We start from the raw sequence: 55505 nt of genomic DNA, 5'->3' as shown, positions 1-55505 counted from the left end.
GCGACGCCGTCAACGCGATCCTCGTGGACCAGCTGTTCGCCACAGTCTCTCTCGTCGCACGCATCCTCACGAAGTCCCGCGATGTCGAGCGCGGCATCAAATCGGAGAACTCGCTCGCGCTGCTCGGCCCGCTGAACGACATCCGATCCCAACTGAACGGACTGCTGCATCCCGGGTTCATCTCGGCGACCGGCGCCGAGCGCCTCGCGCACCTTCCCCGGTACCTCGACGGCATGCTCGATCGGCTCAAGACGCTGTCGAACGAGCCGGGCAAGGATCGCGCCCGGATGACCGAGTTCGAGCGCGTGTCCAAGGCGTTCGAGGATGCCGGGGGCACCATCCCGCTCGCCGCAGACGCCGCTCCCGCACTGGTGGAGGCGCGCTGGCTGCTGGAGGAGTACCGGATCAGCGTGTTCGCACAGCGCCTCGGCACCGCGCAACCGGTCTCGCCGCAGCGCATCCAGAAGCTGCTGTCTGCCCGCTGACCGGGATGGCTGACCGCCTGAGTCATTGCGGGTAGCCTGGCGGCATGGCTCGCGCGATCGTTCACACCGAAATCGGCTCACCTGACGTCCTCCACCTCGTGGAGATCCCCGATCCTGTCGCCGGTCCCGGCGAGGTCGTGGTGCGGATCGAGGCAGCGGGTGTGAATCCGCTGGATGCGAAACGGCGCAGTGGGAAGCGCCCGATGCCGCCGATCACCGAACCGCGCCGCGTCGGTCTGGACGGTGCCGGTGTGATCGACTCCGTCGGCGAGGGAGTGACCGAGTTCGCGGTCGACGACAGGGTCGCGATCGGTGACACGGTCGGCACGTACGCGACCCATCTGGTCGTGCCGGTCGCCCATCTCTTCCGTCTTCCGGATGCCGTCACCGCCGCCGAGGGCGCGGCTCTCAGCATCCCGGTGGGAACGGCCTACCAGTGCCTGCGCTCGCTGGCCGTCGGCGACGGCGACACGCTGCTCATCCACGCCGGATCCGGCGCGGTCGGACAGGCCGCCATCCAGTTCGCCGTCGCATGGGGCGCCACCGTGATCGCCACCGGCAGCCCCGCACGTCACGACCAGCTGCGCGAGCTCGGTGCGATCCCCGTCGCATACGGCGACGGCCTGGCCGATCGAGTCCGCGCAGCCGCTCCCGCGGGCGTGACCGTCGCGCTGGACTGCATCGGCACCGACGAGGCGATCGAGGTGTCGAAGGAGTTGATCTCCGACCGCGATCGCATCGCGACGATCGTCCGCGGACCGGATGCCGAGAAGCTCGGCATCCGCGCCTTCAGCGGCGGCGCGCCCACCCCTCTGACCGAGCAGGAGCTCGCCTGGCGCCACGAAGGCGTCGACGTCGCGATCGCCCTGATCGCGGCGGGCGACTTCCAGGTCGAGCTCGGCGCCGAACTGCCCCTCTCGGAGGCGCCCCAGGCGCACGAGCTCGTCGAGGCGCACGCCGCCCGGGGCAAGATCACGCTGGTGCCGTAGGCGACGTGCTCCGACGACTCAGGCCGCCGCCCTCTGCTCGTCGCGAAGACGTGCCCCCTCGCGCAGCAGAGGGACAAGCTCCTTTCCCCAGTCGCGCACGTCACCGAGCGGATCGAAGCCGCGGATCAGGAATCGCGTGACGCCAAGGTCGTAGTACTTCAGCAGCGCCTCGGCGACCTGCTCCGGTGTGCCCACCGGCGCCGTCGAGTTGCCCGAGGGGCCGGTGAGCCGCGTGATCCCGGTCCACAGCCGCTCATCGTGCACGTCACCGCGCTTCGCGATCTGCTGCAGACGGTCGGCCGACACTGCGTTGCGCTCCGCACCGCGTGAGCGGGCGAACGACAGCGTGTTCCCGTCCTTCTGCGACGCGATCAGCTCCTCCGTCTCGGCGTAGATGCGGTCGGCCTTCGCCCATGCGTCGTCCTCGGTGTCGGCGACGATCGGGCGAGTGGAGAGGCTGAACTCGATCGTCCGGCCCTCCTTCGCCGCGGCTGCGCGGATCGTGCGGATGTGCTCCGCCACCTCGGCGAGCGGCTCGCCGAACAGCATGTAGACGTCCGCGTTCTTCGCCCCGACCTCGACCGCGCCGTCCGACAGCCCGCCGAAGAAGATCGGGATCCCGGCATCCGTCGCGGGTTTCGCAGCCGAGTACGCGCCCTCGACACGGTAGAATTCGCCGTCGTGGTCGAATGGCTCGTCCTCGGTCAGGGTCTTGCGGAGCACATCGATGAACTCGCCGGTGCGACGGTAGCGATCCTGCTTCTCGCTGTAGTCGCCGTCCCGACGCTGGTCGGCCTCGCTGCCGCCGGTGATGTGGTGGATCGCCACGCGACCACCGCCGGTGAGATGGTCGAGCGTGGCGAGCTTGCGAGCGACGATGGTCGGTGGCACGAAGCCGGGCCGGTGAGCGATCAGGACCTTCAGTCGCTCGGTGGAGTGCAGCGCCGCCGACGCCACGGCGAAGCCGTCTGGCGAACTCGCGCTGTAGCCGATGAGCACTCGGTCGAACCCGGCCTCCTCGTGCGCACGCGAGAACTCGCGCACGTAGGCGGGGTCGACGACGGGTCCTGCGATCGCCTTCGACTCCGACCCTGCGGTCGTGGCGATCATTCCGAGGATTTCGATGGGCATGTCTGCAGCTCCAGTGTTCAGGGGCGGTTGGCGGATGGCGTGTGGATGAGGGGGACGGAATCGATGAGACGTCTCGTGTACGGGTGCTCCGGACGCGCTACGACCTGCCGGGTCGGACCGTCCTCGACGATGCGGCCGCGGTTCAGCACCACCAGCCGGTCGCTCATGGCCGCCAGCGAACCGATGTCATGCGAGATCACGAGCATCGCCAGGTCGCTCCCCCGCTGATCGCGCAACGCGATGAGAGCCTGCACGACCCGGTCGCGGCTCGCCGCATCCAGGGCGCTGACCGGCTCGTCGAGCACGAGCAGCCGGGGCTCGACGACGAGCGCCCTGGCGATCGCTGCGCGCTGACGCTGCCCGCCGGAGAGTCCCGACGGCAGCCGGGATATGAGGTCCTCGTCGAGCCCGACGGCATCGAGAGCCGCGGCGCGGCGGCGCGCGGCATCCGCTGCGGGCACCCTGGCGATCCGCAGTCCCTCCACGATCGAGTCGGCGACAGCGACGGACGGGTCAAGCGAACGCAGCGGGTCCTGGAACACGTACTGCACGGCGCCGGAGCGGCGCCAGGCGCGCAGTGCCGCGCCGCGTACCCGGGTGACGTCGCGCCCTGCCACGCTCACGCGCCCCTCGGCCGGCGCGACGGCGCGCAGCACGGTGCGGGCGAGCGTCGTCTTGCCGGAACCCGACTCGCCGACCACGCCGACGACCTCGCCGGGTCTGATCGTCAGCGAGACGCCGTCGAGCACGCGCACCCGCCCGTAGTCGACCGAGACCTCGTCGAGCTCGAGCACCGATCCGTCTCCGCTCATGCGAGATACCTCTCCAGTCCGTAGGCGGCATGCGCGGACAGCAGCTCGCGCGTGTACGGGTGTCCCGGCGCACGCAGCACACGCGACGTGGCCCCTGCCTCCACGACCTTTCCGTCACGGAACACCTGCACCCGCTCGCAGATCTGCGAGACGACGGCGAGATCGTGCGAGACCAGGATGAGCGCGAGGTCGCGCTCGACCCGCAACCGCTTCAGCAGCTCGAGCAGTTCGGCCTGCACGGTGACATCCAGCGCGGTCGTCGCCTCATCGGCGATGAGCACGGCCGGATCCGCGGCGAGCGCCATCGCGATGAGTACGCGCTGCAGCATCCCCCCGCTGAGCTCGGCGACCCGCTGACGCAGCACGAGATCGACGCGGCGGATGCCGAGATCGTCGAGGAGTTCGCGCGCCCGCCCGCGCGTCTGGCGCCTCGGAATCCCTGCGGTGATGCGCACGGTCTCCTCGAGCTGCCGGCCGACCGGGATCGCGGGATGGAGGTAGGACGCCGGGTCCTGGAAGACGGCGGCCACGTGAGTGCCGCGCAGCCGCCGCCAGGTCTTCTCGGACGCACGGGTGAGATCCTGGTCGCCGATGCGCACAGCCCCGCCCGTGACCGACAGTCCTGCGGGAAGGATGCCGAGCAGCGCCCGGCAGGTGAGCGTCTTGCCACTGCCGGACTCGCCGACGATTCCCACCGCCTCCCCGGGGCGCACGGCGACCGAGACGCCGTGCACGAGTTCGGTGCCGTCGGACGCCGCGATCACCAGGTTCTCCGCCGATGCGACCGCCGGTCTGACCAGCGAGCTCTCGTCGAACGAGGGTGGGAGCGCTTCGTTGAGCACGGTCGACGACGCCGGCTGAGCGGTGCTGATGCGCACGTCAGACATGGGTGGCCTCCTTGCGTGCGGAGCGAGTGACCACGGCATCAGCCCCGAGTACGTCGCGGGATGCATCAGCGATCAGGTTCAGCGCACCGACCGTGATGATGATGGCGAGTGCAGGCGCCACCGGACCGAACGGCCGCTGGCCGAGGTAGCCGAGATCGCTCGACAGCATCCCGCCCCAGGTGGGCGCAGGAGGTTGCACGCCGATGCCGAGGAAGGTGAGCGAGGCGACGGCGAGCAGCGCGCCGCCCAGTGCCGACACCGATGCGACGACGAGGTTCGGAGCGACCTGACGCCATACGTGCCGGCGCAGCACCCACCACGCCGATCCGCCGAGGAACGCGGCGGCCTCGACGTACTGCGAATCGCGCACCCGCAGTGTCGCAGCGCGCGCGATGCGGAAGAAGCTCGGCGCGATCAGGATGCCGATCGCCAGTGTCGCCTGGATGAGACCGTTGCCGAGCAGGGCGGCGAACACGATCGCGAACAGGATGAACGGCAACGACAGCAGGGCATCGACGACGCGCAGCGAGAGCCATTCGCCGATCCTCGGTGCGAACGCGCTGAGCGCACCGGGCACGGCACCGATCAGGAGCCCGATGACCGCCGCCCCGAACGCGCTCAGCAGCGAGGCGGGTGCTCCGGCGAGAAGCCGCGAGAGCACATCGCGGCCGAGGTAGTCGGTGCCGAGCAGGTGAGCGGGCGACGGATCCTGCAACGCGCTCGCGGTGTCCTGTCCGAGTGGGTCGTATGGCGCGAGCACCGGGCCGGCGATGGCGATCACGAAGACGCCCACGATCACGAGGATCGCTATGCGCACTGTCCATCCGGCCGCCCACAGGCGGGCCAGGGCGTTCATGCGGCACTCCGATCCGTACCGCCGGTGCGGGCGATGACGAGGTTGATGATCACGCCGATGACGACGACCATGGCGATCGTGATGAGCAGCACGCCCTGGACGACGGGGATGTCGCCCTGCAGCGCCGCGCGGTTGGCGAGCTGACCGAGTCCCGGCATCCCGAAGATCACCTCGGTGATGACCGCTCCGCCGACGAGTCGGGGCGCATGCACACCGAGCACCGACAACGCGGGGGTCGACGCGATGGGCAGCGCGTGCCTGAGCACGATCCGGCCCGGGCTGAGACCGTGCACCCGTGCGCCGATGATGAAGTTCTCGTTGAGCGTGCCCACGAGCGATGTGCGCAGTTGCCTGGCGATGTCGGCCCCGGCGTCCAGGCTCAATGCGAGGGCCGGCAGCACGAGGCAGAGCAGCCAGCCGCCCAGATCCCTCTCCGGCGGCACGTAGCCCGCGACGGGGAAGATCGGAATGGCGTAGGCGAACAGCAGGATGAGCGCGATCGCCGCGACGAACGCCGGGACGGTCGCGGACACAGTGGTCAGCAGGGTCACGGCGCGATCGACCGGGCCGCCGCGGTTCACAGCGGCGAGCAGACCCCCTGCGAAACCGAACAGCAGCGCCAGCAGGATCGCCCCGACGGCGATCGACAGGCTCACCGGGAACGCCTGCGCGATGCTGTCCGCCACGGGTATGGTCGTGAACCAGCTCGCCCCGAGATCGCCGGTGACGGCGCCGGAGATCCAGTCGAAGTAGCGCACCAGGAACGGACGGTCGAGCCCGAAGACGTGGTTCAGGCGGTCGATGTCCTCCTGCGTGGCGACCTCGCCCAGAGCGACGGCCGCGGGGTTGGATCCGCTCGCCGCTCCCAGCGCGAAGGTCGCGAAGGTGGCGAGCACGAAGACCGTGGCCGCCGTGCCGAGGGTGGCGAGCACAGTGCGCAGCGCGGGCCACGCGCGACGCACACTCAGCACGTCCTCGATCTCGGGCGCTGGCGGCGCCTCGGCGGTCACGGTCGTCGTCACGTCTCAGCCCTCGACCTTCACGTCTTCCCAGCGCTGCACGTCGAGCCAGTGCTGGATGCCGGTGATGTCGTCGGGGTGGATGAGGATGCGCGGCCAGCTGAACAGGAAGGTGTTCGGCTGCAGCTTCACTCCCACCTCGACGGCGTCCTGGATGGTCTCCGCGTATGCGGGGTCATCCGTCGGCGTGGCGCGTGCCTTGTCGATCGCGGCCGTGAGTTCGGCCGGCGTCTGGCGACCGAGGTTCATCAGCCCCTCCGGGCCGTACAGCACCTCGAGCGCCTGCAGCGGTGACTGCCGCCCCGAGTAGCTGTCGAGCACGAACGGGAACGTGCGCTGCACGTAGTTCTGCGAGATCGCGGCCGCCGCCTGCACGTTCAGGGTGACGCGGATGCCCGCTTCGGCCCACTGCGCCTGCAGCAGCTCGGCGAGCGCCGTGTCATCCTCACCGAGGGTGAGCGTGATGTCGACGCCGTCCGGGTAGCCCGCCTCGGCGAGGAGCTCCTGCGCGGCGTCGACATCGTGCGGGTAGAGGTCGTCCAGCTCCTCGCTGTGCGCGACATAGCCGTCCGGGAAAGGCTGCCAGTTCGCGGTACCGTGCCCGAAGTATGTGGAATCGATCAGCGCCTGACGATCGGTGGCATGACTGATCGCCTGCAGTACCCTCTGGTCATCGAACGGCGCCACCGTGCCGTTCACATCCAGGGCCCTGACGGTGAGCGCCTTGATCTCCTCGACATCGAGACCGGCGGATTCCGCGGCCTCGGCCTGCGATGCGGGGATGATCGCGACATCCCACTGCCCGGTGTTCACACCGGCGACCGCCGTCGCGTCGTCTGCGACCGGGACGACGGACAGGTCGTCGATGAAGATGTGGTCGGCGTTCCAGTACTCGTCGTTCTTCTCGAGCGTCGCGTGCGCGTTGGGCACGTACTCGGTCAACGCGAACGGACCGGCGCCCTCCGGCTGGGTGGCGAGAGTGGTGACGTCGTCGAAGGCCGCCGGGTTCACGATGAATCCGGTCTTGCCAGCGAACAGGTACGGCACCTGATAGTCGGCCTGGTCGAGATGCACCGTCACGGTGCGCTCGTCGACGACGTCGATTCCCGTGACGATGCGCAGCTGTCCGGCCAGAGTGGAGTTCTCCTGGTCTCGCCCGCGCTCGAGGTTGCTCTTCACGGCCTCGGCCGTCACCGGTGTGCCGTCGCTGAAGGCGGCGTCTTCGCGCAGGTGGAAGGTGATCGCTGTGCCCTCCGCGTTGTACTCCCACGACTCGGCCAGTCCCGGTACGGGCTCGCCCTCGGTGTCGAGCTGCGTGAGCCCGTCGTACACGAGCGCCAGCGCATGCGTGTCCCAGCCGGCGGTCGATGTCACCGGGTCCCAGCTGGTGGGCAGGCGCCACCCCCAGGTGAGCGAGCTGGTACCGCTGCTGTCGTCGGCCGGCGCCTGAGACGCGGCGCATCCGGTGAACGCGAGGGCTGCGACGCTGAGAGCGGCAAGTGACGCGAAGGGGTGTCGTGAAGTCATGGATGTGAAAGTAGAAGGCCACGCAACCGCGAACCAGCAGCACCGATGCGGGACGACACAGACTGCAACAGTTCGACACATGCGTGTCGTGCGCACCTGATCAGCGCTCACTATGGACGCATGACCACGAGTTCCCCCGCAGCCATCTGGACGCCCCCTGCCCGCGTGCGCGGCGTCCTCGCCGTCGTCCCGGGCCGCGGCGAGCGCGCACCCGTGTACGAGCGTTTCGGGAGGCGCATCAGCGCCGACGGCTACACCGTGGCCGTGTTCGAAGCGGACGCTGACGCCGCAGCGGCCTGGCTCGCCGGCATCGACGACGTGCCGACGGTCCTGGTCGGCTCCGACACGGGCGCGGCGGCCGTCCTGCGGGTGCTCTCCCAGGGAGAGACGCCCGACGGTGCGATCATCGCCGGCACACCGGTCGAGGTCGACGGCACCGGTGAGCCGACCGACGAGCAGCGCACCGCGTGCCCCGTCCATCTCGGCGTGCTCGGCACGGCCGAATCGCGCACTGCCAGCGCGAGCGTCGAACGGACGCCGGCCGCACCCGACCTCGCGGCGATCGCCGTGCCCGTCCTCGCGTTCCACGGATCCGCAGACGCGGTCTCCCCCATCGCCGAGGCCGGCGCGCTGCTGAGCGCGGTGCCCGATCTCGAACTGATCGAGACCGTCGACGGCCTGCACGACGCGCTGAACGACCAGTCGCATCGCAGCGTCGCGGCATCCGTCGTGCTCTGGCTCGAGCGGCTGCGCAGCGGCGACGTGCACGCCCCTGTCGTGCGGCACACGGTGGGGGCAGCCGCCGCATGACCGCTTTCTCGACGCAGCAGGTGCAGGGCGGTTACACCGCCGGAGTCCCCCAGAACAGCGCGGTTCCGCCGATCTATCAGACCGCCGCCTACGAGTTCGCCTCGCTCGCCGACGCCGCCGACCTGTTCGCGCTGCGCCGGGCCGGGAACCTGTACAGCCGCAACGCCAGCCCCACCCAGCAGGTGCTCGAAGAGCGCGTCGCCGCACTGGAGGGCGGATCATCAGCCGTCGCCGTCGCCTCCGGCCAGGCGGCTGTCGCGGTCACGCTGATGGCACTCGCCGGCCGCGGCGGACACATCGTCTCGGCGAACCAGTTGTACGGCGGCACCGTCGACCTCTTCCAGGACACGTTCGACGACTTCGGCATCGCGGTGACGTTCGTCGACCAGGACGACGCGGAGGCGTGGCGGGCCGCGATCCGCCCGACCACCCGTGCACTTTTCGCGGAATCGGTCGCGAATCCGATCGCCCAGGTGCTCGACTTCCGCCTCGTCGCCGACATCGCCCACGCGGCGGGCGTACCGCTCGTGATCGACAACACGGTGGGGACGCCGTACCTGATCCGGCCCGGCGAGCACGGCGCCGACTTCGTCGTGCACTCCGCGACCAAGTTCCTCTCCGGCCACGGCACATCGCTCGGTGGTGTCGTCGTGGATCAGGGCTCGTTCGACTTCGGCGCGCAGCCCGAGCGATGGCCGCAGTTCACGGCTCCGTATCCGCGGTTCGGCGAGCTTGTGCTCTGGGAGCGCTTCGGGATCGGCCAGGCCTTCGCCGCGCTGGTGAAGTCCAAGTACGTGCACGATCTCGGGCCGTCCCTCTCACCGTTCAACGCGTGGCAGATCCTGCAGGGCATCGAGACGCTCGATCTGAGGGTGGCGCGTCAGAGCGCGACGGCGTTGACGATCGCCGAGCACCTGTCGCAGAATCCGAAGGTGGCCACCGTCCACCACCCCGGCCTCGCCGGCAACCGCTGGCACGCGCTCGCCGAACGCTACCTGCCGCGGGGCGTACCCTCCGTGCTCTCGTTCGATCTCGCGGGTGTCGAGGATTCCGGCGCCCAGACCCGCGTCGCGCAAGTGGTCGATTCCCTCGAGGTCTTCCGCCTGGTGGCGAACATCGGCGATGCGCGCAGCCTCGTCTCGCACCCGGCATCCATGACCCATTCCCACCTGAACGCGCACCAGCGCGCCGCGGCAGGCATCTCGCTGAACACGATCCGGCTGAGTGCCGGGCTGGAGGATCCCGGCGACCTCATCGCAGACCTCGACAGCGCGCTCGCGCGCATCTGAGCATCGCCCTCACCCGCAGCGCCACGCGGCGCACCCGACCAGGAGACATCATGAGCATCAATCTCGGATACTGGACACCCGTATACGGCGGATTCCTGCGCAACGTCACGGACGAGGGGCGGATGGCCGCGACGTGGGAGCACATCCGCGAGGTCTCGGTGAAGGCCGACCGGCTCGGCTTCCACACCACGCTCGTGCCGGAGTTGTACCTCAACGATCGCAAGGGCGTCGAGGCGCCGAGCCTCGAGGCGTGGTCGCTGTCGGCCGCGATCCTCGCGGTCACGGATCGCCTGCGGGTCATGACGGCCGTACGCCCCGGCTTCCACCTGCCAGCGGTGCTCGCGAAGACGGTCAGCACGCTCGACAGCATCGCGCCGGGGCGGGTGTCGTTGAACGTCGTGGCCGCGTGGTGGGCAGAGGAGGCCCGGCAGTTCGGCGGCAACTTCCCCGCGCACGACGAGCGGTACACGCAGGCGAAGGAGTTCGTCGAGGTTCTGAACGGGCTGTGGGAGCAGACGCCGTTCTCGTACGCGGGCGATCACTACGAGTTCGAGGGCACGATCGTCGAGCCGAAGCCGCAGGTGCACCCCGTGGTCTTCGCCGGCGGTGAGAGCGATTCCGGACGCGAAGCCATCGCCGACTTCGCCGACGCGTACGTCATGCACGGCGGAACGCTCGACGAGGTGCGCAGCAACGTCGCGGACATGAACGCCCGCTCGGAGCGGATCCATGGTCGTCCTATCGCCGAGTTCGGGATGCCGGCGTACGTCATCGTGCGCGACACCGAGGCGGAGGCGCAGCGCGAGCTCGACCGGATCACGACGGTGGATCCCGACTCGCCCGGCTACGCATCCTTCGAGGAGTTCACCCGTCATTCGAACCTGTCGCTCGAGCTCAGTCGCCGGGAGTACTCGGTCGGCACGCGCGGGCTGCGCCCGAACCTCGTCGGCACGGCCGAACAGGTCGCCGAACGCATCAACGACTACGCCGAGGCCGGCATCACGCTGCTGCTGATCCAGGCGTCGCCGCTGGATGAAGAACTCGACCGCATCGCCGAGCAGGTCTTCCCGCTCGTCCCGCAGGAGGCGCTCGCGACTGCTCTACGCTGAGAACATGACTGGTCTTCGCTGGGGAATCCTCGCAACCGGCGGCATCGCGTCCGCCTTCGCCTCCGATCTGCGCACCGCCGGGCGTGATCTCGTCGCCGTCGGCTCGCGTTCGCAGTCCTCCGCCGACGCTTTCGCCGCGAAATTCGACATCCCGCACGTGCACGCCACGTACGAGGATCTCGTCGCGGATCCCGACGTCGACATCATCTACGTCTCCACGCCGCATCCGATGCATCACGCAGGGGCGAAGCTCGCCCTCGAGAACGGCAAGCACGTGCTCGTGGAGAAGGCGTTCACCGTCAATCGCGCCGAGGCCGAGGATCTGCAGCGCATCGCGGCCGAACGCGGCCTGCTGGCGATGGAGGCGATGTGGACGCGCTACCTGCCGCACATGGTGCGCATCCGTGAGATCCTCGCGGAGGGCGCGCTGGGCGAGGTCCGCGCCGTCACCGCGGATCACACGCAGCTGATCAGCTCCGACCCCGCGCATCGCCTCAACGACCTGAAGCTCGGCGGCGGTGCCCTGCTCGATCTCGGCATCTACCCGATCTCGTTCATCTGGGACGTCCTCGGTGCACCGACGAGCATCCAGGCCACCGCACGGCTCGTCGAGACCGGCGCCGACTCCGAGGTCGCGACGATCATGACGCACGAGGGGGGCGCGGTCTCCACGAGCCTGTCGTCGTCCAGAGCGGCCGGCCCCAATGCCGCATCCATCATCGGCACCGAGGCGCGGATCGACATCGACCGGGTCTGGTACACGCCGACGACCTTCCGCGTGGTCGCACCGGACGGCACGGTGCGCGAGACCTACACCTCCGAGGTCGAGGGACGCGGCATGCAGTACCAGGCGTTCGCCGCCGAACGGCTCGTGAGCGAGGGCAACTTCGCCGGCGACGTTCTCCCCATCGCGGAGAGCGTGGCCATCATGGGCACGCTCGACGAGATCCGCTCCCAGATCGGCGTGAGCTACCCCGGTGAGGAGCGCGACCATGGCTGACACCCAGGATCCTCGCGTCGCCGTCTATCTCGACTTCGACAACATCGTCATCTCCTGGTACGACCGCGTCCACGGCCGCAACGCCTACGGCAAGGATCGTCAGCGCATCGCGGAGAATCCGCACGACCCAGAGGTCGTCGAACGGCTGAAGGCTGCGATGATCGAGGTCGGGGCGATCATCGACTACGCCGCGTCGTTCGGCACGCTGGTGCTCACCCGCGCCTACGCCGACTGGTCCTCCCCCGTCAACGCCGAGTACCGTTCGCAGCTCGTGGCGCGCGCGGTCGACCTCGTGCAGCTTTTCCCCGCCGCTGCGTACGCCAAGAACGGCGCCGACATCCGCCTCGCCGTGGATGCCGTGGAAGACATGTTCCGCCTCTCCGACCTGACCCACGTGGTGCTCGTCGCGGGTGACAGCGACTACGTGCCGCTCGCACAGCGCTGCAAGCGGCTGGGGCGCTACGTGATCGGCGTGGGCGTGGCCGGCTCGACCGCGAAGTCGCTGGCCGCCGCGTGCGATGAGTTCGAGTCGTACGATTCGCTGCCCGGCGTCGTGCGCCCCGCGGCCAAGAAGGTCGCGGCCAAGGCGGAACCGGTCGCCGTGACGCCGAAGGCGGACGTCGACGCGGATGCCGAGGCGGAGGCACCGGCGAAGGCCAAGGCCCCGCGGACGCGCGCCAAGAAGGCGGCCAAGCCATCCGAACCCGAAGTGATCGCCGAGCAGGAGCCCACGGCGCTCACCGAGCAGGACGAGGCGACGCTGCTGCTCGAGCGCGCCCTGCGCCTCGGCCATGACAAGGCGGACGCCGACGAGTGGCTGCACAGCTCTGCGGTGAAGACGCACATGCGACGCATGGATCCGTCGTTCAGCGAGAAGGCCCTCGGCTACCGCTCGTTCTCCGACTTCCTGAAATCCCGCGACGAGATCACGGAGCTCGAGGAGACCGGGCACGAACGGCTGGTGCGGCTGCGCGAGCCCTGAGCAGGACGAATCCGATGAACACCGGCAGAGTCGTGATCGGCGGATCGTCCGGCTTCATGGGACGCCATCTCGAATCCAGGTATCGCGCCGAGGGCCGAGAGGTCGTGACGATCTCCCGTTCCGGCGCTGACCTCGGTTGGGACGATCACGCCGGCATAGCTCGGGCGGTGGACGGCGCCGATCTCGTGATCGGGCTGGCGGGCAAGAGCGTGAACTGCCGCTACACGCCGGAGAACCGGGCCGAGATCTTCCGCTCCCGCCTGGCGACGACCGCGTCGCTCAGCGCGGCGATCGCGAAAGCGGCATCCCCGCCGCGACTCTGGGTGAACTCGTCGACCGCCACGATCTACCGTCACGCCGAAGATCGTCCTATGACGGAGTCGAGCGGAGAGATCGGAACCGGGTTCTCGGTCGAGGTCGCGAAGGCGTGGGAGAAGGCGCTGTTCGCCGATGTCCTGCCGCGGACGCGCCGCGTCGCGCTCCGAAGCACGATAGTGCTGGGCCATGGCGGGGTGCTCGGCCCGCTGAAGAGACTCGCCCGGATGGGGTTGGGCGGCGCGCAGCACGACGGCTGGTGGCCGGCGCCCAGAGGCCGCCGGGCTGCCGGGACGGCGCATCTGCCGGGTGCGCAGCGCGGGCGGCAGAAGTTCAGCTGGGTGCATCTGGACGACATCTCTCGGATCATCGACTTCGTCGAGGAACATCCCGAGTTGGAGGGTCCCATCAACGCGGCTTCGCCGCATCCCGTGGACAACGCCACGTTCATGGCGACCGTGCGAGACGTTCTCGGCGTGCGATTCGGTCCGCCGATGCCCAGATGGATGCTGGAACTCGGTGCCATCGGCATCCGTACCGAGACCGAGCTGATCCTCAAGAGCAGGTGGGTGCTGCCGGAGACGCTCTCGGCTGCCGGATTCGAGTTCGCCCACCCGACGCTCGAAGCAGCGGTCCACGACTCTCTCAGTTGACGCGCCGGGCGCGGATGTCGCGGAGGGCTTCGTCGAGTTCGGGATGCGCGAACTCGTAGCCGGCCTCAGTCAGCACACCCGGCGCGACCCAGCGGCTCTTGAGGATCAGCTCGGACTCGGTGCGCAGCACCCACATCGCCGGTTCGAGCATGAAGCGCCATGCCGGCAGCCCGAACGGCATGCCGACGGCGCGGCGCAGGGCGGCCATGAGCTCGCGGTTCTCCACCGCACCGGGCGCCGCCATGTTGACCGGCCCGTCGATCTCGGGGTGATCGAGGAGGAACCGGATCGCGCCGACGAAGTCGTCGACGTGGATCCAGCTGAAACGCTGCCGCCCGTGGGAGCGGACGCCCGACTGCCGAGGCTGCGTCGGATGCGGACCGATTCCGCGATAGCGACGGTGAGGGAACCACCATCCGTCGTGCTGCGGGCCGCCGATCCCGAACCGGGCGAGGCGGAAGAGCACGTCGCCGACCGGACCCTCACCGAGCACGATCGTGGTGCGCAGCGCGATGCGTCGTGTGTCTGGCAGGTCGCCGCGGAAGAGCTCGGCCTCCCAGTTGCGTCCGACATCGGGCGAGAATCCGGTGTCGAAGTCGGTGTCCTGCTCGGTCTGCGCGCGATCGAGGGCGTAGCGGTACAGTGTCGCCGTGCTCGCGTTCATCCACACGAGCGGCGGATGCTCGGCACGCGCGATCGCCTCGTTCAGAGCGCGGGTGGTGTCCACACGTGAGCGCAGGATCTCGTCCCGGTTGGCGTCGGTGTAGCGGGCGTTCACCGACTTTCCGGCGAGGCCGATCACGAGCTCCGCGCCGTCGACGAGACGCAGGATGCCGTCGGGGTCGTCCCACCGCGCGTCGGGGGCGGTCCGGCCGATCACCCGCACGTCGTATCCGTCGGCGGTGAGAGCGCGAGCGAGCGCACTGCCGAGCGCACCGCTTCCCCCGCCGAGGACGGCGCGCCGGACGCCGGTCACGCCGTGTCCGGTTCGCCGTGCTCGCGCTTACGCGCCTCGATCTGCTGGCGAAGTTCCCACTCCTGGATCTCCCGGTCGAGGTCGGCGATCTGCTGCTCGGTCGTGCGGGTCTCGGCAGGCGATGACCACGACGGGGCCGGAGGCGTCGCCTGACCGCTCTGACGCGAAGCACGCTGCGGCATGCGCGGCATCGATATGCCACCACCGGAATACTCGCGACCGAGAGCGAACCAGAGGGCGCTGCCGATGAGCGGCAGCAGGATGACGATGATGACCCAGACCATCTTCGGCAGATACTTCACCTGCGAGTCGTCGCGCGTGATCACGTCGATCAGAGCGCCGATCATCAGCGCGATGATGAGGATCGAGAGGAACGGCATGCTTTCACCCTAGCTGTCGCTCATAGACTGTCGCCATGGAGTTTCGCAACACGCCCGGCCCCGTGACCCTGACCGGACGACTGGTCGAACTGCAGCCATTGGATCGTTCGCACCACGACGCCCTCGTGGAGGCGGTGCAGGAGAAGGACCTCTGGCAGACCGCCTGGTACACCTCGGTGCCCGCCCCTGATGAAGTGGCCGCCGAGATCGACCGCCGGCTGGCACTGGCGGAGAACGGCGAGATGGTACCGTTCACCGCCGTCGACGCATCCGGCCGCGTGATCGGAATGACGACGTACTACGACCTGGTCGGCGAGGTGCCGCGACTGCACATCGGCTACACCTGGAATCGGCCGTCGGCCCACGGCACCGGCACCAACGCCGAATCGAAACTGCTGCTGCTCACCCATGCCTTCGAGACGCTGGGCGTGTTCCGCGTGGGACTGACGACGCAGTGGGTGAACTTCCAGTCCCGCGCGGCGATCGAACGCCTCGGCGCCAAGCAGGACGGCGTGATGCGCGCGATCTCGCGCTACCGCAACGGCGCGTTGCGCGACTCCGTGGAGTTCTCCATCATCGAACCGGAGTGGCCGGCCGTGAAGGCGAACCTCGAGGCACGGCTCGCGAAGAGGGCCTGAGCCCGCTCAGGAGGCCGAGGGGCCGCCATCCCAGTTGTTCGAGCGGCGGGTGGCGCCGCTGCGTCCTGCGCGCATGATCCATGCCATGGAGAGGCAGAACGCGGCGAGCCCGGCGCAGAAGACGAGCGCCTGGAAGTCAGGAAGGCCGTGCGAGAGGCCCATCAGCACGATGCCGCCCACGAAGAGCACCAAGTAGACGATGAAGCTGATGATCACGGCTGCCTCCTGTTGTGATTGCCGTACCCAGCCTACCGCGCCGCGGCGGTGGCGCTTGATGCGGCCGGGATGAGTCTCACGGGACGATGTGCCCGGCGGCGCGGAACAGCTCGTACCACTCGGGGCGCGTGAGCACGACATCGGAGCCTGCCGCTGCCGCCACGAGGCGCTCCGGCGTGGTGGTGCCCATCACGACCTGCATGTTCGCGGGATGTCGTGTGATCCAGGCGACCGCGATGCCTGTGGGTGTGACACCGTGAAGATCGGCGAGCCGATCGAGGACATCGTTCAGCTCGGCGTAGTCCGGGTTCCCGACGAACGTGCCCGCTCCGGCCGCCGCCTGCATCGGTGACCACGCCTGGACGGTGATGCCGTTGATGCGGCAGTACTCCAGGACGCCTCCCCCGTCCCGAGTGACGGCCTGATCCGTGCCGCCCATGTTCGCGGCGATGCCCTGTGCGATGATCGGCGCCTGGGTGAGCGAAAGCTGAAGCTGGTTCGCCACCAGCGGCTGTTTCACCGCTGTGCGCAGCAGGTCGATCTGGCGAGGGGTGTGATTGGAGACGCCGAACGCGCGTACCTTTCCGGACGCCTCGAGTTCGTCGAACGCACGAGCCACTTCCTGCGGCTCGACGAGGGCGTCGGGGCGGTGCAGCAGGAGTACGTCGATCCGGTCGGTGTTCAGCGCCCGGAGCGATCCGTCGACCTGGCGCAGGATGCGCTCGTAGGAGAAGTCGAACGTGCCGTCCTGCGGGACGATCCCGCACTTCGTCTGGATGGTGATCTCATCGCGTTCTGCCGGCGACAGGGCGAGAGCCTCAGCGAAGCGCTCCTCGCAGGCGTGCATCCGTCCGCCGTAGATGTCGGCGTGGTCGAAGAAGTCGATGCCTGCGTCGCGGGCGGATCCGTAGAGCTCACGGATCTGGGCGTCTTCCTTGTCCTTGATGCGCATCATCCCTGCGATGACGGCAGGAGCGGTGGCGGTGGCGAACGGCACGGTCTTCATGACCACACCGTATCGCGCGGGTGGTTCCGATGTCAGCGGCGTCCGGACGGCGCGCTGGTGCTCCACAGCGCCCAGAGGACGAGAAGTGGCTGGAGGAACAGCCGGAAGAGCCGCCGGCCATCGGTGTCGAGCAGCGGCGCCGAGCGTCCGGTGCGCCACTGGTGCACGTTGCCGGGGAAGACGGCGACGAAGAACGCCGCGACCGCCCAGCCGACGCGCGTACGCTCCTTCGGAAGCGCCACCAGCGCTCCCGCGAGCGCGAGCTCCACGACCCCTGACGCGACGACGATCGCGTCCTTGTCGAGGCGCAGGACTCGGGTCGCCCAATCGGGGACAGTGATGCGGAACCCGCGTCTGCCCCAGGTGAGGTGCCCGACGCCTGTCATCGAGAGTGCGGCGGCGAGGGTCCAACGTGCGACGCTGCGCACGTTGATCAGCCGATCGCCACTCAAGCGATGTCCTCGTCTCCCCATTTCAAGGAGCCTACGCGCTGCGCGCCCGTGCCAGCGCGATACGGTCGAGAGGTGCCTGAATTCCGCCGCGCCGCCGTGTCCGAGATCGATCCCCTCACCCTGTACCGAATCCTCTGGCTGCGCGTGAGCGTCTTCGTCGTCGAACAGAAAGCTGCCTACGCAGAAGTGGACGGGCGCGACATCGAACCCGGCGCTGAGCTCCTCTGGTGCGAGGAAGCCGGCGCAGTCGTGGCAACCCTCCGAATCCTCCGGGACGACGCCGCGATGCGGATCGGGCGAGTGGCCACCGCTGAGTCGGCCCGCGGACGCGGATACGCCGCCGAGCTCATGCGGGCTGCGATCGCGCGATGCCGGGAGCGATCGCCCGGTCTTCCCATCGCCCTCGACGCGCAGACACAACTCGAGCACTGGTACGGGCGGTTCGGATTCCTCCGCTCCGGCAGTCCGTATGAGGAAGACGGCATCCCGCACATCCCGATGACGCTCGCTCGCGCCAACCGTACGTCTTAGCGCGCTATCGTCGGCGGGCCGATGCGAATACGCACTTCATCCCCCGCCTCTGGGTGGTCGAGGTTCAACTTCAGCGATGGCACGAAGCATCGCCGCTCCTCCAGTCTTACGAGCCCATCCCGAGGTGCGCGCCGCCAGCGACGTCAAGACTGACCCCCGTGATGTATCGATTCGAAGGGTCTGTGAGAAATAGTGCTGCGTTCGCGACCTCATCAGGACGGGCGAAGCGTCCCATCGGCAACTGCGATGCGCGTTCCGCGCGAGCCTGGAGCGCTGCTTCGACGTCGGCGCCTGCGGACTTGGCAAACTTCGCCCACATGTCAGTTTCAACGGGTCCGGGTGTGACAGCATTCACCGAGATCCCTGATGGTCCAAGGATCTGGGCCATCGACCACATGATGTGCAGTACTGCGATCTTGCTCGCGTTGTATGGCAGGTACGTCGTCCGGCCTTCTTTCGCTGCCACGGACGAGAAGAGCAGAATCGAGCCCTTGATCCCACCGTTCAGCATCGATTGAGCGACTTCGCGAACGATCGTAAAGGTGGCTGTCGCATTGATAGTCATGATGTTGGCGAACTCTGCGGTACTCGTCGACATCGGGTCCCTGGTTTCCCCGAGAACGCCGGCCGCATGCACCAGCACGTCGATCCGACCGTACTGCGAGATGATTTCGGCGATTGTCGCGATCGTCTTCGCTTCATCAGTCACATCGAGCTGATAATAAGCGTCAACCGGCATCGAGCCTTCTTCATCGCGATCGGCACCTACAACGACCGCACCTGCCAAGGAGAAAGTCTCGGCCATTGCCGTGCCGATGCCTCCGTTCGCGCCAGTGATGACGACGATCTGTTCTTCCATCGAGGTACCGCGCTCTGAATCATCACTTCGTGGCATGACTGTTCCAAACCCTTCCCGGTTGTTCCTCTGTCGGAAGCCCCGCGGTGACAAGGATTTGATCCAGCAGACGCTGTGTCTTCGCGGCCTCCGCACCCGATGTCAGCGGCTGCTGACGGTCACGGACTCGATCGAGGAAGTGGTGAACCGCTCCGGAGAATCCGAAGGTGTTCGTGGCGGTCGCCCACCCGAAGGCCTCGGGCGACATCTCCCTCACCGCGGTCCCGGTCCCCCGCGCGATGGTCACCCGGTCCGGTGCGATGATCGATGCGCTGACGTTGTCGCCGTAAGCGTCGAGCTTCTCGCTCCAGCCTCCCGCATTGCGTGCGGCCATCAGCACGCCAGTGTGACCGTTGTCGAAACGAATCAGCGCACCAACGCCGTCCTCTTGCCAAGGGTCATCGCCGGCAGCATGAGCGCTGACCTCGACAGCTTCGCCACCGCAGTACCACCGAAGAAGGTCGACCATGTGAATGGCGTTCTCGAAGGTGGCGCGGTACTCCGAACCGGCACGGTTCTTCTGTGCGACGCAGAAACTCGCGCCGCTCGTCGCGAACGCAGCGCGTCCTTCGGCGTATACCGGCGCGAAACGTCGGTTGAATCCCACCATGAGTATGCGACCATTCTCCTCGGCCACGCGCGCGAGATCCTCTGCGTCGGCGGTGCGAGTAGCCAATGGCTTCTCGCAGAATACGTCCAGGCCCGCCTCCAGCGCAGCGTGCGTTGCATGAACGTGTTCTGACCGTGGGGTCAATACGAACAGCGCATCGAGTTCTTCTTGTCCGAGCATTTCTTCGACGTCTGGATAGGAAGTCCGAAAACCCCAACGTCTCATGAGTGGTTGCGGGTTCTCTTGACGGGTCACAAGTGCTCGCAACTCGACGTCGTCGCGTTGGACCAGCGTGGGAAGTTGCGCGATGCTTGCGATGTTCCCGGCGCCGACAACTCCGATGCGCAACGCGTTGCCAGTCATTTTGTCGACACCAGGCTGGAGAGGATCGCGCGGATCGCCGCCGCGGAATCCTTGAAGCCGGTCGCGGGCTCCGGCAGGTCTTGAGGGTGCCACCGGTATTCGTACTCGAGGGTCAGCACGTCGTCGTAGTCGCGCCGAACCAGTTCCGCGATGATCTCCGGCCATGGCACGATACCGGTACCGACCACACGCGAGCGGACCGCGCGTTCCTCGGCCTTCACACGCGCCGTGTCGGATGCTCGGAACGGCGCGTCGGGGTCCTTGAACACGAGGTCCTTGACGTGGACGTGGCTGATGAGCTCTCCCTGGACGGCGAACGCTTCCTGCCATTTCTCGTCGTGCGTGAAGGTCAGGTTGGCCTGGTCATACAGCACTCGTACGGCCGGAGAGCCGACCTGCTCGACCAGACGAGCAGTGTCCACCGCCGTCTGCGTCATGGTGCCGAAGTGGTTCTCGACACACAACACGACGTTCGCGGCCACGGCGTCGACGGCAAGAACCTGCAGTGCCTTGGTCAGCTGCTCCCAGTGAGCTGCGTGGGCTGTGTCACCCGCGTGCCATGCGCCCGCGTACACCCGAACCTTGCCTGCGCCCACCGCATGGGCAGCATCGATGCAGCCGCGGAACTCATCGATGCCCGCCTGCCACTTCTTCGCATCGGGACTGTTGATCGCCGTGGTGTACGGAGTGAGCGCGACGATGGGGACGCCCTCAGCATCCGCCACAGCGGCAGCATCTCGCGCGGACTTCGAATCGCCTGGTCGGATGGCAGCGGGATAGTCATCTTGGTAGATGACTTCCGCTGCGTCGAGGCTCGCGGATCGAAAGAGTACAAGTGCCTCGGTGAGGGTGAGGCCTGGAGTGCCGAGCGTGTGTCCAGCGATGATCATGGTGAAGACGGGTTCCATTCTGGTTGGCGGTTCCAGTCCGCCGGTCCGATCAGTTTTGGGGGGTTCTGGACGCGCGAGCGGTCCACGAGTTCCATCAACAAGCCCCACGGTGTTACGAAGTAGGTCCAGCGGTTGCCGGCGACGGTGGGACTGTCGCCGGCGACTTCCTTGCGCTCCCCTAGGATCTCCACGCCAGGGATGCGGCTGAGATGGTCAACGGCCTTGTCGACGTCATCGACAACGAAGCACAGATGGTGGCCGCCGCGATCACTGTGCCGGGGATGGACTGCGCTCTGGTCTTCGGTTCGCCACTGGAACAGTTCGATGTTCAGATTCGGCGGCATCCGCAGCATCGACAACTCCAGTGCCGCGTCCTCGGGCACGTTGAAGTTGACCGGCATGTACGCGGGGTCGGGTCCCCTCGTTGAGCGGTACAGCTCTTCTGCACCAAGCACTTCGACGAAGAAGCTCACAGCCTCATCCAGGTTCGGGACAGTGAACGCCGCGTGGTCGACGTGACGTAACCCTGGAAGCAACCGGGACGTCATCGGACCGGCCCCGTCGACGAACGCACCAGGAGTTGCGGTTGCAAGACCACCTGTTCGACGCGCCCGCTCCGGCCCGCGCTTTCGGCAAGAGAAATGGCGAGGCGACCCATTTCGGCAATGGGCTGCTGCACGGAGGTCAAGGGTGGGTTGCTGCGTGCTCCGAGGGGCAGCCCATCGAATCCCACCACAGAGACGTCACCGGGAACGGAGACGCCCCGTTCGCCGAGCGAGCTGATCAGTCCCAGCGCGACCATGTCGTTGGCACAGATCACGGCTGTCGGCCGATTCGCCATCTTGATGAGTTCCGCCGCGGCACGTTCACCGGCTTCGCCTCCGCGCCCGCTGTCGAACTCGGTGGGAGCCATCCCGTGTTCTGCCGCGAGTGTGCGGTACGCCCGACGGCGGTCGGCCGCCGTATGGGTACCGGCGATACCGGAGACGTATGCAATGGATGCGTGACCGAGGCCGACAAGATGGTCGAACGCCATTCGGATACCCGCCACGCTGTCCACGGTTACGGTCGGCACGTGATCATTCGATTCGAGCCGGTCGATCACCACCAAGCGACTACCGAATCCGAAAGGTGCATACTCGGCCGGATCCACTCGGGCGAATGGCGCCACGATGGCGAACGGGGCGTACATCGCCTGCATCGCCTGGAGATAGCCTGCAGTCGCGTCGGCGTTGTTCTCGGTCACGCAGAGCACAAGCTGGTATCCCCGTTCGCCGGCCGCGGCGGTCATCGCTTTCGCAAGCTCAGCAAAGAACGGGTTGGTGATGTCCGGGACGATGAGAGGAACCAAGGTGCTGGTCTTCGTACGCAGCGCTTGCGCGAGCGGATTCATGGTGTAGCCCATGGATGCCGCCACCTTCAGAACGTGGTCACGAGTTGTCGCATTCACTGCCTCCGGGCGAGAGAACGCTCTCGAAACGGTGGACCTGTGAACGCCCGCTGCGACAGCGACCTCATCAATGCTGGGTGTCGACACCATTGCCCCCTTGTCGTGCTTTCGAGTAAGCGTCCCAAACAACCGTCATCGTCGCTTTCAAATCGCCGATGCCGGGTAAGTCCGAGAATCCGTTGTTTAGCTGGTCGGCCACCGCGTCGACGAACGGCGCGTAGAGCGGGTCGCTGTCGACGTCGATCAACGCCGTTTCGGTCGCGCCGTCGACAGCGGTGAACGAGGCGTTCCCGTCGGACCAGATGGTTGACGCCCCAGCTGCACCGATGCGCATGAACGAGCAGTGTCGTTTGAGAGGCGACCCCGGGAAGGCGTACCCCACCTCGATAGTGGCGATACGACCGTCGGTCGTCGTGAGCGTGAGCGACGCAAAATCTTCGACGCTGCCCGCGTGAAGCGCAGACGACAAGGCAGCTGTGACGGCGACGCTCTCCGCACCACTCGAGCGGAGGAACAGATCGATGAAGTGGGGAGCGAGGTTGATCATGCATCCGCCCCCGGCGCGCTCGAGCTCCACCATCCAAGGGCTGCCGTTGTGGAGGTAGCGGTCGGGTGGGCCTGCAATGAACTGCGCACTTTCGTATACGGAACTTCCGGCCTTGGCGAGCCACCCTTCGATGGGTCCGCTCTGCTGCACGAGAGGTACTGCGATTGGCACGTCCGCGGCTCTCGCGGCGGTCTCGATCTCGGTCAGTTCCTCCAGCGACACACCGGCAGGCTTCTCCAGCACGAGAGGTATGCGAGCGTCGATGAGCGCAAGACAGACTTCCCGCATGTTGTCGTGGGGGGCGAACACATACGCGAGCTCAGCATCCCGGTGCTTGGACACAAGTTCCTGCCAGGACGAGTAGAGCGGCGCATCCCACAGCCGCGCGAGCTCGGTCGCGTGCGCGGTGTCCGGATCACTGACGCCGATCACCTCGTGGCGTGCGGCGATTCGGTCCGTGTAAAGAGGCACATGCCAGTGCGTCGGCCCCACGACTATGGTCTTAGCGCGACTCATGCTCGCTCTTTCCTCTGCTGAGTATCTCGTCGGCAAGCCGCGTGGCTCGCAGAGCTTGACGGTATCCGACCATTGGCCGTTCACCTTGCGCGAAACCGAGAGCAACACGCGCCTGCTCTAGGAACAGATCGACCTCGGGAAGCTGGTGGACCGTCTCTGAGCCCAGGCGGTCCCACTCGTGCAGCGCCCAGTTGGACCACACGCGTCGCCCTTCATGGGCGACCACATCGATTTCGAGTGACCAGTCGTTCCTGTTGAGGCCCGTTGTGTGGTTCCAGGGGTTCCAGTAGGTCTCGAGTCGGAACAGCGGTCCGTCGATGAACGACAGCGTTGCGGCCGCATAGTCCGTAGCAGACGTGCGGTGGAGCTGATTGCTTTCGTACGTGTTGTGGATAGTGGCTGCGCCTGGAAAGAGGGACGCCACGTACTCGATCGCGTGGATGCCGTTCACGACGGCCACTCCGCCTTCTTGAGGTGCCACGCGCCACGAGTCGAGCGTGAGCTTTCGCGCCGCGGAACGGACACTGACGCTGATCACCGTGGATGCCGACATCCATTCCGCCAGTCTCTTGCCGACCGGATGGTGGTGCAGCGTGTATCCGACCATCAGAGAGTCGTCGACACTCTCGATCTCACCGAGCACCGCAGCATTTTCTGTGGACGATCCGAGGGGCTTCTCGACGAGCACGCGGAACCCCCGGCGAAGAAGATCTGCGGTGACGTCCGGCTGCGCGCTGCTGGGAAGCGACACCACGACCAGATCGATCTCTTCCGGGGCGAGCTTCGCGGGCGAGTCGATCACCTTCGCGTCCACTCCCTGCGCCAGCTCGTGCACGTTCGGGCTCGGGTCGACGAGTGCGACTACCTGGGCACCCAGTGCATGGAAGGCTTTGACGTGGCGGCTTCCCGCCCACCCGGCCGCCCCGATCACGGCGACCCTGACTGGAAGATTCATCCCTTCACCCCTCCCGACGTCATACCGGCGATGAACCAGCGTTGGAAGGCGGCGAAGATGGCCAGCACCGGCACGAAGGCGACGACCACGAACGCTGCGAACAGGGCCCAGAAGTTGCCGAACCCGGTGGTGACGTAGCGCACGATGCCGTTCTGGACTGTCTTCATGTCTTCCGTGGTGGCGAGGACCTGGCCGACAAGGAAGTCGTTCCAGACGAAGACGAAGATGAAGATGGCGATCGCCGCGATACCAGGACGGATCAACGGCAGAACGATGCGCCAGAGGATCTGTATGCGAGAGCACCCGTCGATCGCGGCGGCCTCCTCGATCTCCACCGGGATGTTCTCGATGAAGTTACGGAGGAACAGGATGGTCTGCCCGCAGATGATCGCCGTGTAGACAACGATCAGCATCGGATAGGTGTTGATCAACGCCGTCTTCGCGAACATCGAGTAAAGCGCGATGAAGACGACGATCGCTGGCACCATCGACAGCACGAGGATGCCCGTCATCAGCGCCTCCATCCGCCGACTCTTGTACCGCGTTGCCACGTACGCCGCGGGAATGCAGATTACCAGTGCCAACAGAATGGAACCGCCCGCGTAGATCAGAGAGTTCACGAAGAATCGGACGTTGGTGTTGGTCAGAAGCCCCGCGTAGGCGTCCAAGGTGAACGGGCTGGGAATCCACTCCGGCGGGAACTGGATCGTGTCCGCTTCGGGTTTCAGCGACGTCGAGATGATCCAGACGACGGGCGGCAGAACGACCAGCGCTGACAGGAGGATGTAGATCCAGCGCGGCACGGCAGCGATCCGCTGGCGCAGCCGGCGCCGGGAACGAATGGCAGTGGAAGTGTTCACAGGTTTTCCTTCCGTCGGAAGCGGATCGCGGCCAGAGTGAGGACAGCATTCACGGCGAACAGCAGAATGGCTGTCGCGGAGGCTCCGGAGAGGTCGAAGTCGTTGAAGGTCTGGTTGTAGACACGCATGGAGAGGGTTTCGGTGGCGCCTAGCGGGCCCCCGCGAGTGGTGACCAAGATGATGGTGACCATCTGGACGTAGAGCATGAGAAGGACGACGACGACGGAGACGATCGTGTTTCGCAGATACGGCAAGGTGATGCTGATGAAACCGCGCCACACTCCGCCTCCGTCCATCTTCAGGCTCTCGCGGAGCTCTTCGGGAATGGTCTGCAGTGCGCCAAGGAACAGCAGCATTGCTTGCGGGTACGACCACCAGGCCGTGATCAACGTCACGGCGATGAGCGCGGCCGTGGGCGACGAGAACACATCGGTCGGTCCGAATCCGAGGGTCGTGGTGATGGCGGTAGCCGGTCCGAAATTCGGGTTCAAGAACCACAGCCAGATGGTTCCAGCCGTTGCCTGCGACATCAGCCATGGGAGAAGGAACAGGCTGCGAACGGTGCGCTTGAGTCGGTGCAGGTTGTTCAGCACGATCGCGGATATCAACCCCGCGGGTAGCGCGATCACCAGTGCGCCGAGCGAGAAGACGAGGGTGATCCCGATCTGACTGGGCAGGCTCGGATCGGAGAACAGGTCAACGAAAGAGTTCAGCCCCGAGAACTGACCGATCACGTAGTAGTTCGTTTCGTGCATCGCCGTCCACGCCGTGTAGATCAGTGGCCCTACGAACACGAAAACGAAGACAGCGGTGACGGGGATGACGTAAAGCCATACTCTGCGGTCCGCGCGCAGGGGGCGGCGAACAGGAGGGTCGGGCCGGATGGGCGTCGCTTCTGCGACAAGCGCAGTGGTGGTTGACATGAGATTCCGCTTCCCCGGGGGCCCGACTAGCGGGCCCCCGGATATTGCTGGTGGCTACTAGTTGGACGCGTCCTGCGCGGTGTTGATGAACTCGCCGCCGGACAGACCGTTCAGGTAGAGCGCTTGACCGGACTGGGACAGCGCAGTGGCGAGCGAAACCCAGTTATCGGCGTAGGTGTGTGGTTCGCTGTTACTCTCCACGTATTCGGCGACCGAGTTCACCGCGTCCGCCTCCGGAGTCGAGAAGAACGCTTCCTCGTACGTTGCAGCCCGTGTCGGGATCTCCCCACCGGTCGCCATCACTGCGCCGGCGTCGGGACCGGTCATGTACTCGATGAACTTCCAGGCGGCTTCGGTGTGCTTGCTACCAGCGCCGATGCCCATCGTCCATCCGAAAGTTGAGCCGATGTCGTCCCCCGTGGAGGCCTTGGGCAGTGACGTCCACTTCACGTCCGGATTCTGACCGCCGAGCGTGATGGCGCGCTCACTGCCGAGTACGGCCATCGCTACTGTGCCGTTGGCCAGACCGTCGGTCACCGTCGAATAGGTGTCCGATACGACGCTGGTGCCGAGAGCATCTGCGTCTCGCAGATCCGCAAGGAGATTGCCGAACTCTTCGCCTTTGTCCGTCGCGAAGTCCGCGTCGCCATCTTCGTTCCAGATCTCCTGGCCGACCTGGCTCATGAAGCAGTCGAAGAACGTGCTGATGATCGCGGAGTTGTCCGTATCAGAGAAGCCAGTGCCGAATCCGGTGAATCCGGCTGCGGAGGCTTTCGCGGCGACATCGATCACTTCGTCGTACGTGGTCGGAGCGGTCGCTCCTACCTGGTCGAGGATCTTCTGGTTGTAGTAGAGCGCGCATGTCCGATACTCATAGGGCACCGCGACCTGCTGACCGTCCGGTCCGGCAAGTTTGTCGGTCGGGCGGAGCCAGTCCGTGATCTCGGTTGCTGCCGAGGGCAGCGGTGAGTATGCGCCTGCGGCCGCCATCTGCGGCACCTGGGGTGTGAACATCTTGAACACGTCAGGTGCTTGACCAGCTGCGGCGGCCTGCGGAAGGCGGTTGAGCATGTCCCCCAGTGAGACGACCGACAAGTCGATCGTGATATCTGGGTTGGCCGCTTCGAAGTTCGCGATGTTCTCTTTCAGAGCGCTCGAGCGGGGGTTGTCCTGGCTGGGATCGAGGAAGTCCCAGTAAGTCAGCGTGACGGGTCCCTGGGATTCAGGTTCGGTGTCAGCAGTGCAACCAGCGAGCATGACGCTCGCGGCCATCGCACCGACAATTGCGGTGCTCCATCGCTTGCGGATCATTTGTCTCTCCAATGAGATCGATTGCTGAGATCGGTTGCAGAAAAGCTACCGCACTCGTCCGCGACTGTCAAAGGGGGCCTTCAATCCTCTGCGACGAGAAGATTCACGCCAGCGTCACGCAGAGCTTGCTGCTCTGCCAGTGGCACTCCGCTGTCCGAAATGAGTGCGTCGAAGTCCTGCAGCCTCTTCACCACATGAGCCTCGCTGACCCCGTGTTTGCTGGAGTCGACGAGCAGAATGCTCTTCTTCGCTCGGCTAAGTACGCATCGCTTCGCGGCGGCATACGACATGGCGCCGGTGGTAGCCCCAGAAGCTACGTCCCAGGCGCTGGCGCTGATGAATGCCGCATCGAAAGCGAAGTGCTGCATTATCGCTGGGAGCAAGTCGCCGACCGCCGAGGACGTCTTCGGGTCCACGAGACCGGCCGCGATCACGACGGCAAGCTGCGGCGCGGACATCGCCAGACTGCTCGCCGTGCTCAGGTCGGTGGTAACCACCGTGATGCCCGCCATCCCGGTCAGGATCGGCACCATAGCGGCACACGTCGTCCCAGAATCCAGGAAGATCACGTCACCGGCGTTGACCTCGCCAGAGGCTGCGCGAGCAATGGCGGCCTTCGCCCCGATTTCAACCCGGGACCGTTCGCGTCGATCCGCAGGAGGAACACGACCACCTGCCACTCGCGCGCCGCCATGGACTGGAACTGCAACCCCGAGGGCGTGTAAAGCGGCAAGGTCGCGACGAATCGTGACGCTCGACACCCCCAATTCCGCAACGAGGTCTGTTGTCCGAATCGTGCCCTGGGTCGCCAATTGTGCCCTGATGCGGTCACGGCGCTGAGCGGCCAGTAACTGGTGAGATTCGTTCATCTTTGTCGCTTTCTGTCGCTTTTGTTATAGTCTGAGGCCTCATGCAGCAAAAACTGATCACGCTCAGCCGTATTTCCCAAAGTGGGGTAGTCGTCATCGTCCGCCTTGACGACGCCGAGGAAGCGTTTCGCGCCTCCGAAGCGGCCATCGCGGGTGGCGTGACGGCTATCGAGGTCACTCTGTCCACACCTGGCGCACTTCGTGTGATCGAGCGGCTCGTTGAGGGTTACGGCTCAACGGTCTCGATCGGCGCGGGCACGGTCCTCGACGGCCATAGCGCCTATGCTTCGATCTCCGCAGGTGCCTCGTTCCTCGTCAGCCCTCACCTCAGCCGCGACATGATCCGCACCGCCAATCGGTACCAGATCCCCACCATCAGCGGCGCCTACACACCTACGGAGATCGTCGAGTCAGCCGAGGAGGGGGCCGACATCGTCAAATTGTTCCCCGCTGAAGTCGGACCCGACTACGCCAAAGCAGTTCTGGCCCCCCTCGCACACATAGCGTTCATGCCGGCTGGTGGGGTCTCTTCCACGAACACCAAGGCCTGGTTCGATGCAGGCGTCGCCGCTGTCGGAGCCGGGAGCGCCATCACCAAGGCGGCGCGCCCAGATGGTGACTACACGCGCGTGACAGCCGCGGCGGAAAGCTTCATGCACGCCGTGCGCGAAGCTCGAGGATGACCATGCCGTTCGCTCTCGCTGTAGTCGGATCGGCCGGCTCAGGTAAGTCGACGGTGGCGCTCGAGATCGCTCGCCGTTCCGGTGGGATCTATCTCGACAAGGACCGGCTTGCCGGCCCGCTCGTCGAGGCCATTATGAGCGCACAGGGACAATCAGTAGAAGAACGCGAGAGCAACTCGTTCTACCGCGAGCAGATCATGCCCGCTGAGTACGAGGCACTCTTCGCGGTGGCGAACGACAACCTCCGGCTCGGACTTTCGGTCGTCATCGATGCACCATTCGCTGCGTACTTGGACAAACCCGAGTTCTTCGAGCATGCAACCGCGACATGGCCCGATGTCAATTGTGCCGTCTTGAACGTGGTCACGTCCGAAGATGAAACGCGCCGTAGGCTTCGACAACGCGGACTGCCTCGTGATCGGGCGAAGCTCAGCAATTGGGACGAGTTCTGGTCACGATGGGGGGAACTCGCCATCAACTGGACCGGCGTCCGTGTGTTCGAGGCCAACAACGATGACGCGCCGAACATCGCCCACGTACTTGAGCACCTGCAAGCGAACGACTGATCCCGGGGCGAAGGTCGCTCGCTGAATGAGCTTCAATCCCGGCCGAGACGTCCGACGCGACGGTAACCAATGTGTGATCCCGAACGATCGAGTGCTGTGGGGCTCGCCAATATCACGCAGAGAGCCGCGGGATTGAAGGATCCCGCGGCTCTGCAGTTTCTGGCCTCTCGCCACCCCCTGTGGGCCTGGGCTGATTCAGTGACCCTAGAAGTCCCAGTCCTCATCCTCGGTGGCCTCGGCCTTGCCGATGACGTACGACGAACCGGAACCGGAGAAGAAGTCGTGGTTCTCGTCCGCGTTCGGCGAGAGCGCGGACAGGATCGCGGGGTTCACGTTCGTCACGGTCGACGGGAACATCGGCTCGTAGCCGAGGTTCATCAGCGCCTTGTTGGCGTTGTAGTGCAGGAACTTCTTGACGTCTTCGGTCAGACCGACGCCGTCGTAGAGGTCCTGCGTGTACTGAGACACAGCTGCTCAAAGGTGTGCAAAGAGGACGTCAACGTCATCAAGATCCTCGCGATCACTGGTTGACCATTCGCGCCGGTCGTAATCCTCTGGATCTGGCTCCCACACTTCGTTCAACCGCTCCCGGATTCTTTCGTGCATGTCTCCAACGTCCATCGACACAGATTCAAGTACGTTCTGTAAAGCATTGAGCATCTCGAAATCCGAGTCATACCCATCCCTGTACGGGTCGTCGAGAGCCAGCTCGATTCGCTCGATGAGCACGGACTCCAGGTAAGACTCCATACCCGAGGTCGACAGGGTTTCAAACTCGTGAGCCGCCGGGATCTCGTGGATCCCGATCTCGTCATCAACCCAGACTCGGCGGACCTCTGTAGCGAGCGTCTCGGCCTCTTCAGCGGTTAGCAAGGGCTCGAGTGCACGGTACGCCCCAATTCGAGCATCGACGTCTGCGTCCTCACGCATAAACCCATGCGTAAGCTCCACTACTTCGCTAATCGACTTCATCCGCAGATCCCGTGGATTCGCACTCAGGAGATCCATACCTGCTACTACGAGCTGTAGACCGTTCAGCCCTTTGGACCGTCTAAGAACGGGCAGGAAAAGTTCACTGACTGCCCTCAAAAGAGCCAATCTTCTGGCTGGATCGAGATCCTGCCAGGGCCTAGAAGCCCGAATCCCTTTGCCAGTGAGCATAGACAAGAGAGTCACGACTGACGAAGGTTCCGCGGACTGCAAGTGCGTCCTGAACGCTTGCAAATCCGAGAAAAGCCGCGACAGCAGGAAGTCCCTAATACTGGGATTCTTCACAGAAAATACGAGGTTGCCCAGAGCGTCACGGTCGACATCAATGAAAATGCCCTCAAGAACATCTATATCAGAGTCAGTAATTGAGGACAACTCACCCCACGATAATAAGATTGCTCGCGCGGTCTCGACCCCGTCTAACTTGGAAGTATCTGTCAGGCCGATACAGATTGACAGCGCTAGTGCTCTTTGAGCGCTAGTAAGCTCGACATCAAATACATCATTCCACAATGTGGAGGGCGAGTTCAGTGCATTTAGCATAAATTCGGCAAACTTTATACCTCGCGCGCTACCCCCGAGCGCTTGAGCAGCAGATACAATCGATTCAATGAGACGTGGATTGTAATTCGGATGTTTAATCACTCGCAAATAGGCGCGGTTTCCAACGACGCTACGCCTTGCGTTCTTCCCCAACTCGGAATAATAAATGTGATTGAACAATATGTGCGCGCGCTGAAAAGAACTGTACGTACTTACGTCGACGACTACATTCGAATCGAGAACGCGTGCGCCTCGTAATTTGCTATATGTACTTTGCGCGGCAGTCAAAATATATTGACGCGTAGTAAGGATCATTTTGTGAGATTTCGAATCTCGCAATCGCTGAGCAAGTAGGTCGAGAGAGTGATCCTCACCCTTCGCGAGTTTCTCCATCAGACTTGTTTGACCAAGAAAATCGTCGTACAAGAAGAGTTGCTTCGCACCTGGTTGCCACACGTTCTCGATCTCTGACGCATTCCTAACGTCGAAGACTTCGTATCCATCCGCTGCGTAAGTCAGTGCCACCGACTCAGCCAGGGTCGTCTTTCCCACGCCAGGAGGGCCCGTGATGATCGACATCCCGTACTTTGCCAGCGAGTTCTGAACGAGCTGAGTCGCGTCGCTAGTTACGAAGAGCCTGGCCCGCTTTGCTGCGCGTTCCAGAAAATATTTCTGCCTCTCGAACACAGCGTGATTCAAGACACTCTTCAATACCGCCAGGCTTGAGACGTATAGTTTTACGTGCAGGCGCTCAATCTCGCCATGTAGGTCCAGCAGATTTTCGAGGTCCTCACGCGCAATGATGTTTTCTTGCCGGAGATTTTGTTTCGCAAAGACGGCGGCAATTTTTTCTTTCGCGCTAGGTGTCGCTCGAGCAGTCGTCGCCAGCCAGTACTCTCCGAGGTCGTATGGTGCCACTCTCGTAGCTTCGCTCTCTAGCCTTGACTTGAGTTGAAGAAGCGTTCGACTCGGCGAGTGCTTGCACTGGACGGTTCGCAGCACTCCCGCGCGTAGAAGACGGACGTCGGTGCCGCCGTCGGGACCTGGTGAGAATGACTCGAGCCTCTCTTGCCACTCGGCCTGTAGAAGGTCCCTGACTAGACGCTCGAAGTCATACGACGAGAGCGATTCATATGCGCGCAATGCCGCCTACCTGTGCTCTCAGAAGTCCCAGTCCTCGTCTTCCGTCGCCTCGGCCTTGCCGATCACGTACGACGAACCGGAGCCGGAGAAGAAGTCGTGGTTCTCGTCGGCGTTCGGCGAGAGCGCGGACAGGATCGCCGGGTTCACGTTCGTCACGGTCGACGGGAACATCGGCTCGTAGCCGAGGTTCATCAGCGCCTTGTTGGCGTTGTAGTGCAGGAACTTCTTGACGTCCTCGGTCAGGCCGACGCCGTCGTAGAGGTCCTGCGTGTACTGCACCTCGTTGTCGTAGAGCTCGAAGAGCAGGTTGAAGGTGTAGTCCTTCAGCTCGTCGCGGCGCTCCTGGGTCTCCTTCTCGAGGCCCTTCTGGTACTTGTAACCGATGTAGTACCCGTGCACGGCCTCGTCACGGATGATGAGGCGGATCAGGTCGGCCGTGTTCGTGAGCTTCGCCTTGGACGACCAGTAGATCGGCAGGTAGAAGCCCGAGTAGAACAGGAACGACTCGAGCAGGGTCGAGGCGACCTTGCGCTTGAGCGGGTCATCGCCCTGGTAGTAGTCCATGATGATCTGCGCCTTCTTCTGAAGGTTCGCGTTCTCAGTGGACCACCGGAACGCCTCGTCGATCTCCTTCGTCGACGCGAGCGTCGAGAAGATCGAGGAGTAGCTCTTGGCGTGCACCGACTCCATGAAGGCGATGTTGGTGTACACCGCCTCCTCGTGCGGGGTGATCGCGTCAGGAATCAGCGACACTGCGCCGACCGTGCCCTGGATCGTGTCGAGCAGCGTAAGGCCGGTGAAGACACGCATCGTGAGCAGCTGCTCGTCGGGCGTCAGCGTGTTCCACGACTGCACGTCGTTCGACAGCGGCACCTTCTCGGGCAGCCAGAAGTTGTTCACCAGACGGTTCCAGACCTCGAGGTCCTTGTCGTCCTGGATGCGGTTCCAGTTGATCGCCTGTACGTGCTCGACCAGCTTGAGCGATTCGGGTGTCATATCCTTTGTTTCCTTTTCGTCCCTGAGCCTGTGAAGGGTCAGAGCATGCAGCTGACGCACTCGGACATGTCGGTGCCCTCGAGCGCGAGCTGGCGGAGGCGGATGTAGTAGATCGTCTTGATGCCCTTGCGCCATGCGTAGATCTGCGCCTTGTTGATGTCGCGCGTGGACGCGGTGTCCTTGAAGAACAGCGTCAGCGATAGACCCTGGTCGACGTGCTGCGTGGCGGCGGCGTACGTGTCGATGACCTTCTCGTAGCCGATCTCGTATGCGTCCTGGTAGTACTCGAGGTTGTCGTTCGTCATGAACGGCGCCGGGTAGTAGACGCGACCGAGCTTGCCTTCCTTGCGGATCTCGATCTTCGACGCGATCGGGTGGATCGAGCTCGTCGAGTTGTTGATGTAGGAGATCGAGCCGGTCGGCGGCACAGCTTGCAGGTTCTGGTTGTAGATGCCGTGCTTCTGGATGGATGCCTTGAGCTCAGCCCAGTCGTCCTGCGTGGGGATGTGCTTGCCTGCGAAGAGCTCCTTGACCTTCTCGGTCTCGGGCACCCATGCGCGGTCGATGTACTTGTCGAAGAACTCCCCCGACGCGTACGTCGAGTCCTCGAAGCCGTCGAACGCCTGCTTCCGCTCGATCGCGAGCAGGTTCGACGCGCGCAGCGCGTGGAACAGCACGGTGTAGAAGTAGATGTTCGTGAAGTCGAGGCCCTCTTCCGAGCCGTAGTGCACGTGCTCGCGGGCGAGGTAGCCGTGCAGGTTCATCTGGCCGAGGCCGATGGCGTGCGAGCGATCGTTGCCGTCTTCGATCGAGCGCACCGAGGCGATGTGGCTCTGGTTGCTGACGGCGGTCAGTCCGCGGATCGCCGTCTCGACGGTGATGCCCAGGTCATCGGCATCCATCGCCAGGGCGATGTTCATCGAGCCGAGGTTGCACGAGATGTCCTTGCCGATCTGGTCGTACGACAGATCGTCGTTGTACGTGGTCGGCGTGTTCACCTGCAGGATCTCGCTGCAGAGGTTCGACATGTTGATGCGGCCCTTGATCGGGTTCGCCTTGTTCACCGTGTCCTCGAACATGATGTACGGGTAGCCCGACTCGAACTGGATCTCGGCGATCGTCTGGAAGAACTCGCGCGCGTTGATCTTGGTCTTCTTGATGCGCGGGTTGTCGACCATCTCGCGGTACTTCTCGGTGACCGAGATGTCACCGAACGGCACACCGTAGACCTTCTCGACGTCGTACGGCGAGAAGAGGTACATGTCCTCGCCGTTCTTGGCGAGCTCGAACGTGATGTCGGGCACGACGACACCCAGCGACAGGGTCTTGATGCGGATCTTCTCGTCGGCGTTCTCGCGCTTCGTGTCGAGGAAGCGCATGATGTCGGGGTGGTGCGCGTTGAGGTAGACCGCTCCGGCGCCCTGACGCGCACCCAGCTGGTTCGCGTAGCTGAAGCTGTCTTCGAGGAGCTTCATCACGGGGATGATGCCGCTGGACTGATTCTCGATCTGCTTGATCGGCGCGCCGGCCTCGCGGATGTTCGAGAGCAGCAGGGCGACGCCGCCGCCGCGCTTGCTCAGCTGCAACGACGAGTTGATGCCGCGCGAGATCGACTCCATGTTGTCTTCGATGCGCAGCAGGAAGCAGCTGACGAGCTCACCGCGCTGGGCCTTGCCCGCGTTGAGGAAGGTCGGTGTCGCCGGCTGGAAGCGACCGGAGATGATCTCCTCGACGAGCTTGACCGCCAGCTCCTCATCGCCGTCGGCGAGTCCGAGCGCCGTCATGACGACGCGGTCCTCGAAGCGCTCGAGGTAGCGCTTGCCGTCGAACGTCTTCAGCGTGTAGCTGGTGTAGTACTTGAACGCGCCGAGGAACGTCTCGAAGCGGAACTTCTTGTCGTAGGCGAGGTCGTTGAGCTTCTGGACGAACTCGTGCGAGTACTTCTCCAGCAGGGAGCCGTCGTAGTACTCCTTCTCGACCAAGTAGTCGAGACGCTCCTTGAGGGAGTGGAAGAACACCGTGTTCTGGTTCACGTGCTGCAGGAAGTACTCCCGCGCTGCACGCTTGTCGGCGTCGAACTGGATCTTGCCGTCCGCGTCGTAGAGGTTCAGCATCGCGTTGAGAGCGTGATAATCGAGGCCCTCGTATGCTGCGTTCGCCTTGAATGCGGCCTGCTCGGTCACAGTGCCTTCTTCAACTGCAGTACCCACCATCGTTCCAATCCGTCGCTCACGCGATCTACGTCGTCCTGCGTGCCGAATACTTCGAACCGGTACAAGTGCGGCACATGACACTTGCGGCTGATGATGTCACCGGCGGCCCCGAAGGAGTCGCCGAAGTTGGTGTTTCCTGCGGATATCACTCCGCGGATGTTCTGCCGGTTTCGCTCGTCGTTGAGGAACCGGATGACCTGCTTGGGTACAGCGCCCTTCTCCTCACCACGCCCCTGGCCTCCGCCGTATGTGGGAGTGACGAGCACGAAGGGCTCATCGACCGTGAGGTCGCCGTCACCCCGATGCAGCGGAATACGCCGCGCCGGCAGTCCGAGCTTCTCGATGAACCTGGCCGTGTTGCCCGAGGTACTGGAGAAGTAGACCAGGAGCGGCGCGGTCGTCGCGACTGCTGTCATGACTCACCCCTTTCGCTCCGGCGATCGGTTAAAGGCCCTATGCCAGACGGGAGGCGAGGGCGTCGATCTTGTCGGGACGGAAGCCCGACCAGTGGTCCTCGTCGGTGACGACGACAGGCGCCTGCATGTAGCCCAGTGCCTTGACCTGCTCGAGCGCCGAAGCGTCTTCGGAGAGGTCGTGGATCTCGTATTCGATGCCCTTGGCATCCAGCGCGCGATACGTCGCGTTGCACTGCACGCACGAAGGCTTGGTGTAGACCGTGATCGACATTTGTTTTCCCCTCAGATCAGAATTCTCCGGCAGACCCCCCGCCGGGAGTTCAATACTACATATAGGTACGGACATTGCGGGTGACCACAAGGGCTAGTAGTTACATCCGTGTAGTTTTCCACCGCTCTCCACTGATACAACACAGGTTGTCCACCGTTTCATCCACAGATCGCGAACTCTTTTCGAGGGTCGCGAAGCGCATGATCTCGCGGTTCTCAGGTCGCCGCCCGAGATCCATCCACAGGTCGCACGCTAGCCGGGGGTTCCGACATCCGATTTCCTGTGGAGAGCGCTCTTCGGCGTGTCGCGGCGTGTCGTGAACAAGACCCCGCACCACACCTCTCACGACCCGGGTAGCGTTGTGCCGTGGCGGGCTATCGGGATCTTCTTCGCACCCCTGGCGTGGGGCGCATGATCGCCGCACAGCTGACGGCGCGCTTCCCCAGCGGCATGGCATCGCTGGCGATCCTGCTGCATGTCGAGCAGCAGACCGGGTCGTACGGCGCCGCCGGCCTCGTGCTCGCAGCGACGTCGGTCGGCCAGGCCGTCTCCGGGCCCGTCACGAGCCGCTGGATGGGCGCATGGGGCATGCGCAGGGTGCTCACCCTGACCGCGGCGGTCTGCACCCTCGCGGTACTCGCCCTCGGCCTCCTGCCGCTGAACCTCGCCGGGTACATGGCGTTCGGACTCATCGCGGGCCTGTCGACACCCCCGATCCAATCGGCGGTGCGCACCATCTACCCGAAGCTGGTCAACTCCTCGCAGCTGACGCCGCTGTTCTCTCTCGACGCCTCTCTGCAGGAGATCATCTGGATCCTCGCGCCGGTGGTCATCACCCTCGTCTCCACCCAGGTCGGCACGACGGAGGGGCTCATCCTCGTCGCGATCGTCCTGGTGCTCGGCTGCGGATGGTTCATCCTCAGCCCTGAGGTGGGACGCGTGCGCATCCCCCGCAGCCGCCGGGCTCTGGGTCGCGTGCTCCTCAAGCCTCCGGTGGCGCTCGCCACGCTGATCGGCTTCCTCGTGATCGGTGCATGCTCGGCCGTCGAGGTCGGCGTCGTCGCCACCTTCGAGCACGGCAGCCTCGAGGCCGGCGTCGTGCTCGGCGTCTTCGCGTGCGGCAGCCTCGTGGGCGGACTGTCCTTCGGGCACATCCCGATCGGACCGTGGGCCATGGCCCGGCGCCTGATCATCGTCACGGTGGGCCTGACCCTCACCATGGTCATGCTCAACGCCTATTGGCTGGGCGGCGCGCTCTTCCTCGCGGGGCTCGGCATCGCTCCCGCGCTCGCCGTGCTCTTCGCCATCACCACCGCGAGCGTGAAGTTCAGTGAGACCGCCGAGGCGTTCGGGTGGGCCGGAACGGGTCAATTGATCGGTGCCGCAGCGGGTTCGGCCATCGCCGGATTCCTGGTCGACGGCACCGGCGGACCGCAGGGCGCGTATCTCGCAGCGGTGCTGTTCGCTATCGTCGGTGTGATGGTCTCCGTGATCTTCGTCCGGGCTCTGCCCGATCTGCGCGATCGCGATCCCAGTCCTTTCCCTGACACCGAACCAGTGGCGGTCACCCCTTCATGAGCACCCCTTCCCTTCCCGGCGCACGCACTTCCGATCAGGCCCCCGAGGTCGTGTGCATCGGCGAGACGATGGCATTGATCACCCCGACGGATGCTGCGCTCTCCGACGCGCACGAAGCCTCCCTCGGTCTCGCCGGCGCCGAGTCGAACGTGACCGCCGGTCTCGCCGCCGCCGGCCACCGCGCGGTCTGGGCGTCCCGCCTCGGCGACGATCCGCTCGGCGTTCGCATCTCATCGGAGCTGACCCGGCGCGGCATCGAGCTGTGGGTCGAGCTCGACCAGGATGCCCCCACCGGCGTGATGTTCAAGGATCCGGCCGCAGAGGGCTCATCCGTCTACTACTACCGACGCGGTTCCGCCGCCTCGCGCATGGCGCCGGGGATGCTGTCCGCAGAGCGACTCGCCGGTGTGAGGATCGTGCACACCACCGGCATCACCCCCGCACTCTCGCCGTCCACCCGCGACATGGTCGATCGGCTGTTCGACGACGCACGCGCCGCAGGTGCGCTGGTCTCGTTCGACGTGAACGACCGTCGCGCACTGTGGTCGATGGAGGATGCCGCGGCCACCCTGGCACGGCTGGCGAACGCCGCCGACATCACGCTGGTCGGCCGCGACGAGGCCGAGCGCATCTGGGGCACGTCGACGGCGGAGGAGATCCGCGCCTTCCTGCCGGACTGCGACCTGCTCGTCGTGAAGGACGGAGACGTGGGCGCCACGGCCTTCCACGGTGATGCCGCCCCGGTCTTCGTCCCCGCGCCGGTGGTCGACGTCGTCGAGCCGGTCGGTGCCGGCGACGCGTTCGCGAGCGGGTTCCTCGCGGCGACGCTCGAGGGCAAGCCGCTCGCCGAGCGCCTGTCGGCAGGGCACATCGCGGCCGAGCGCGTGCTCACGATCGCCGCCGACATGCCGCCCATCGACTGATCACTCGTAGGCTGAGAGCATGCCTGCTCCCGTCCAGCTCCCCCGGCTCTCATGGGGGGATCCCGACGCCGACAGCACCGCCCTGCTGGTGCACGGTCTCGGCTCCTCCGGCGCACTCATGTGGCGGTTGGGCGACGCGCTCGCTGATGCCGGTTGGCACGCCGTCGCGATAGATCTGCGCGGCCACGGCGACGCCCCGCGCACGCTCGACTACACCGTGGGCGCCTATGCCGCTGACCTCGCTGCCCTCGCCCCCGCCCGCGGCGGCGCATGGGATGCGGTCATCGGGCATTCGCTCGGTGGCGCAGCGAGCACCGTGGCCGCGGCATCCGATCCTCACTGGGTGAGCAGGCTCGTTCTCATCGACCCGGCCATCCTCGTCGACGGGAAGGACGCCTCGATCGTGCGCCGCAGCCAGGAGCGCGCGTTCGCCGACAACCGGATCGAGGTCGTACGGGAAGAGCATCCGCACTGGCATCCGCAGGACCTGGAGCTGAAGATCGACGCCGTCACGCGAGGGAGCAGATGGGCGGTCGAGCAGACGAGCGCGCAGAACCAGCCGTGGGACGTGCGGGCGGATGCCGGTCGCCTTGCCGTCCGGACGCACATCATCGGCGCCGACCCCGAGGTGTACAGCCTGTTCACCGGCAAGACCGCCGACGCCGTGCTCGCATCGAACGAGAAGATCTCGATTTCGATCGTCGCGGGAGCCGGCCATTCCCCGCACCGGGACAAGCCAGATGAGACCATCCGCCAATTGCTGGAGGCACTGTCATGACCTTCGACCCCGCCGAGTTCCTGCCCGACGACCTGCTCGCGCGCATCCGCGAGCGCGCACCGGTCCACGATCGGGAGAACACGTTCCCCGAGCAGGATCTGGACGAGCTGCGGGATGCCGGATACCTGAGGATCCTCGTTCCGCTCGAGCGCGGCGGCGCGGGTCTCAGCCTCGAGCAGGCCGCTGTGCTGCAGCGGCGTCTTGCGGCCGCGGCGCCTGCCACGGCTCTCGCGATCAACATGCACCTGGTGTGGACCGGCGTGGCGAAGGTGTTCAGCGACCGTGGAGTGCCCGGCATGGAGTTCGTGCAGGACGGCGCTGTCCGCGGCGAGGTCTTCGCGTTCGGGATCAGCGAGGGCGGCAACGACCTGGTGCTGTTCGGCAGTGACACGGCCGCCGTACCGCAGGAGGACGGCGGTTACGCGTTCACCGGGACGAAGATCTTCACCTCGCTCGCCCCGGTGTGGACCAAGCTGGGCCTGCACGGTCTCGACACGACGAGTAGCGACGCCCCGAAGCTGGTGTTCGCGTTCATCGACCGCACCGACGCCGTCACGACGAGCGACGACTGGGACACCCTCGGCATGCGCGCGACGCAGAGCCGCACCACCCGGCTGGACGGCGCACGCGCTTCGGCAGAGCACGTGGTGCGGCGTATCGACCCTGGTCCGAGCCCCGACCCGATCATCTTCGGCATCTTCAGCGTCTTCGAACTGCTGCTCGCATCGGTGTACACGGGCATCGCCCGCCGTGCATTGGATCTCGCGGTGGAGACCGTGCAGAAGCGCACCTCGAAGAAGACCGGGCTGACGTACGCCCAGGATCCCGACATCCGGTGGCGCATCGCGGAGATGAGCCTCGTGTACGACGCGCTCCCCCCGCAGATCGCGGCCCTCGCTCGCGACGTCGACGCGCAGACCGACAACGGCGCCCGCTGGTTCACGCTGCTGTCCGGCACCAAGCACCGGGCGGTCGTGATGGCGAAGCACGTCGTCGATCAGGCGATCCTCACCGCCGGTGGCGGCTCGTACTTCTCCTCCAACGAGCTCTCGCGGCTGTATCGCGATGTGCTGGCGGGAATGTTCCACCCGTCTGATCCCGAGTCGGCGCACTCGACCGCGGCGAGCGCACTGCTCGGTCCGCTCGAGGGCTAGGCGAGAAAGCCCCGCAGCAGTGCCTCGGAGCCGGCCAGGTGATCGCGCATCGCATCCTCCGCAGCATCCGGCTGTCCCATCAGGATCGCGGTGATGATCTGCTCGTGCTGCATACCGGAATGTTCGATGTTGCGCGGGAGCAGGGGAAACGTGTCCAGCCAGGCGTTGACGCGCGCACGATTCTCCGCCACGAGTGCGACGAGCGACGAGATGCCGGCGGCTTCGGCGATCTCGAGGTGCAGGAGGGTGTCCAGTCGGCGATACTCCTCCGGCCCGGCGGGCAGGGCGGCCTCATGTCGTGCCCATAGTCGCGATCTCACCTCCGCATCCAGTGCACGGCCGGCCGCGGCTCGCGCCGAGCCGCTCTCCAGCACCGATCTCAGCCCCAGCACATCGTCAAGATCGGCGGGATCCACATGCCCCGCGTCCGCCGGCACCGGCAGCGGGTCGGCCACGAATGTGCCGCCGTATCGTCCGCGGCGGGGTTCGAGGTATCCGGCGTCCGCAAGTTCGCGGATCGCCTCACGCACCGTGTCGCGGCTGACACCGTAGGCTGCCGCGAGCTCGCGCTCCGGCGGGAGCGAGGCACCGGGTGCCACCACACCGAGTCTCACGGTCTGCACAAGCCGTGCGACGGTGTCCTCCAGCGTGTTGCCCCGGCGAAGCGGCCGGAACACGGCCTTGCGCACCTCGACGAGGTCGCGCTCCGACGGGTTCTCACTCACCATCTCAGTCTCTCAGAGCACGTCCGGTCATAGCGGCGTGACGTAGGCGTTGCTGATGCCGCCGTCGACCACGAACGCACTTGCTGTGATGAACGAGGCATCGTCCGACGCGAGGAACGCGACCGCTGCCGCCAGCTCCTCCGGCTCGGCGAACCGGCCCATCGGCACGTGCACGAGCCGCCGCTGGGCACGTTCGGGATCTTTGGCGAACAGCTCCTGCAGCAGCGGAGTGTTCACGGGACCGGGACACAGGGCGTTGACGCGGATGCCCTGTCGTGCGAACTGCACTCCGAGCTCGCGCGACATCGCCAATACGCCCCCCTTCGAGGCCGTGTAACTGATCTGCGAGGTAGCGGATCCCAACAGCGCGACGAAGGACGCCGTGTTGATGATCGAGCCTCTGCCCGCGGGCACCATGTGCCGCAGCGCCGCCCGACTGCACAGGTAGACGCTCTTCAGATTGACGTCCTGCACAAGGTCCCAAGCGGGCAACTCGGTGGTCTCGATCGAATCATCGGACGCCGGGGAGATGCCCGCGTTGTTGAACGCGATGTCGATGCGTCCGAACTCGGCCGCGACACCGTCGAACAGCGTGTTCACCTTCGCCTCATCGGCCACGTCGACGGGGCGGAATGCGCCCCCGACCTCGGCCGCAGCGGCCTCCCCGGTGTCCGGATCCATGTCGGCGATGACGACGAAGGCCCCTTCAGCGGCGAACCGCCGTGCCGTGGCGAGGCCGATGCCGCCGGCACCCCCGGTGATGATCGCGACGCGATCCTTGAGACGCTGAGTCAGATCGATGCTCATATGCAGGTTCCTTCGATGCGAGTGGAGGGTCGGTGTCAGTCGGTCGCGAAGAAGACGTTCTTCGTCTGCGTGAAGTGCTCCGCGGCATCCGGGCCGAGCTCTCGCCCGAGGCCGGAGGCCTTCATGCCCCCGAACGGAGTGGAGTAGCGCACGGAGGAATGCGAGTTCACGGACAGCACACCCGCATCCACTCCCCTCGTGACGCGCACGGCTCGGCCGAGGTTCTCCGTCCACACAGAACCTGCCAGACCGTAGACGGTGTCATTGGCGAGGCGGATGCCATCGGCTTCGTCGTCGAACGGCAGCACGGAGACCACCGGCCCGAAGATCTCCTCCCTGGCGACCCTGTCTCCGGGCTGGGCGATCACCACGGCGGGGGCGAACCAGAAGCCGTCGCCGCTCGGTGCGGTTCCTCTGAACGCCACGTTCGCGCCGTCGAGGAACGATGCGACAGTGTCGCGATGCCCCGCCGAGATGAGCGGTCCCATGTCGGTTGCTTCGTCTCCCGGGTGTCCGACTCTCCACTTCTGAACGGCAGGCTCGAGCAGTTCGAGGAAGCGGTCGTAGACACTGCGCTGCACGAGCAGCCTGCTGCGTGCGCAGCAGTCCTGTCCGGCGTTGTCGAACACCGACCCCGGCACGGCTGCTGCCGCCTTCTCGAGATCAGCGTCTTCGAAAACGATGTTCGCTGATTTACCGCCGAGCTCGAGCGTGACGGGCTTGAGCGCCCGCGCGCAGCCGGCCGCGACGTCGACGCCGACCTCGGTGGATCCGGTGAAGACGATCTTGCGAACGTCCGGATGCTCGACGAGGCGCTGGCCGACGACGGAACCGGAGCCCGTGACGACCTGGAAGAGTCCGTCGGGAAGACCCGACTCCCGCGCGAGCTCACCCAGCCGGATCGCCGTGAGCGGTGTGAGTTCAGCGGGCTTGAGCACCACGGCATTGCCTGCTGCAAGGGCGGGCGCGAACGCCCAGGCTGCGATCGTCATCGGGAAGTTCCACGGCACGATCACGCCGATCACGCCGTACGCCTCGTGGAAGGTGACATCGAGGCCGCCCGCCACCGGAATCTGTCGCCCTGAGAGGCGCTCCGGATCTGCGGAGTAGTAGTTGAGCACCTGCGCGACGTGACCAGCTTCCCAGCGTGCGGCGCCGATCGGATGCCCGGAATTGCGTACCTCGAGTTGCGCGAGTTCCTCCACCGCAGCCTCGACGCCCCTTGCGAACGACCGCAGCGCGTCGGCGCGGGCGACCGGAGCGAGAGCCGCCCAGGTGCGCTGCGCCGCGGCAGCGCGTGCGACAGCGGCATCCACATCCTCCACGCCTGCTCGCGGCACGTCGCGAATGGGTGTCCCCGTGGAGGGGTCGATCACTGTGAACGCGCTCATCGCGCCTCCTTCTCCGAGTGGGCGAACTCGCGCGCCTGCGCCACGAGGTCTTCGAACAGCCGCCGGTTCTCCGCGTTCTCCTCGGGATGCCACTGCACACCCACGAGGTAGCCGTTCGCGGAGTCCTCGACCGCCTGCACCAGGCCGTCGTCGGTGCGCGCGGAGACGACGAGGCCGTCGCCCAGTCGATCGACGCCCTGGTGGTGATAGCTGTGCACGCGCAACCCGCCGTCTCCCAGAATTCCTGCGAGTCTCGTGCCGGTGGACACGGTCACCTCGTTCTCGGCGAACACTCCCCCGCCGAGTTTGTATCGATCGGTGCCGAGGGATTCCGGCAGGTGCTGCTGCAGCGACCCGCCCCGCGCCACGTTGACGAGCTGCAGTCCGCGGCAGATGGCGAGCACCGGCATCTGCCCGCCGCTCAGCCGCGTGGAACAGCGCCAGCTCCCAGGCGTCGCGATCAGTCCGCGCCGCGTCGGTCGACGGATGCCGTTCGTCACCGTACAACTCCGGCTGCACATCGGCGCCGCCGGTGAGGATGAGCCCGTGCAGCCCGGCTATCGCAGCATCCGCCGTGGCATCGTCCTGCGGAGGCAGCAGCATCGCGATGCCGCCGGACGACGTGACACTCGTCAGGTATTGTGCGGGAAGGAACGATGCTCTCACGTCCCACACCCCTTGCTGCGCGCGTTCCAGGTAGGTCGTGACGCCGATCAGCGGCCGGACCGCGTCTTCAGAGCCGTTCGAAGCCACGGATGCGCTCCCAGTCTGTGACGGCGGCATCGAAGGCCTCCACCTCGATGCGCGCCTGGTTCAGATAGTGCTCGACCACGTCATCGCCGAACGCGGCGCGAGCGATCGTCGACTCGCTGAACAGCCGCGCGGCCTCACGCAGCGTCGTCGGCAGATGCTCCACCTCGGCCTTATAGGCGGACCCTTCCAGCCGTGGTGGAAGTTCCAGCTCGTTCTCGATCCCGTGCAGGCCTCCGGCGATGATCGCTGAGATGCCGAGGTACGGATTCACGTCGCCTCCCGGAACCCTGTTCTCCACTCGGAGCGAGGGGCCGTGACCGATCACGCGCAGAGCGCAGGTCCGATTGTCGATCCCCCAGGCCACGCCGGTCGGCGCGAAGCTCCCGTCGGCGAAGCGCTTGTAGGAGTTGATGGTGGGTGCGTAGAGAAGTGCGAACTCGCGCATCGTCGCGAGGATGCCTGCGATCCAGTGCTCCATCAGCGGGCTGAAGCCGTGCGCACCGTCGCCTGCCATGACAGCCCCGCCGTCGGCATCGCGGACCGACAGGTGGATGTGGCAGCTGTTGCCCTCCCGCTCGTTGAACTTCGCCATGAAGGTGAGCGACTGTCCGTGCTGCTCCGCGATCTCCTTCGCCCCGTTCTTGTAGATCGTGTGCTGGTCGGCCGTCTCGCGCACCTCGGCGAAGCGGAACGCGATCTCCTGCTGGCCGAGGTTGCACTCCCCCTTCACGCCTTCGTTGTACATGCCAGCAGCGTCCATGCTGTTGCGAATGTCACGCAGCAGCGGCTCCAGGCGTGTGGTGGCGAGCAGGTTGTAGTCGACGTTGTAGTCGGTCGAAGGCGTGAGCCCCTCGTACTTGCGCGCCCAGGCCTCACGATAGGTGTCGTCGAACACGATGAACTCGAGCTCGGTGCCGCTGAACGCCGTCCAGCCCCGCTCGGCGAGGCGGTCGCGCTGTCGGTCGAGGATGGCACGCGGTGACGGCGCGACCGGACGCCCGTCGCCCCAGACGAGATCTGCCATCACCAGCGCCGAACCTTCGATCCACGGGATCCGCCGGAGCGTCGCCGGGTCCGGACGAAGCACCATGTCGCCGTACCCCTTGTCCCAACTCGACATGGCATAGCCGTCCATGGTGTTCACATCGACGTCGACCGAGAGCAGGTAGTCGCAGGATTCGGCGCCGTGGTCGAGGACTTCCTCGCGGAACAGCCGTGCGGAGATGCGCTTTCCGGTGAGCCGGCCCTGCGCGTCTCCGAATGCGACGATCACGGTGTCGATCTCGCCGTTCGCGATCGCTTCGTCCAACTGCTCGACGCTGAGGTTTCCCGGCATTGATCCGCTCCCGTCCTGTGAGATCCGGCATGCGCCGAACCCTTCGCACCTTAGAACACTTTCGCATTTAAAGGTAGACGAAACCCACCATTGAGTGCCACACTCTCGTGCAGGGCGCAGCCCGCGTCTGTCCAGGTGCGAACGGAGTTCGGATGTCTGAGCAACACAGTGGGTCCCGCAAGGTCGCTGGGGCGACCTATACACCGGCCGGCAGCGACTACTTCAAGAAACGGACATTGAAGCGCAGCGCCGGTGTGTGGGGTCTTTGGGGACTGGCAGTGGCAGCAGTCATCTCCGGTGACTTCTCCGGTTGGAACTTCGGCATCGACTTCGCGGGCTTCGGCGGGATGCTGATCGCCTTCGCGATCCTCGTCATCATGTACTACGGCATGATCTTCTCGATCGGAGAGATGGCTGCAGCGATGCCGCACACCGGCGGCGCGTACTCATTCGCGCGTTCCGCCCTCGGCCCGTGGGGCGGCCTGGTCACCGGAGCCGCCGAGACGATCGAGTACGTCGCGACCACGGCGGTGATCGTCTACTTCTCGGCATCGTATGCGAACGGCATCACCGCCGAGCTGCTGGGGTTCACGCTGCCCGGTTGGGCCTGGTATCTGATCCTCTACGTCGCCTTCATCGCGTTGAATTCCGCGGGCGCCGCGATCTCCTTCCGCTTCGCGATCATCGTCTCGATCATCTCGATCGCCATCATCGTGGTGTTCTCTCTGATGGCGGCCTTCTCCGGGGCGTTCAGTTGGGACAGCCTGTGGAACATCGCGCCTGACCCCGGCCAGACGGCGTTCCTGCCGCATGGTGTGCTGCCGATCCTGTTCGCTCTGCCTTTCGCGATGTGGTTCTTCCTCGGTATCGAGGAGCTCCCACTCGCCGCAGAGGAATCGCACAACCCGACGCGCGATATTCCGAAGGCCGGCTTCTGGGCACGCGGCACCCTGATCGTGACCGGTCTGCTCGTGCTGTTCCTCAACACCGGCGTGCTCGGAGCCGAGGCGACGGGCGTCGCCGGAGAGCCGTTGCTCGACGGATTCCGCGCGATCGTCGGCGACCAGATGGCGGCGGTACTCGCCCTGTTCGCATTGATCGGGCTGCTCGCATCGTTGCAGGGCATCATGTTCGCGTACGGCCGCAACATGTATTCGCTCTCCCGCGCCGGCTATTACCCGCGCTTCCTGTCTTTGACCGGCAAGCGTCAGACACCGTGGGTCGCCCTGACCGTCGGGGCCGGCATCGGTTTCGTCGCGCTGGTCGTGCTCGACATCCTCGGCACCTCCGGTATCGGAGCCGTGGCCGGAGCGATCGTGCTGAACATCGCCGTCTGGGGTGCGGTGCTCGCCTACGGCCTGCAACTGGTGTCGTTCATGATCCTGCGTCGCAAGTACCCGAACGCCGATCGTCCGTACCGCAGCCCCTGGGGCGTGCCCGGTGCGGCGGTCGCGCTCCTGATCGCCGTGCTGATCTTCGTGGGCTTCCTGTTGAACCCCACATTCGGCCCGGCGATCATCGCGATCGCGATCGTCTACGTGATCATCCTGCTCGGGTTCGGACTGTTCTTCCGGCACCGACTGGTGCTCTCTCCGGAGGAAGAGTACGCACTGTCCGGTGGAGAGCACCGCGATCCGCAGGTCGAAGGGTACGAGGCCATGGAGGACGAGGTCTTCGACGCCAAGCCGTGATGAACGGACGGCGAGGAGCGCGCGTCACTTCCGGTCGAACTCGAATGCCTTCAGCAGCTCTCCGACCGCCTGCTCGCGCTCTTCGCCGCCTTCTTCGAACATGTGAGTCACATGTGTTCGCAGGTGGTTCTCGAGCAGCAGGCGGTTGAGGGACTCCAGGGACTTCTGGATCGCACGGGACTGCGTGATGATGTCCATGCAGTACTCCTCGTTCTCGATCATCCTGGCGACCCCGCGCAGCTGACCTTCGAGGATGCTGGTGCGGTGCAGAGCACGCTTCTTGATGTCTTCGATCACGATTCGAGGCTACCCCGGTCGGGCGATGCGCGGCTCGCGCGTGCGAGGATGACACACATGCCGCGCACTCCCATGGCCCTGCTGTCCCCCGCCGACCAGGAGCGTCTGCGGGCCCTTCGCCGTATGAAGGCGATCGCGATCGGCGCGCTCGTGTTCATGGCGGTCGTGTTCGTCTTCGCGTTCGCGTTCCAGGAGCGCCTGGGCTGGCTCGGCTATGTGCGTGCGGCCGCCGAGGGCGGCATGGTCGGCGCGCTCGCCGACTGGTTCGCCGTCACCGCGCTGTTCCGGCGCCCGCTCGGCCTGCCCATCCCGCACACGGCGATCATCCCCAATCGCAAGGACGAGATCGGTCGCACACTCGGCGAGTTCGTCGAGACGAACTTCCTCGCGGCCGATGTCGTGCGCACCAAGCTCGCCACGACGGCGATCGCCAGGCGCGCGGGCGAGTGGCTGCAGCAGAAGCCTCATGCCGAACGGGTCGCCGCCGAGGGCGCGACGATCGCCACCGCCGTGCTGAACGCGCTCAGCGACGACGACGTGCGCGATCTCATCACCGATCTCGCCCGCGAGCACCTGGTGCAACCGGAATGGGGACCTCCTGCGGGCGTGTGGCTCGAGAAGATCGTCGACGCCGACGCCCATCACGGCGCGGTGGATCTCGCCGCCGACAGCATCGCGACCTGGTTGGACTCGAACGCCGAGTCCTTCACCGGTCTGGTCTCACGCCGCCTCCCCTCCTGGGTGCCCCGGCTCGCGCACCGCTTCGTCGACGACACCGTCTATCACGAGGCGGTCAAGTTCGTTCACGCCGTGCAGGACGATCCGCAGCATCCGGCACGCCTCGCGATCGACGGCTACCTCGCGCGTCTCGCCGACAACCTGCAGAACGATCCGGCCACGCGCGCGAAGCTCGAGAACGCCAAGGCGTCGCTGTTCGACAGCCCGCGCGTGGGCGCTCTGGCCGCCGAAGCATGGAACACCGCCAAGGCCGGGCTGCTGACCGCACTCGCCGACCCCTCGAGCGGCCTCCGCCTGCGCGCGGCACAGGCACTGCAGGAGGTCGGGGAGCGTATGACGACGGATACCGCGCTGCAGACCCGCGTCGACACATGGGTGTCCGATGCCGCGGTGTTCCTCGTCGACCGCTACCGGCACGACATCGCCTCGATCATCACCGACACGGTGGAGCGGTGGGATCCCGCCGAGACGACCGAGAAGATCGAGCTGATGGTCGGACGCGATCTGCAGTACATCCGTCTGAACGGCACCGTGGTCGGCGCACTCGCCGGCCTGGCGATCTTCGCGATCGCGCACGCCCTGATCCCTGGAGTCTGACATGGCACTGTCGAACGATCCGCTGTGGCCCCGCGCGGGCGCCTGGCCCGAGTTCGAGCGGTCGGCGGATGCCGTGATCCTCGGCGTTCCCACCTGGCGGACATCGCTCTCCCCCACCGGCGCGCACGCGACCCCCGGTGCAGTGCGCGAGGCCCTTCGGCGGTACAGCCCGACCTTGATGGGTCCGCCTGTCGTCGATCTCGATGCCGTCCTCCGGATCCGGGATGCCGGTGACGTCGACGAGCCGGACGGCGATCGGGGCGAAGCGGCCGTCATCGCACGGGTGCGCGAGCTCGCGCCCGCGTTCGTGATCGCTCTCGGTGGCGACAACTCCCTCACGTATCCGGTCGCGCTCGGTGCCGCGGCATCCGGTCTCATCACGTTCGACGCCCACTTCGATCTGCGCGACGGCGTCTCGAACGGCACGCCCGTGCGACGACTCGTGGAGGACACCCCCGCCGGTTCGAACGTTCCGACCGAACGGATCGATCCGACGCGGATCGTGCAGATCGGGATCGCCGACTTCGCCAACTCCGCGGCCTACGCGCGACGGGCGGCGGACTGGGGCATCAGAGTGATCACGATCGACGAGCTGCGCCGCCGAGGGGTCGACGACGTCGTCGCCGAGGCCCTGGAGATCGCCGGCGCCGGAGCCGGCCGCATCCACCTCGACATCGACGTGGACGTGTGCGATCGCTCCGTCGCACCGGGATGCCCGGCGAGCGTGCCCGGCGGACTCCAGGCATGGGAGCTGCGCGCGCTCGCACGGGCGGTGTCGTCGGATGCGAGGGTCGTGAGCGCCGACATCGCGGAGGTCGATGCCACGGCCGACGCGGAGGACGGACGCACCGTGCGCCTCGCCGCGCTGTGCGTGCTGGAACTGCTCGCTGGCAGGGCTCTGCACCCGGACCGCGCACGCTGACGATACGCCTGCGGACGCGAAGATTCCACCCCCTTCAGAGTCCGGGAGACGTGGTCGATCCTGAGGTCATCAACCGAAGGAGAGATTCATGAATGCGACACCCGAGTCCTCTTTGAAGGACAAGAACTACAACCTCGTGTGCGTGCTGGAAGCGTCCCTGCGCAACGCATGGTCGATGCAGACGTACATCGAGGATGCCGAGCGCGAGGGCGATTCGGAACTCGCCGAGTGGTTCCGCAAGATCCAGCACAACAGCCTCAAGGCGGGCGAGCAGGGCAAGCAGATGCTGCGCGCACGACTCGACGAGGATTAGATCGCGGATCGGGGTGATCATCGTGGACGCGCCATGGCGGCGACGAGACGAGCGCCACGACCCGACGCGCATGGCGAACCAGCCGGCGCTGCGCTCTTCGGACGGCACGATCTGGATCGTCGTCGCCGGCCTGTTCGGGCTGATCTGCCTCGTGCCGCTGAGCCTTCTCACGGTCGTGGATCCCCGTCGGTCAGCTCCAGTGGCGTGGATCACCGCGATCCTCGTGATCGTGCTGTACGCCGCATTGCTGGTGAGCCGCTGGACGGTGGATGACCGCGAGCGCCGGCTGCGGATCATGGCCGTGCTCATGCTCGCCATGGCCGCGGTGGCACTGTTCGGCATGCTGACGTGCGCGGCGATCGAGTGGTCGGCGGGGCCGGTCACCGCCTAGACGATCGTGCCGTCCTTCCACACCGCGCGGATCAGCGGCACACCGGGGCGGTACGAGAGATGCACGTGGCTCGGGGCCTCGAGCATCACGAGGTCTGCGCGGACGCCGGGGGCGATGAGCCCGACGTCGCTCCGGCGCAGTGCGCGCGCTCCCCCGGCCGTCGCCGCCCACAGCGCCTCAGACGGCGTCATCCGCATGTCGCGCACGGCGACCGCGATGCAGAACGGCATCGAGGAGGTGAAGCTCGAGCCGGGATTCGTGTCGCACGCGAGCGCGATCGTGACGCCGGCGTCGATGAGCCTGCGCGCATCGGGATACGGCTGCCGCGTGGAGAACTCCACGCCGGGCAGCAGGGTGAGCACCGTGTCCGACGCCGCCAGCGCGGCGACGTCCTCGTCGGTCAGGTACGTCCCGTGATCGACGGATGCCGCACCCAGTTCGATCGCGAGCTGCACGCCGCCTCCAGGACCGAGCTGGCTCGCGTGCACCCGCGGGGCCAATCCGCGCGCGATCCCCGCCTCGAGCACCCGCCGGGACTGCTCGACCGTGAACGCGCCCGTCTCGCAGAAGACGTCGATCCAGCGGGCGTGCGGTGCGCAGGCATCCAGCATCGGGCCAGTGACGAGGTCGACGTAGGCGTCCGGATCGTCGGCGTACTCCGCCGGCACCACGTGCGCGCCGAGGAACGTCACCTCATCGGTGACCTCGGCGGCGAGCCGCACGAGCCGCTGCTCGGTGTCGATGTCGAGCCCGTACCCGCTCTTGATCTCGATCGTCGTCGTGCCCTGCGCATGCATCTCGTCGACGAATCCCCGCAGACGCGCACGCAGCTCCTCGTCGTTCGCGGCTCTGGTGGCGGCGACGGTGGAACGGATGCCGCCTGCGGCATACTTCTGTCCCGCCATCCGCGCCTCGAACTCGGCGGCGCGGTCCCCGCCGAAGACGATGTGACTGTGGCTGTCCACGAATCCGGGGATCACCGCGCGGCCGGCGGCGTCGACGATCTCTGCCGCGGCGGGCGCGTCGACGGCCCGCCCCACCCAGGCGACCCTGCCGTCCTCGAGCAGCACAGCGGCCGCATGCAACGTGCCGTCGTCGGCGTTCGTCGTCAGCTCCCCGATGTTCGTGATGAGCGTGCTCATGGCATCGGCACCTTCAGTCCGCGCTCGCGGGCGACGTCGCGTGCATGCTCGTACCCGGCATCGACGTGCCGCATGACGCCCGTGCCCGGGTCGTTGGTCAGCACTCTTTCGAGTTTCTCGGCGGCGAGGGCCGTGCCGTCCGCGACGCACACCTGACCGGCATGGATGCTGCGCCCTATGCCGACGCCGCCGCCGTGATGCAGCGAGACCCAGGAGGCACCGGAAGCGGTGTTGAGCAGTGCGTTCAGCAGCGGCCAGTCCGCGATCGCATCCGAACCGTCCTTCATCGCCTCGGTCTCGCGGTAGGGAGACGCGACGGAACCCGCGTCGAGGTGGTCACGGCCGATCACGATCGGCGCCGTCAGCTCGCCCGACGCGACCATCTCATTGAACTTCAGGCCCGCGAGGTGACGTTCCTTGTACCCCAGCCAGCAGATGCGGGCGGGCAGTCCCTCGAAGTGCACCTTCTCGCCTGCCTTCGCCAGCCAGCGGTGCAGTGCGGTGTCTTCGGGGAACAGCTCAGCGATGGCCCTGTCGGTCCGGCGGATGTCCTCGGGATCACCGGACAGCGCCACCCAGCGGAAGGGTCCTCTGCCCTCCTCGAACTGCGGGCGGATGTAGGCCGGCACGAAACCGGGGAACTCGAAGGCACGCTCGAACCCGCCCAGCTCGGCCTCCCGTCGGATGGAGTTGCCGTAGTCGAACACCGCCGCCCCGGCATCCTGGAATCCCACCATCGCCGCCACATGCTGAGCCATCGACTCGCGCGATCGGCGGGTGAATTCCTCCGGATCCCGCTCGGCGGCGGCCTTCCACTCCGCGACAGGGATGCCGGTCGGCAGGTAGGCCAGCGGGTCGTGCGCGCTGGTCTGATCGGTCACGACGTCGATCGGCACGCCGCGTCGCAGAAGTTCGGGGAAGACCCCGGCGGCGTTGCCGACCACACCCACCGAGAGCGCCTCCCCTGCCTCCTTCGCCGCGAGGACGCGGGCGACCGCCGCATCGAGGTCGGCGGCGAGCTCATCGAGGTATCCGTGGTCGACGCGACGGGCGAGGCGCGTCTCGTCGACGTCGACGATGAGCACGACGCCCTCGTTCATCGTGACGGCCAGCGGCTGCGCACCGCCCATGCCACCGGCGCCGGCGGTGAGCGTGAGTGTGCCGGCGAGGGATTCGCGCCCCAGCGAGCGAGCGACCGCCGCGAAGGTCTCGTACGTGCCCTGCAGGATCCCCTGCGTGCCGATGTAGATCCAGGATCCGGCGGTCATCTGCCCGTACATCGTGAGCCCGAGCGCCTCGAGCCGGCGGAACTCCGGCCAGGTGGCCCAATCGCCGACGAGGTTCGAGTTCGCGATCAGCACGCGCGGTGCCCATTCGTTGGTGCGGAACACACCGACCGGCTTGCCGGACTGCACGAGCAGCGTCTCGTCGGGCTCGAGCTCGTCGAGGGTGCGAACGATCGCGTCGTATGCTTCCCACGACCGCGCGGCGCGGCCGGTGCCGCCGTACACGACGAGGTCCTCCGGGTGCTCGGCGACCTCCGGATCGAGGTTGTTCATCAGCATCCGCTTGGCCGCCTCGGCACCCCAGCTCTTCGCGGTGCGCTCAGCGCCTCTGGCTGCGTGGATCTCAGGCATGTGCGTTCTCCTTCGCTGTCCGGGCGACGGCGCCCGATCGGACGAGTTCGGTGACGGCTTCGATCTCGGGCGAGAGGAAGCGATCGGGCCCCGGCCCTTCGGCGACGGTGCGCACCAGGTCGCTCACCGCTGCGGTGGCAGGGCCCGCCTGCAGTGGCGCCCGCAGGTCGAGGGCGCGTGCACCAGTGAGCACCTCGATCGCGAGCACACGGGTGAGTCCGTCGATCGCCCGGCGGAGCTTTCGCGCGGCCGCCCACCCCATCGACACGTGATCCTCCTGCATGGCGGACGACGGGATCGAATCGACGGATGCCGGAACGGCGAGGCGCTTCAGCTCGGAGACGATCCCCGCCGCCGCGTACTGGGCGATCATCAGCCCGGAATCGACCCCCACCTCGTGTGCGAGGAACGGCGGGAGGCCGCGGCTGCGCGCCGGGTCGAGCGCCCGGTCGGTGCGGCGCTCGGACACGCTCGCGACGTCGGCGACGCTGATCGCGAGGAAGTCGAGCACTGCGGCGACGGGCGCCCCGTGGAAGTTGCCGTTCGACTCGATGCGCCCGTCCACCGTGATGACGGGGTTGTCGATGACGCTCGCGAGTTCGCGGGAGGCGATCGTCGACGCGTGCGCCATGGTGTCGCGGGCGGCGCCGTGCACCTGCGGCGAGCAGCGCAGCGAATAGGCGTCCTGCACACGTCCGTCCTCCGGCCCCGCGTGGCTGGCGACCATGGGAGATGCGGCCAGGAACGAACGCAGGTTCGCCGCCGACTCCGCCTGCCCGGTCTGCGGACGCAGCGCCATCAGATCGGCGGCGAACACGGCATCCGTCCCGAGCTGGCTCTCGATCGACATCGCAGCGGCGAGGTCGGCGGTCGTGAGGAGCATCTCGAGGTCGTGCAGCGCGAGCAGCAGCATCCCCAGCATCCCGTCAGTGCCGTTGATCAGTGCGAGGCCTTCCTTCTCGACCAGCACGAGGGGCGCGATGCCGGCGGCGGCGAGGGCGTCGGATGCCGGGACGAGGGCACCGGACTCATCATGGACATCGCCTTCGCCGATCGCGGCGAGCGCGATGTGCGCGAGAGGTGCGAGGTCACCCGAGCATCCGAGGGAGCCGTACTCGCGCACCACAGGAGTGATACCCGCGTTCAGCATGGCCGCGTAGGTCTCCGCGACGAGCGGTCGGACACCCGTGCGTCCGGAGGCGAGTGTCTGCAGGCGCAGCAGCTGAAGGGCGCGGACGACCTCGCGCTCGACTTCGACGCCCGTGCCTGCCGCATGCGAGCGGATGAGGCTCGCCTGCAGCTGGTGACGGCGCTCCGGCGCGATGAATGTGGTCGCGAGCGCACCGAACCCGGTCGACACGCCGTAGTGCGGGTGCGGATCCGCGGCGAGCGCGTCGATCACGCCCCGCGTCTCGGCGACACGGTCGAGAGCCGACTCGTCCAGAGCGATGCGCGCGCCCTGCCGGGCGACCGCGACGACTTCTGCGGGTGGGAGCGGCGCAGCGCCGACGAGAACGGATTCAGTCATGCCTTGATTCCACACCCCGGCGATGGCGGCGCGCAGGCATCCGTGACATCCTGTGTCTGTGATACCAGACAGCGGCGGCCCGCAGGTTCCTGCCGCCGAGCACACGCTGCGCATTCTGCGTCATCTGGCCGCGCGGACCGCGCCCGTCGCGGCATCCGCCATCGCCCGCGACCTCGGCCTGCCCCGGTCGACGGTCTACCACCTGCTCACGACCCTCGCCGCGCACGGATTCGTGCTGCACCTGCGCGAAGAACGACGCTGGGGCCTCGGCGCCTCCGCCTTCGAGCTCGCCGGCGGCTACGCCCGCCAGCAGCCTCTCGCGCGTCTCGGCAGGCCGCTCATCGCCGCTCTGGCCGACCGTGTCGGCGAGAGCGCGCACCTCGCGGTGATGAGCGGAAGCGATGTGCTGTACATCGTCGAGGAGCGCGCTCCGCGGCGGCCGGCGCTCGTGACCGATGTCGGAGTGCGGCTCCCGGCGCACCTCACCGCGACCGGCCGTGCGATGCTGGCCGCGCTCCCCCGCGAACAGGTGCGCGCACTGTACCCCGACGCGTCGGCGTTCCCCTCGCGCACAGGCCTGGGTCCCACGCGCCCGAAGGAGCTGCGCGAGCTGCTGCGCAGCATCCGTGCGGCCGGCTTCGCCACGGAGGACGGCCAGGTCAGCACCGGCCTGTCCTCGGTCGGCGTCGCCGTCATCGACCGCTCCGGATGGCCCGTCGCCGCCGTCGCGG

58 protein-coding genes and 2 pseudogenes (1 of these 60 running past the window's edge) are annotated in these 55505 nt (G+C 66.2%); 22 read left to right on the top strand and 38 right to left on the bottom strand.

What is annotated here, in order from left to right; genetic code table 11:
- On the top strand, positions 1-485 hold the end of the coding sequence (gene hrpA, locus ACNPNP_RS18895; protein WP_448967577.1) for an ATP-dependent RNA helicase HrpA. 3493 nt of this gene lie to the left of the window's left edge; the window shows 485 of its 3978 coding nt (coding positions 3494-3978); its start codon lies off the left edge, out of view; it ends in the stop codon at positions 483-485.
- 44 nt (positions 486-529) lie between these two features.
- On the top strand, positions 530-1474 hold the full coding sequence (locus ACNPNP_RS18890; RefSeq protein ID WP_448967576.1) for a quinone oxidoreductase family protein: 945 nt from the start codon (positions 530-532) through the stop codon (positions 1472-1474).
- 18 nt (positions 1475-1492) lie between these two features.
- Here ACNPNP_RS18890 and ACNPNP_RS18885 read toward each other — a convergent pair whose 3' ends face one another.
- From ACNPNP_RS18885 to ACNPNP_RS18860, 6 genes are read right to left on the bottom strand one after another with little or no spacing between them, the layout of a single operon-like run.
- Positions 1493-2605 (bottom strand): LLM class flavin-dependent oxidoreductase, encoded by a 1113-nt coding sequence (locus ACNPNP_RS18885; RefSeq protein WP_448967575.1) that lies wholly within the window; start codon positions 2603-2605, stop codon positions 1493-1495.
- A 17-nt stretch (positions 2606-2622) separates the two neighbouring features.
- Positions 2623-3417, bottom strand: a complete 795-nt coding sequence (locus ACNPNP_RS18880) for an ABC transporter ATP-binding protein (protein ID WP_448967574.1) — start codon at positions 3415-3417, stop codon at positions 2623-2625.
- Complete coding sequence (locus ACNPNP_RS18875) at positions 3414-4304, bottom strand: ABC transporter ATP-binding protein (RefSeq protein WP_448967573.1); 891 nt, start codon at positions 4302-4304, stop codon at positions 3414-3416. The genes ACNPNP_RS18880 and ACNPNP_RS18875 overlap by 4 nt, the downstream gene beginning before the upstream one ends.
- On the bottom strand, positions 4297-5160 hold the full coding sequence (locus tag ACNPNP_RS18870; protein WP_448967572.1) for an ABC transporter permease: 864 nt from the start codon (positions 5158-5160) through the stop codon (positions 4297-4299). Before ACNPNP_RS18870 ends, ACNPNP_RS18875 begins: the two co-directional genes overlap by 8 nt.
- The gene (locus ACNPNP_RS18865) at positions 5157-6182 is read right to left on the bottom strand and encodes an ABC transporter permease (protein WP_448967571.1); all 1026 of its coding nucleotides are present in this window, start codon (positions 6180-6182) and stop codon (positions 5157-5159) included. The genes ACNPNP_RS18870 and ACNPNP_RS18865 overlap by 4 nt, the downstream gene beginning before the upstream one ends.
- A gap of 3 nt (positions 6183-6185) precedes the next feature.
- On the bottom strand, positions 6186-7706 hold the full coding sequence (locus tag ACNPNP_RS18860; protein ID WP_448967570.1) for an ABC transporter substrate-binding protein: 1521 nt from the start codon (positions 7704-7706) through the stop codon (positions 6186-6188).
- A gap of 120 nt (positions 7707-7826) precedes the next feature.
- Between ACNPNP_RS18860 and ACNPNP_RS18855 the strand changes: the two genes are divergently transcribed.
- From ACNPNP_RS18855 to ACNPNP_RS18830, 6 genes are read left to right on the top strand one after another with little or no spacing between them, the layout of a single operon-like run.
- Positions 7827-8516, top strand: a complete 690-nt coding sequence (locus tag ACNPNP_RS18855) for an alpha/beta hydrolase (protein ID WP_448967569.1) — start codon at positions 7827-7829, stop codon at positions 8514-8516.
- Positions 8513-9805, top strand: a complete 1293-nt coding sequence (locus tag ACNPNP_RS18850) for an O-acetylhomoserine aminocarboxypropyltransferase/cysteine synthase family protein (RefSeq protein ID WP_448967568.1) — start codon at positions 8513-8515, stop codon at positions 9803-9805. The genes ACNPNP_RS18855 and ACNPNP_RS18850 overlap by 4 nt, the downstream gene beginning before the upstream one ends.
- A gap of 50 nt (positions 9806-9855) precedes the next feature.
- Entirely contained in the window at positions 9856-10914 is a 1059-nt protein-coding gene (locus ACNPNP_RS18845) for an LLM class flavin-dependent oxidoreductase (RefSeq protein ID WP_448967567.1), read from the top strand.
- 4 nt (positions 10915-10918) lie between these two features.
- Positions 10919-11914, top strand: a complete 996-nt coding sequence (locus ACNPNP_RS18840) for a Gfo/Idh/MocA family protein (protein ID WP_448967566.1) — start codon at positions 10919-10921, stop codon at positions 11912-11914.
- Complete coding sequence (locus ACNPNP_RS18835) at positions 11907-12896, top strand: NYN domain-containing protein (RefSeq protein ID WP_448967565.1); 990 nt, start codon at positions 11907-11909, stop codon at positions 12894-12896. Before ACNPNP_RS18840 ends, ACNPNP_RS18835 begins: the two co-directional genes overlap by 8 nt.
- Before the next feature lie 14 nt (positions 12897-12910).
- Positions 12911-13864: an epimerase gene (locus ACNPNP_RS18830; protein WP_448967564.1), complete on the top strand. Its 954-nt coding sequence runs from the start codon at positions 12911-12913 to the stop codon at positions 13862-13864.
- On the opposite strand, the gene ACNPNP_RS18825 is transcribed toward ACNPNP_RS18830, so the two are convergent.
- Together ACNPNP_RS18825 and ACNPNP_RS18820 are read right to left on the bottom strand one after the other, a co-directional pair.
- Entirely contained in the window at positions 13857-14840 is a 984-nt protein-coding gene (locus tag ACNPNP_RS18825; RefSeq protein ID WP_448967563.1) for an epimerase, read from the bottom strand. The genes ACNPNP_RS18830 and ACNPNP_RS18825 overlap by 8 nt on opposite strands.
- Positions 14837-15220, bottom strand: a complete 384-nt coding sequence (locus ACNPNP_RS18820) for a PLD nuclease N-terminal domain-containing protein (protein ID WP_448967562.1) — start codon at positions 15218-15220, stop codon at positions 14837-14839. Before ACNPNP_RS18820 ends, ACNPNP_RS18825 begins: the two co-directional genes overlap by 4 nt.
- A gap of 35 nt (positions 15221-15255) precedes the next feature.
- On the opposite strand from ACNPNP_RS18820, the gene ACNPNP_RS18815 reads away from it, so the two are divergent.
- A complete protein-coding gene (locus tag ACNPNP_RS18815) occupies positions 15256-15858 on the top strand; it encodes a GNAT family N-acetyltransferase (RefSeq protein ID WP_448967561.1) in 603 nt (200 codons plus the stop codon).
- Positions 15859-15864: 6 nt separating this feature from the next.
- On the opposite strand, the gene ACNPNP_RS18810 is transcribed toward ACNPNP_RS18815, so the two are convergent.
- From ACNPNP_RS18810 to ACNPNP_RS18800, 3 genes are all read right to left on the bottom strand, one after another.
- Positions 15865-16074 carry a hypothetical protein gene (locus ACNPNP_RS18810; protein ID WP_448967560.1) on the bottom strand — a complete coding sequence of 70 codons (210 nt, stop codon included), beginning with the start codon at positions 16072-16074 and terminating at the stop codon, positions 15865-15867.
- A 76-nt stretch (positions 16075-16150) separates the two neighbouring features.
- Positions 16151-17080, bottom strand: coding sequence for an aldo/keto reductase (locus tag ACNPNP_RS18805; RefSeq protein ID WP_448967559.1), 930 nt, complete (start codon positions 17078-17080; stop codon positions 16151-16153).
- Between the two features lie 32 nt (positions 17081-17112).
- Positions 17113-17466 (bottom strand): DoxX family protein, encoded by a 354-nt coding sequence (locus ACNPNP_RS18800; RefSeq protein ID WP_448967799.1) that lies wholly within the window; start codon positions 17464-17466, stop codon positions 17113-17115.
- Positions 17467-17604: 138 nt separating this feature from the next.
- On the opposite strand from ACNPNP_RS18800, the gene ACNPNP_RS18795 reads away from it, so the two are divergent.
- Entirely contained in the window at positions 17605-18063 is a 459-nt protein-coding gene (locus ACNPNP_RS18795) for a GNAT family N-acetyltransferase (RefSeq protein WP_448967558.1), read from the top strand.
- Between the two features lie 106 nt (positions 18064-18169).
- On the opposite strand, the gene ACNPNP_RS18790 is transcribed toward ACNPNP_RS18795, so the two are convergent.
- From ACNPNP_RS18790 to ACNPNP_RS18740, 11 genes are all read right to left on the bottom strand, one after another.
- Entirely contained in the window at positions 18170-18922 is a 753-nt protein-coding gene (locus tag ACNPNP_RS18790; RefSeq protein ID WP_448967557.1) for an SDR family NAD(P)-dependent oxidoreductase, read from the bottom strand.
- 22 nt (positions 18923-18944) lie between these two features.
- Positions 18945-19931 carry a Gfo/Idh/MocA family protein gene (locus ACNPNP_RS18785; protein WP_448967556.1) on the bottom strand — a complete coding sequence of 329 codons (987 nt, stop codon included), beginning with the start codon at positions 19929-19931 and terminating at the stop codon, positions 18945-18947.
- Positions 19928-20821: a sugar phosphate isomerase/epimerase family protein gene (locus ACNPNP_RS18780; RefSeq protein WP_448967555.1), complete on the bottom strand. Its 894-nt coding sequence runs from the start codon at positions 20819-20821 to the stop codon at positions 19928-19930. The genes ACNPNP_RS18785 and ACNPNP_RS18780 overlap by 4 nt, the downstream gene beginning before the upstream one ends.
- Positions 20818-21369, bottom strand: coding sequence for a VOC family protein (locus ACNPNP_RS18775; RefSeq protein WP_448967554.1), 552 nt, complete (start codon positions 21367-21369; stop codon positions 20818-20820). The genes ACNPNP_RS18780 and ACNPNP_RS18775 overlap by 4 nt, the downstream gene beginning before the upstream one ends.
- Positions 21366-22361: a LacI family DNA-binding transcriptional regulator gene (locus ACNPNP_RS18770; RefSeq protein ID WP_448967553.1), complete on the bottom strand. Its 996-nt coding sequence runs from the start codon at positions 22359-22361 to the stop codon at positions 21366-21368. The genes ACNPNP_RS18775 and ACNPNP_RS18770 overlap by 4 nt, the downstream gene beginning before the upstream one ends.
- Positions 22339-23370, bottom strand: coding sequence for a Gfo/Idh/MocA family protein (locus tag ACNPNP_RS18765; RefSeq protein WP_448967552.1), 1032 nt, complete (start codon positions 23368-23370; stop codon positions 22339-22341). Before ACNPNP_RS18765 ends, ACNPNP_RS18770 begins: the two co-directional genes overlap by 23 nt.
- Entirely contained in the window at positions 23321-24289 is a 969-nt protein-coding gene (locus tag ACNPNP_RS18760; protein ID WP_448967551.1) for a Gfo/Idh/MocA family protein, read from the bottom strand. The genes ACNPNP_RS18765 and ACNPNP_RS18760 overlap by 50 nt, the downstream gene beginning before the upstream one ends.
- On the bottom strand, positions 24286-25149 hold the full coding sequence (locus ACNPNP_RS18755; protein WP_448967550.1) for a carbohydrate ABC transporter permease: 864 nt from the start codon (positions 25147-25149) through the stop codon (positions 24286-24288). The genes ACNPNP_RS18760 and ACNPNP_RS18755 overlap by 4 nt, the downstream gene beginning before the upstream one ends.
- A complete protein-coding gene (locus ACNPNP_RS18750; RefSeq protein WP_448967549.1) occupies positions 25146-26072 on the bottom strand; it encodes a carbohydrate ABC transporter permease in 927 nt (308 codons plus the stop codon). Before ACNPNP_RS18750 ends, ACNPNP_RS18755 begins: the two co-directional genes overlap by 4 nt.
- A 57-nt stretch (positions 26073-26129) precedes the next feature.
- Positions 26130-27383, bottom strand: a complete 1254-nt coding sequence (locus ACNPNP_RS18745) for an ABC transporter substrate-binding protein (protein ID WP_448967548.1) — start codon at positions 27381-27383, stop codon at positions 26130-26132.
- 80 nt (positions 27384-27463) lie between these two features.
- Entirely contained in the window at positions 27464-28252 is a 789-nt protein-coding gene (locus ACNPNP_RS18740; RefSeq protein WP_448967547.1) for a DeoR/GlpR family DNA-binding transcription regulator, read from the bottom strand.
- Between the two features lie 41 nt (positions 28253-28293).
- Between ACNPNP_RS18740 and ACNPNP_RS18735 the strand changes: the two genes are divergently transcribed.
- Together ACNPNP_RS18735 and ACNPNP_RS18730 are read left to right on the top strand one after the other, a co-directional pair.
- Positions 28294-28935 carry a bifunctional 4-hydroxy-2-oxoglutarate aldolase/2-dehydro-3-deoxy-phosphogluconate aldolase gene (locus ACNPNP_RS18735; RefSeq protein WP_448967546.1) on the top strand — a complete coding sequence of 214 codons (642 nt, stop codon included), beginning with the start codon at positions 28294-28296 and terminating at the stop codon, positions 28933-28935.
- 2 nt (positions 28936-28937) lie between these two features.
- Positions 28938-29501, top strand: coding sequence for a P-loop nucleotide/nucleoside kinase family protein (locus ACNPNP_RS18730; RefSeq protein ID WP_448967545.1), 564 nt, complete (start codon positions 28938-28940; stop codon positions 29499-29501).
- Between the two features lie 204 nt (positions 29502-29705).
- Here ACNPNP_RS18730 and ACNPNP_RS18725 read toward each other — a convergent pair.
- The 6 genes and pseudogenes from ACNPNP_RS18725 to nrdH all read right to left on the bottom strand — a co-directional run.
- Positions 29706-29963 (bottom strand): annotated as a pseudogene (locus ACNPNP_RS18725) (ribonucleotide-diphosphate reductase subunit beta); the annotation flags it as partial.
- Between the two features lie 12 nt (positions 29964-29975).
- On the bottom strand, positions 29976-32177 hold the full coding sequence (locus ACNPNP_RS18720; protein ID WP_448967544.1) for an nSTAND3 domain-containing NTPase: 2202 nt from the start codon (positions 32175-32177) through the stop codon (positions 29976-29978).
- A gap of 18 nt (positions 32178-32195) precedes the next feature.
- A complete protein-coding gene (nrdF, locus tag ACNPNP_RS18715) occupies positions 32196-33173 on the bottom strand; it encodes a class 1b ribonucleoside-diphosphate reductase subunit beta (protein WP_448967543.1) in 978 nt (325 codons plus the stop codon).
- Between the two features lie 38 nt (positions 33174-33211).
- Positions 33212-35386 (bottom strand): class 1b ribonucleoside-diphosphate reductase subunit alpha, encoded by a 2175-nt coding sequence (gene nrdE, locus ACNPNP_RS18710; RefSeq protein WP_448967542.1) that lies wholly within the window; start codon positions 35384-35386, stop codon positions 33212-33214.
- Complete coding sequence (gene nrdI / locus ACNPNP_RS18705) at positions 35353-35802, bottom strand: class Ib ribonucleoside-diphosphate reductase assembly flavoprotein NrdI (RefSeq protein ID WP_448967541.1); 450 nt, start codon at positions 35800-35802, stop codon at positions 35353-35355. Before nrdI ends, nrdE begins: the two co-directional genes overlap by 34 nt.
- 37 nt (positions 35803-35839) lie before the next feature.
- The gene (gene nrdH / locus ACNPNP_RS18700; protein WP_033106720.1) at positions 35840-36073 is read right to left on the bottom strand and encodes a glutaredoxin-like protein NrdH; all 234 of its coding nucleotides are present in this window, start codon (positions 36071-36073) and stop codon (positions 35840-35842) included.
- Between the two features lie 411 nt (positions 36074-36484).
- Between nrdH and ACNPNP_RS18695 the strand changes: the two genes are divergently transcribed.
- From ACNPNP_RS18695 to ACNPNP_RS18680, 4 genes are read left to right on the top strand one after another with little or no spacing between them, the layout of a single operon-like run.
- A complete protein-coding gene (locus tag ACNPNP_RS18695; RefSeq protein WP_448967798.1) occupies positions 36485-37651 on the top strand; it encodes an MFS transporter in 1167 nt (388 codons plus the stop codon).
- On the top strand, positions 37648-38574 hold the full coding sequence (locus ACNPNP_RS18690; RefSeq protein WP_448967540.1) for a sugar kinase: 927 nt from the start codon (positions 37648-37650) through the stop codon (positions 38572-38574). Before ACNPNP_RS18695 ends, ACNPNP_RS18690 begins: the two co-directional genes overlap by 4 nt.
- A 19-nt stretch (positions 38575-38593) precedes the next feature.
- Positions 38594-39352 (top strand): alpha/beta fold hydrolase, encoded by a 759-nt coding sequence (locus ACNPNP_RS18685; RefSeq protein WP_448967539.1) that lies wholly within the window; start codon positions 38594-38596, stop codon positions 39350-39352.
- Entirely contained in the window at positions 39349-40506 is a 1158-nt protein-coding gene (locus ACNPNP_RS18680; RefSeq protein WP_448967538.1) for an acyl-CoA dehydrogenase family protein, read from the top strand. The genes ACNPNP_RS18685 and ACNPNP_RS18680 overlap by 4 nt, the downstream gene beginning before the upstream one ends.
- Here ACNPNP_RS18680 and ACNPNP_RS18675 read toward each other — a convergent pair.
- The 6 genes and pseudogenes from ACNPNP_RS18675 to ACNPNP_RS18650 all read right to left on the bottom strand — a co-directional run bounded on the left by ACNPNP_RS18675 (position 40503) and on the right by ACNPNP_RS18650 (position 45518).
- Positions 40503-41231, bottom strand: a complete 729-nt coding sequence (locus ACNPNP_RS18675) for a FadR/GntR family transcriptional regulator (protein ID WP_448967537.1) — start codon at positions 41229-41231, stop codon at positions 40503-40505. The genes ACNPNP_RS18680 and ACNPNP_RS18675 overlap by 4 nt on opposite strands.
- A 27-nt stretch (positions 41232-41258) precedes the next feature.
- Complete coding sequence (locus tag ACNPNP_RS18670) at positions 41259-42038, bottom strand: 3-oxoacyl-ACP reductase (protein ID WP_448967536.1); 780 nt, start codon at positions 42036-42038, stop codon at positions 41259-41261.
- A 35-nt stretch (positions 42039-42073) separates the two neighbouring features.
- On the bottom strand, positions 42074-43429 hold the full coding sequence (locus ACNPNP_RS18665; protein WP_448967797.1) for an aldehyde dehydrogenase family protein: 1356 nt from the start codon (positions 43427-43429) through the stop codon (positions 42074-42076).
- Entirely contained in the window at positions 43426-43950 is a 525-nt protein-coding gene (locus ACNPNP_RS18660) for a gamma-glutamyl-gamma-aminobutyrate hydrolase family protein (protein ID WP_448967796.1), read from the bottom strand. Before ACNPNP_RS18660 ends, ACNPNP_RS18665 begins: the two co-directional genes overlap by 4 nt.
- Positions 43907-44212, bottom strand: a pseudogene (locus tag ACNPNP_RS18655) (gamma-glutamyl-gamma-aminobutyrate hydrolase family protein); the annotation flags it as partial. The gene ACNPNP_RS18660 and the pseudogene ACNPNP_RS18655, both read right to left, overlap by 44 nt.
- Entirely contained in the window at positions 44163-45518 is a 1356-nt protein-coding gene (locus tag ACNPNP_RS18650) for a glutamine synthetase family protein (RefSeq protein ID WP_448967535.1), read from the bottom strand. The pseudogene ACNPNP_RS18655 and the gene ACNPNP_RS18650, both read right to left, overlap by 50 nt.
- Before the next feature lie 152 nt (positions 45519-45670).
- Between ACNPNP_RS18650 and ACNPNP_RS18645 the strand changes: the two genes are divergently transcribed.
- On the top strand, positions 45671-47209 hold the full coding sequence (locus tag ACNPNP_RS18645; protein WP_448967534.1) for an amino acid permease: 1539 nt from the start codon (positions 45671-45673) through the stop codon (positions 47207-47209).
- 24 nt (positions 47210-47233) lie between these two features.
- On the opposite strand, the gene ACNPNP_RS18640 is transcribed toward ACNPNP_RS18645, so the two are convergent.
- The gene (locus ACNPNP_RS18640; RefSeq protein WP_448967533.1) at positions 47234-47506 is read right to left on the bottom strand and encodes a metal-sensitive transcriptional regulator; all 273 of its coding nucleotides are present in this window, start codon (positions 47504-47506) and stop codon (positions 47234-47236) included.
- Between the two features lie 57 nt (positions 47507-47563).
- Between ACNPNP_RS18640 and ACNPNP_RS18635 the strand changes: the two genes are divergently transcribed.
- From ACNPNP_RS18635 to ACNPNP_RS18620, 4 genes are all read left to right on the top strand, one after another.
- Entirely contained in the window at positions 47564-48841 is a 1278-nt protein-coding gene (locus ACNPNP_RS18635) for a DUF445 domain-containing protein (protein WP_448967532.1), read from the top strand.
- Between the two features lies 1 nt (position 48842).
- Positions 48843-49763 (top strand): agmatinase family protein, encoded by a 921-nt coding sequence (locus ACNPNP_RS18630; protein ID WP_448967531.1) that lies wholly within the window; start codon positions 48843-48845, stop codon positions 49761-49763.
- Positions 49764-49851: 88 nt separating this feature from the next.
- Positions 49852-50076, top strand: a complete 225-nt coding sequence (locus ACNPNP_RS18625) for a hypothetical protein (protein ID WP_448967530.1) — start codon at positions 49852-49854, stop codon at positions 50074-50076.
- 13 nt (positions 50077-50089) lie between these two features.
- The gene (locus tag ACNPNP_RS18620) at positions 50090-50467 is read left to right on the top strand and encodes a hypothetical protein (RefSeq protein ID WP_448967529.1); all 378 of its coding nucleotides are present in this window, start codon (positions 50090-50092) and stop codon (positions 50465-50467) included.
- Here ACNPNP_RS18620 and hutI read toward each other — a convergent pair.
- The 3 genes from hutI to hutH are packed head-to-tail and all read right to left on the bottom strand — an operon-like array spanning position 50464 to position 54774.
- Positions 50464-51609 (bottom strand): imidazolonepropionase, encoded by a 1146-nt coding sequence (hutI, locus tag ACNPNP_RS18615; protein ID WP_448967528.1) that lies wholly within the window; start codon positions 51607-51609, stop codon positions 50464-50466. The two genes, ACNPNP_RS18620 and hutI, sit on opposite strands and share 4 nt — an antisense overlap.
- Entirely contained in the window at positions 51606-53246 is a 1641-nt protein-coding gene (hutU, locus tag ACNPNP_RS18610; RefSeq protein WP_448967527.1) for a urocanate hydratase, read from the bottom strand. Before hutU ends, hutI begins: the two co-directional genes overlap by 4 nt.
- On the bottom strand, positions 53239-54774 hold the full coding sequence (gene hutH / locus ACNPNP_RS18605; protein ID WP_448967526.1) for a histidine ammonia-lyase: 1536 nt from the start codon (positions 54772-54774) through the stop codon (positions 53239-53241). Before hutH ends, hutU begins: the two co-directional genes overlap by 8 nt.
- 52 nt (positions 54775-54826) lie before the next feature.
- On the opposite strand from hutH, the gene ACNPNP_RS18600 reads away from it, so the two are divergent.
- Positions 54827-55505: IclR family transcriptional regulator (locus ACNPNP_RS18600; RefSeq protein ID WP_448967525.1), on the top strand; the 679-nt coding region annotated here is incomplete at its 3' end.

The sequence above is a fragment of the Microbacterium xerophyticum genome (assembly GCF_053543555.1).
The sequence above is the reverse complement of the archived record's forward strand: the minus strand, read 5'-3'. Positions and strand labels throughout refer to the sequence as shown.

Bases quoted from the DNA above. Each gene is read 5' to 3' on its own strand.
- ACNPNP_RS18835 (WP_448967565.1), top strand. From the start codon at position 11,907: ATGGCTGACACCCAGGATCCTCGCGTCGCCGTCTATCTCGACTTCGAC.
- hutI (WP_448967528.1), bottom strand. From the start codon at position 51,609: ATGAGCACGCTCATCACGAACATCGGGGAGCTGACGACGAACGCCGAC.
- ACNPNP_RS18695 (WP_448967798.1), top strand. From the start codon at position 36,485: ATGATCGCCGCACAGCTGACGGCGCGCTTCCCCAGCGGCATGGCATCG.
- hutU (WP_448967527.1), bottom strand. From the start codon at position 53,246: ATGCCTGAGATCCACGCAGCCAGAGGCGCTGAGCGCACCGCGAAGAGC.
- ACNPNP_RS18665 (WP_448967797.1), bottom strand. From the start codon at position 43,429: ATGAGCGCGTTCACAGTGATCGACCCCTCCACGGGGACACCCATTCGC.
- ACNPNP_RS18840 (WP_448967566.1), top strand. From the start codon at position 10,919: ATGACTGGTCTTCGCTGGGGAATCCTCGCAACCGGCGGCATCGCGTCC.
- ACNPNP_RS18650 (WP_448967535.1), bottom strand. From the start codon at position 45,518: ATGCCGGGAAACCTCAGCGTCGAGCAGTTGGACGAAGCGATCGCGAAC.
- ACNPNP_RS18800 (WP_448967799.1), bottom strand. From the start codon at position 17,466: ATGACAGGCGTCGGGCACCTCACCTGGGGCAGACGCGGGTTCCGCATC.
- ACNPNP_RS18760 (WP_448967551.1), bottom strand. From the start codon at position 24,289: ATGAATCTTCCAGTCAGGGTCGCCGTGATCGGGGCGGCCGGGTGGGCG.
- ACNPNP_RS18780 (WP_448967555.1), bottom strand. From the start codon at position 20,821: ATGATCATCGCTGGACACACGCTCGGCACTCCAGGCCTCACCCTCACC.
- ACNPNP_RS18745 (WP_448967548.1), bottom strand. From the start codon at position 27,383: ATGATCCGCAAGCGATGGAGCACCGCAATTGTCGGTGCGATGGCCGCG.
- ACNPNP_RS18670 (WP_448967536.1), bottom strand. From the start codon at position 42,038: ATGAGCATCGATCTGACTCAGCGTCTCAAGGATCGCGTCGCGATCATC.
- ACNPNP_RS18850 (WP_448967568.1), top strand. From the start codon at position 8,513: ATGACCGCTTTCTCGACGCAGCAGGTGCAGGGCGGTTACACCGCCGGA.
- nrdF (WP_448967543.1), bottom strand. From the start codon at position 33,173: ATGACACCCGAATCGCTCAAGCTGGTCGAGCACGTACAGGCGATCAAC.
- ACNPNP_RS18680 (WP_448967538.1), top strand. From the start codon at position 39,349: ATGACCTTCGACCCCGCCGAGTTCCTGCCCGACGACCTGCTCGCGCGC.
- ACNPNP_RS18730 (WP_448967545.1), top strand. From the start codon at position 28,938: ATGCCGTTCGCTCTCGCTGTAGTCGGATCGGCCGGCTCAGGTAAGTCG.
- ACNPNP_RS18860 (WP_448967570.1), bottom strand. From the start codon at position 7,706: ATGACTTCACGACACCCCTTCGCGTCACTTGCCGCTCTCAGCGTCGCA.
- ACNPNP_RS18775 (WP_448967554.1), bottom strand. From the start codon at position 21,369: ATGACGTCCCGGTTGCTTCCAGGGTTACGTCACGTCGACCACGCGGCG.
- ACNPNP_RS18790 (WP_448967557.1), bottom strand. From the start codon at position 18,922: ATGGAAGAACAGATCGTCGTCATCACTGGCGCGAACGGAGGCATCGGC.
- ACNPNP_RS18685 (WP_448967539.1), top strand. From the start codon at position 38,594: ATGCCTGCTCCCGTCCAGCTCCCCCGGCTCTCATGGGGGGATCCCGAC.
- ACNPNP_RS18690 (WP_448967540.1), top strand. From the start codon at position 37,648: ATGAGCACCCCTTCCCTTCCCGGCGCACGCACTTCCGATCAGGCCCCC.
- ACNPNP_RS18870 (WP_448967572.1), bottom strand. From the start codon at position 5,160: ATGAACGCCCTGGCCCGCCTGTGGGCGGCCGGATGGACAGTGCGCATA.
- ACNPNP_RS18855 (WP_448967569.1), top strand. From the start codon at position 7,827: ATGACCACGAGTTCCCCCGCAGCCATCTGGACGCCCCCTGCCCGCGTG.
- nrdE (WP_448967542.1), bottom strand. From the start codon at position 35,386: ATGGTGGGTACTGCAGTTGAAGAAGGCACTGTGACCGAGCAGGCCGCA.
- ACNPNP_RS18635 (WP_448967532.1), top strand. From the start codon at position 47,564: ATGCCGCGCACTCCCATGGCCCTGCTGTCCCCCGCCGACCAGGAGCGT.
- ACNPNP_RS18630 (WP_448967531.1), top strand. From the start codon at position 48,843: ATGGCACTGTCGAACGATCCGCTGTGGCCCCGCGCGGGCGCCTGGCCC.
- ACNPNP_RS18625 (WP_448967530.1), top strand. From the start codon at position 49,852: ATGAATGCGACACCCGAGTCCTCTTTGAAGGACAAGAACTACAACCTC.
- ACNPNP_RS18890 (WP_448967576.1), top strand. From the start codon at position 530: ATGGCTCGCGCGATCGTTCACACCGAAATCGGCTCACCTGACGTCCTC.
- ACNPNP_RS18845 (WP_448967567.1), top strand. From the start codon at position 9,856: ATGAGCATCAATCTCGGATACTGGACACCCGTATACGGCGGATTCCTG.
- ACNPNP_RS18875 (WP_448967573.1), bottom strand. From the start codon at position 4,304: ATGTCTGACGTGCGCATCAGCACCGCTCAGCCGGCGTCGTCGACCGTG.
- ACNPNP_RS18805 (WP_448967559.1), bottom strand. From the start codon at position 17,080: ATGAAGACCGTGCCGTTCGCCACCGCCACCGCTCCTGCCGTCATCGCA.
- ACNPNP_RS18740 (WP_448967547.1), bottom strand. From the start codon at position 28,252: ATGAACGAATCTCACCAGTTACTGGCCGCTCAGCGCCGTGACCGCATC.
- ACNPNP_RS18660 (WP_448967796.1), bottom strand. From the start codon at position 43,950: ATGTGCAGCCGGAGTTGTACGGTGACGAACGGCATCCGTCGACCGACG.
- ACNPNP_RS18820 (WP_448967562.1), bottom strand. From the start codon at position 15,220: ATGCCGTTCCTCTCGATCCTCATCATCGCGCTGATGATCGGCGCTCTG.
- ACNPNP_RS18770 (WP_448967553.1), bottom strand. From the start codon at position 22,361: ATGGTGTCGACACCCAGCATTGATGAGGTCGCTGTCGCAGCGGGCGTT.
- ACNPNP_RS18645 (WP_448967534.1), top strand. From the start codon at position 45,671: ATGTCTGAGCAACACAGTGGGTCCCGCAAGGTCGCTGGGGCGACCTAT.
- ACNPNP_RS18785 (WP_448967556.1), bottom strand. From the start codon at position 19,931: ATGACTGGCAACGCGTTGCGCATCGGAGTTGTCGGCGCCGGGAACATC.
- ACNPNP_RS18880 (WP_448967574.1), bottom strand. From the start codon at position 3,417: ATGAGCGGAGACGGATCGGTGCTCGAGCTCGACGAGGTCTCGGTCGAC.
- nrdI (WP_448967541.1), bottom strand. From the start codon at position 35,802: ATGACAGCAGTCGCGACGACCGCGCCGCTCCTGGTCTACTTCTCCAGT.
- ACNPNP_RS18735 (WP_448967546.1), top strand. From the start codon at position 28,294: ATGCAGCAAAAACTGATCACGCTCAGCCGTATTTCCCAAAGTGGGGTA.
- hutH (WP_448967526.1), bottom strand. From the start codon at position 54,774: ATGACTGAATCCGTTCTCGTCGGCGCTGCGCCGCTCCCACCCGCAGAA.
- nrdH (WP_033106720.1), bottom strand. From the start codon at position 36,073: ATGTCGATCACGGTCTACACCAAGCCTTCGTGCGTGCAGTGCAACGCG.
- ACNPNP_RS18885 (WP_448967575.1), bottom strand. From the start codon at position 2,605: ATGCCCATCGAAATCCTCGGAATGATCGCCACGACCGCAGGGTCGGAG.
- ACNPNP_RS18815 (WP_448967561.1), top strand. From the start codon at position 15,256: ATGGAGTTTCGCAACACGCCCGGCCCCGTGACCCTGACCGGACGACTG.
- ACNPNP_RS18830 (WP_448967564.1), top strand. From the start codon at position 12,911: ATGAACACCGGCAGAGTCGTGATCGGCGGATCGTCCGGCTTCATGGGA.
- ACNPNP_RS18750 (WP_448967549.1), bottom strand. From the start codon at position 26,072: ATGTCAACCACCACTGCGCTTGTCGCAGAAGCGACGCCCATCCGGCCC.